Here is a 57671-nt window from a genome sequence, read left to right as displayed (position 1 = left end):
TGTCGAATTCTGTACGGCCCAGGTAACGGCCTGATTCTTTTTTATCGATCAATACTTTATATACCTGGCCTATTTTCTCCTGGTTCTTTTCGTAGCTGATCTCCTGCTGCACTTCCATGATCTCCTGTGCCCTGGCTTCTTTCTCTTCTGCCGGAACATTATCTTCCAGGTCGTGTGCCGAGGTACCTTCTTCGTGCGAATAGGTGAAGACACCTACGCGATCGAAGCGGTGCTGACGCAGGAAGTCTTTTACATCTTCCACATCCTGACGTGTTTCGCCGGGGAAGCCGGTGATGAGTGTGGTACGCAGGCAAATGCCGGGCACTTTTTCGCGGATGGTGGTGATCAGTTCATCCATTTCGGCTTTGGTGATCTGCCGGCGCATGGCCTTCAGCATGGGGTCGCTGGCATGCTGCAGCGGCATATCGAGGTAGGTACAGATGTTATCCCGTTCGCGGATCACATCGAGTATTTCAAGCGGGAATTTAGAGGGGTAGGCATAATGCAACCTGAGCCAGTGCAATCCTTTTACATCAGCCAGTTTATGCAGCAACTCGGCCAGCATACGCTTCTTGTAAATGTCCAGGCCATAGTAAGTAAGCTCCTGCGCAATGAGCATGATCTCCTTAACGCCCATTTGCACCAGGCGTTCTGCTTCCTGCACCAGTTGCTCGATGGGCTTGCTCACGTGGGTGCCGCGCATCAGGGGAATGGCACAGAATGAGCAGGTGCGGTTACAGCCTTCCGATATTTTCAGGTAGGCATAGTGTTTGGGCGTGGCCAGCAGGCGCTCACCCAGTAACTCTGACTTATAATCAGCTTCAAATTGCTTCAGGATCAGCGGCAGTTCCATGGTGCCGAAATAGGCATCCACTTCGGGGATCTCCGTTTCGAGGTTGTTCTTGTAACGCTCGCTCAGGCAGCCGGTCACATACACCTTATCGAGCTTGCCTTTGCGTTTCAACTCTACCTGGTCGAGGATCGTGTTGATCGATTCCTCTTTGGCTTTGTCGATAAATCCGCAGGTGTTCACGACTACGATGTTGTGGTCGAGTTTCTTGTTCTCATGCACCACGTCGATATCATTGGCTACGAGCTGACCGCTGAGCACTTCACTATCCACCATGTTCTTGCTGCAGCCCAGCGTAATGATATTGACCTTATCCTTTTTTAATGACCTCGTTTTCATAATATAATAAACAGCCGGCAAAGGTACAGCGCTTCCCTGATAAGTGGTAATTAAGTTGACGTTTTTGCCATCCGCTAAGGCTTTCCGGGCGCTTTGTTGCCCCTGATACTGGCCGCATCGGGCATTCCCAAACAGGGAAACAAGGGGTTTCAGGCTGCTGCGGCCGGTGATTGACTGACGGGTTGACCCTGACAGGCTTTCTGACCAATGTGTTAATTCATGGTTTTCAGGTACCTATAACCAGTATTTTTAGCCACCCAGTTGATTTAACGCACATTTGGCATAAAATTTATGATTACGTGCACAAACTTGAACTAAGCATGAAGAAAGTAACCATTATTGCAGTAGCTATGATCTGTTTGCTGACCCTCACGCAAACGGCCTTCTCCCAATCGACCGGTAGTGACTACAGAACAGCCCTTGGCGCCAAAGTGTATTTTGGCAACGGTACTTTGGGCGGTATCAACATCAAGCATTTTTTGAAGAGCAATGCCGCACTGGAAGGTTCTTTGCTTTTCGACAACGGCTATTTCGGCATTGAAGGCCTGTACGACTGGCATGGCGATATCAATGGCGCCACTGGTTTGAAATGGTATGTAGGCGGCGGTGGTATGCTGCTGTTCCCTACCAAGGACCATTATGATACCTGGTTTGGTCTGCGTGGTACTTTGGGGTTGGACTATAAGTTCACCGGAGCGCCCATCAACGTATCATTCGATGTTAACCCCACTTTTGAACTGGCTCCTACTACGGATTTCCATTTCTGGGGAGGTTTCGCGTTCCGCTTTGCATTCTAAGTCTATCAGAACATTTACATAGAAAAGGGCCTGTTGTACAGTACAACAAGCCCTTTTTTATTTGATCGAAGTCTGTTAAATGCGGGGTGCTTTTGCGGCAGACTATTTATTCGTTTCGATACCGGCTCTGCTGATTACTTCAAAGCCGGTTTCGCTTAATTATTCTTCTCGAGACTGAAGAGGCTGTCTACAAACTCGTGTTTGTCGAATACCAGCAGGTCTTCCATCTTCTCGCCCATTCCAATGAACTTCACAGGTATTTTGAATTGGTTGGCGATGGCCAGTACTACTCCACCTTTGGCAGTACCATCCAGTTTGGTGATGGCCAGTGACGTTACATCGGTAGCGGCGGTAAACTGGCGCGCTTGTTCGAGGGCGTTTTGTCCGGTAGAGCCATCGAGCACCAGCAATACTTCGTGTGGAGCGTCGGGTATATGTTTTTGAATAACGCGTTTGATCTTGCTCAGTTCGTCCATCAGGTGGGCCTTGTTGTGGAGTCGGCCGGCGGTATCGATGATCACGACATCCGATCCTTTCGATACACCGCTTTGCACGGTATCGAATGCTACGGAAGCAGGATCGGCGCCCATGCCCTGCTTCACGATGGGTACACCCACCCGTTCGCTCCAGATAGTGAGTTGATCAACGGCGGCTGCACGGAAGGTATCGGCAGCGCCCAGCAGTACAGATTTACCGGCTTTCTTGAAGTTGTAGGCCAGTTTGCCGATGGTGGTGGTCTTCCCTACCCCGTTCACCCCTACTACGAGGATCACGAAGGGTTTGGAAGGCAATTTGGATTCGAAAGTATAAGCATCGGCCTCGGGTGCTTCTACCAGGATGTTCTCGATCTCCTGTTGCAGGATGCCATTGAGTTCGCTGGTGTTGAGGTACTTGTCCTTCGCCACGCGCTTCTCGATGCGGTCGATGATCTGCACGGTGGTTTCGATGCCAACATCTGCACTTACCAGGGCTTCTTCCAGGTTATCAAGTACTTCATCGTCGACCGAACTTTTGCCGGCAATTGCCTTGGTTAGTTTTGACAGGAAACCGGTCTTCGTTTTTTCCAACCCGTGATCGAGGGTTTCTTTCTCTTTCTTGCCAAATAGCTTATTGAAAAGGCCCATACTGCTGAAGGTTTAATGAACACAAAAAGCTGTCCTTATCCAGAACAGCTTTTAATATTGTACTTACTTCCCACTTATTTTTGAGCCAGGAATTCCTTCACTTTCTCTTTGTGCACGATCTGCTCCTTGAAAGTGTAGGCACCAGTTTTGGGGCTACGTACGGCGCGAATCACTTTAGTCCAGTTTTTCGCTTCTGCTGAAGCCTTCGCATCCTTAACTTTCGCGTTTTTAGAAGCTGCTTTTGCCATATATACTTAATTTGAAAATTAGCGAATTTGAATTTGAAACAGAAGTACTGCGGTTAGGCAGCTGTACTAATTTCTATTCAAATTAGCACAATTTCCGATTGTCAAATTACTTGATCTCTTTGTGAACCGTAACCTTCTTCAGGATCGGGTTGAACTTCTTCAACTCCAGACGCTCTGGGTTGTTTTTCTTGTTCTTTTCGGTGATATAGCGGCTTGTACCGGGTTTACCGCTGGTTTTGTGCTCGGTGCACTCCAGGATCACCTGTACTCTGCTTCCTTTCTTTGCCATTGTTATAGACTTTTTACGTTATTTAGATTTTCTCGCCCTGAGCTCTCAGTTCCTTAACCACCACGCTTAAACCGCGCTTGTTGATGGTACGGATACCTTCAGTAGACAGTTTCAGGGTAATCCACTTGTCTTCCTCAGCCAGGAAAAAACGTTTGGTCTGCAGGTTAGGCAGAAAACGGCGCTTAGATTTGATATTTGAGTGGGAAACGCGGTGCCCAGACACTGGAACTTTACCTGTTACCTGACATACTCTAGCCATGACTTCAAAAATTTAGGACGGCAAAGGTAGCGATTGACAACGAATAAAGAAAAAGAAAATTGAGGTTTTTAGAACAAAGATTGTCCACAGTGTGGATTTCACACAAAAATAGGACAATATACCCCTTCGGGCAATGCTTATTTCTTGAGAATCAATACAAGGGAAATGACTGAAGCGATTATGGCGATCAATTGCCCCAGGGAAGTAAGGTAGATGGTACGGAGTAGTTCGGAACGGAGGCCTGACATATCTTCTTTTGTAGCGAACTTGGTATCCATATACGTTTTTAGATAACCAAACTCTTTGGTCATCCTATCATCAGTCTGTTTGAAATCTTTCTGCACCATTTGTTCGAAATGCTTTTGTTTCTCAGCCTGTTCGGCCTTCGTAAATTCCTGAATTACTTCCACCAATTCTTTTGCCTCTGCTTCCTGTAATTTAAGATTCTTCCTGAAAAGATCATACATACGGATATGGATCGTACTCATAAAGCTAAGCCAGTTTATCGTTGAATTTCTTTTGCCTCACAAACATAACAAATTTTTATTATCAATAAAAATCTTCATAAATGCGTTATTAGGCCCACAATTGCATGAAAAACAGGCTGATAATTAATAATTCCTTAATTTAAAGTTCGTTTTGCCTATCACATCTTTGGCAAAAGCGACGCTAAATGTTATCAATGAAACGCAAAACCATTGCAAGAGACATCAGCTGGTTGTCTTTCAACGGCCGTGTGCTGCAGGAAGCCGCCGACCCCAGCGTACCCCTGCGCGAAAGAATCAAGTTTTTGGGCATCTTCTCCAACAATATGGACGAATTCTTCCGCGTGCGTGTCGCCACCCTGCGCCGGATGACGGAAGTGGGCAGCAAGCTCCGGAATATGCACCTGGAACAGTCGCCCGATAAGATCCTGGACCAGATACAGCAGCTCGTACTGGAGCAGCAGGCCGAATTCAACCAGATCTTCGAAACCGTGCGCAAGGACCTGGCCCGCGAAAAGATCTACCTGGTCAACGAGAAACAGCTCAGCAAAGACCAGCAAAAGTTCGTGCAAACCTATTTCGAGGAGGAAGTGCGGTCCAATATCATTCCCCTGATGGTGGAAAGTATTCCACAGTTTCCCTATCTGCGGGATAAGTCTATCTACCTCGGCGTGGTGCTTTCGCGCAAAGACGGTACGCTGCGGCGTAAATACTCCATCATCGAAGTTCCCTCCAAGGCCATCGGACGGTTTATCAAGCTCCCTTCCCCTGATAATGAACATCATATCATATTACTGGAAGATGTTATCCGGTTCAACCTGAAGAGCATTTTCTCTTATTTCGGGTACGACCGGTATCAATCCTGGGTCTTTAAAGTGACCAAGGATGCCGAGCTCGACCTCGATACCGACCTGTCGACCTCCCTCATCCAGAAGATCGAAAAAGGGCTCAAGAACCGCCGCAAAGGCAAGCCCGTGCGGTTTGTGTATGACAAGGAGATGGACGACGGGCTCCTCGCCTACCTCATCCGCAAGCTCAATATCTCCCGTAAGGAAAGTGTGATACCGGGCGGGCGCATCCATAATTTCCGGCACTTTATGGACTTCCCCGATGTGTTTCAGAAGAAGGGGCAGCGGAAGAAACCATTCCTGCATCCCCTGCTCAAGAATACGATGCGGGTAACCGATACGGTGCTGCAAACGGACATCATGCTCAACTTTCCCTATCACTCGTTCAGTCCGGTCATCGACCTGCTACGCGAGGCGGCCATCGACCCGGACGTTACCACCATCAAGATCACGGCGTATCGGCTGGCTTCCAATTCGAAGGTCATCAATGCGCTGATCAATGCGGTGCGCAATGGCAAACACGTTACCGTGATGCTCGAACTGCGGGCCCGCTTCGATGAGGAAAACAACCTGGAGTGGAAAGAGCGGCTGGAGGAAGAAGGCGTGAAGGTGGTGATCGGCATTCCGAATATGAAAGTGCATGCGAAGATCTGTCTCATCAAGAAGCGGCAGAACAACCATACCATTCACTATGGCTTTGTGAGTACGGGCAACCTCAACGAGAAAACATCCTTTGTATACGGTGATCATTGTTTGCTGACGGCCGATCGTTTCATCATGGCTGATGTGAACAGGATCTTCAATTACCTGGAGCGGCCCAAGGAGGGCGCCAAATTTCTGAAGGCCTGCAAAACCCTCATCCCCTGCCCAACAGGTTTGCGCCGCGAACTCTCCAGGCTGATCAATAAAGAGATCCGTAATGCCCGGGCGGGTTTGCCGGCAGCCATCACCCTCAAGATGAACTCTCTTTCGGATGAGCAGCTCATCAGCTGCCTGTACGAAGCAGCGCGGGCGGGCGTGGAGATCAAACTCATCATACGCGGTATCTTCTGTATGTATTCCGAAAGCAAGAAATTTAAGATCGCGGTGAAGGCGATCAGCATCATTGATGAGTTTCTCGAGCATGCCCGTGTATTTATCTTCCACAACAACGGGCAGGAGAAGGTCTATATCTCTTCGGCCGACTGGATGGTGCGCAATCTCGACCACCGGGTGGAGGCTACCTGCCCCATCGTCGATGAGAATATTAAGAAAGTGTTGAAAAATATACTGGAAATTCAATTGAGCGATAATGTAAAAGCCAGAATTTTGGACAATGATCTCAGCAACCGGTATGTGCGCGATCGAAAACAAAAGAAAGTGCGCTCGCAGGTGGAGATCTATAATTACCTGCACCAGAAGACGAGTGCCGTATTGGGCACGCTACAATTGCCCGCAGCTTCTGAAGTTACGGCAGTGATCTGAGGCAGGTTGGTTGTCACACTAAACTAACCCATGAGACTGGCGGCTATTGATATTGGCAGTAACGCAGCGAGATTGCTGATCTCGGATGTGACCTTTCAGGACAACGGCAAACCACTGTTCCAGAAGATCAACCTCATTCGTGTACCACTCCGGCTGGGCTTCGATGTGTTCGAGCAGCGGGAGATCTCTCCGGCCAAGGAAGGGATGATCATGAACACGATGAAGGCCTATCGCCACCTGCTGGATGCCTACGAGGTACAACACCTCAAGGCGGCCGCCACTTCTGCCATGCGCGATGCCACCAATGCTGCCTCGATCCTCGAACGCATCAAAACAGAAACCGGTATCGAGATCGAGATCATCACCGGCGATGCCGAGGCTTCGCTGATCTACGAAAACCATATTGCCGAAAACCTCGATAAGGAGCACTCTTATCTCTACATCGATGTAGGCGGCGGCAGTACAGAACTTACTTTTTTCGCCGACAATAAACTCGTATTCAAACGCTCTTTCAATATCGGCACCATCCGCTTGCTGAAGAAGCAGGTCGATGACTGGCAGTGGGAAGAAATGAAGGAAGTACTGAAACGGGAAACCCGTGGCCATTTCAATGATATGGTGGCCATTGGGTCGGGCGGTAATATCAACAAGATATTTTCCATCTCCAAGCGTAAGGAGGGTAAGCCCCTGCAACTTGAATTGCTGAAAGACTACTACAAGGAGTTCAATAGTTTCACGGTCGAAGACAGGATGCGCCTGTATAAGCTACGGGAAGACCGGGCCGATGTGATCGTGCCGGCGCTGCAGATCTACATCAACGTGATGCGCTGGGCCAATATCCTGGAGATCTATGTGCCCAAGATCGGCCTGGCAGATGGATTGATCCAGCACCTGTATGAAGAACTTCGGCAGAAACGCAAGCTGCCTACGTTTTAATCGGCTTTTTCCTACCTTTCCGCCCGTTTCACCAAAAAATCCCTCATGTCTGTTAACAAAGAAGTAAAACGGATCACTACCAATACCCTGCAGAAAATGAAGGCCAACGGCGAAAGGATCTCGATGATCACCGCCTACGACTATTCCTTCGCCAAAATATTCGATGCAGCGGGTATCGATACGATCCTCGTGGGCGACTCGGCCTCGAATGTAATGGCGGGTCACGAGACCACACTGCCCATCACCCTCGATCAGATGATCTATCATGCATCGTCTGTGATCCGCGGCGTGGAGCGTTCGCTGGTGGTAGTAGACCTTCCCTTTGGTACCTACCAGGGCAATTCGAAGGAGGCCCTCAATTCGGCTATCCGCATTATGAAAGAAACCGGCGCTCATGCCGTAAAGCTGGAAGGCGGAGAAGAGATCGTAGAATCCATCAAGCGTATCCTGGCTGCAGGCATCCCCGTGATGGGCCACCTCGGCCTCACGCCACAATCCATTTATAAGTTCGGTACGTATACCGTACGCGCCAAAGAAGAAGCCGAAGCCAATAAGCTGCGCAGCGATGCGAAGATCCTCCAGGAATCGGGCTGCTTTGCGCTGGTGCTGGAAAAGATACCGGCCGTACTCGCCAAAGAAGTATCCGAAAGCCTGTTGATCCCTACCATCGGCATCGGCGCCGGCAAATACTGCGATGGGCAGGTGCTGGTGATGCATGATATGCTGGGCATCAATACCGAATTCAAACCCCGTTTTTTGCGCCAGTACCTCAACCTGCACGAGCAGGTAACCAAGGCCGTGAAAGGGTATATCAAAGATGTAAAGGACCGCGATTTTCCCAGCGAACAGGAACAATACTAGAATGCCCCGGTCCGCTACGGGCCGGCATTTCAACCACCATAGTCCACTTATTCACGATTTAGATAAGATTAGGTTCAATATGTGCAAGGTTGCCGTCTGATGAAGATGGCAACCTTGTTACTTTTATTGCGGTGTGCGGCAAATAGGTTAAATTACGAGTAACCAAACTGGACCTATTATGAGAAAAATGCTCCTCTTGCTGGCGCTCATTGCCAGTTCTTATCTGCTATCCGCACAAAACACTATTTCCGGTACCGTTAAAGACGCCAAGACCAAAGAACCGTTGGCCGGCGCCTCCATCAACCTCAAAGGAACCAACCAGGGCACCACCACCAACAACACGGGTGCTTTCAGCATCGCCATTCAGAAAGGCGATATCGTGATCATCCGCTACATCGGGTATGCCGGCCAGGAGATAGCGGCCGACAACCAAAGCAGCTGGGATATCGAACTTACCCCGAGTTCGGGCAACCTGCAGGAAATAACGATCGTGGGCAGCCGCCGGCTGGGCCGCACGGCTACTGAAACCGCCGTACCCATCGATGTCATCGACATTAAAAGCATTGCCCGGCAAACCGGTCGCTTCGATGTCAACAACATGCTTCAGTTTGCTACTCCTTCTTTCAATGCCAACAAACAATCGGGCTCCGATGGGGCCGATCATATCGACCCGGCCACGATCCGCGGCCTCGGGCCCGATCAGACACTGGTACTCATCAATGGAAAACGCCGCCACCAGTCGTCGCTCATCAACCTCTTTGGCACCCGGGGCCGCGGTAATACCGGCACCGATCTCAATGCCATTCCTGCCGCAGCCATCGACCGCGTGGAGATCCTGCGCGATGGCGCTTCGGCCCAGTACGGCTCGGATGCCATTGCGGGTGTCGTGAACATAAACCTCAAATCATCCGTGAATGAATTCACGGCCAATATCAATACCGGTGTATACGATGCCAAGAAGCACCGCTATGACCGTAATTACGATGGCGAAAGCTTCCAGATCAATGGTAATTATGGCACCAGGATCGGTGAAAAAGGTTTCGTCAACTTCACAGCCGATTACCTCACCAATGCCAAGACCAACCGCGTGCCGCCGCCCGGCGCCGTCACTTATCGCCGTGAGTTTGGCGATGCCTCTGCTGAAAGCTTCAGCGCTTTCTTCAACAGTGAAATTCCGCTTTCCACCAATACCTCTTTGTACGCATTCGGCGGCAGCAGCCATCGGTTTACCGATGCCTATGCCTGGTCGCGCGATGCAGATGACGATCGCAATGTAAAAGAGATCTATCCCAATGGTTTTGATCCGCGCATTCAATCGGCCATCGACGACAACTCTATTTCGGTGGGTGTACGTACCCAGCACGATGGCTGGAATATCGACTTCAACAATACCTATGGTAAGAATAAGATGCACTACTACGTAGATGGCACCCTCAATGCTACGCTGCTGGCCAAATCGCCTACCCATTTCGATGCCGGCGGTTTCTGGTTCTCTCAAAATACCACAGGCCTCAACTTCTCCAAACCTTTCGATGTGGCAGAAGGCCTTAACATCGCCTTTGGCGCCGAATACCGGGTTGATCGTTACAATATCTTCGCGGGCGAAGAAGGATCCTGGCAGAACTATGGCGTTATCGATACGGTGATCAACAATCGCGTGGTGAAATATGACAAACTGCTGAGGCCTGCGGGATCGCAAGGGTTTCCCGGCTTCCAGCCCCGCAATGAAGTAACGGCGAGCCGCACCAATTTTGGTGGCTATGTCGATGCCGAGCTCGATGTCACCAAGGCATTCATGATCTCGGGTGCCGTACGATATGAAAAGTACAGCGATTTCGGCAGCACGTTCAATGGCAAGTTTGCCACCCGCATCAAGATCGCCCAAGGCTTTAACCTGCGCGGTTCGATCAGTACGGGCTTCCGTGCCCCTTCGCTGCAGCAAACCTATTTCAATACTATCTACACCAACTTCGAGCAGGGTGTACCCATCGAAATATTGCTGGCCAATAACCTCAGTACGGTGACCCGCACGCTGGGCATTCCACCGCTGAAGGAAGAGAAATCGGTGAACGTGAGCGCCGGTTTCACGTCAAAGCCGTTTAAGAATGTAACCCTCACCGTAGATGGCTACCTCATCAACGTGAAGGACCGCATCGTGCTCACCGGCACCTTCGACCAAACCGATCCCGATATTGGCGGCGACCTGGCGGCGCTGAATGTAGGTGCTGCCAACTTCTTCACCAATGCCATCGACTCACGCAATATTGGTTTGGATGTGATCCTCACGCACAGCGGTCACGTTGGCAATGGCCGCCTCAGCACTACGCTGGCTGCCAACTTCAACAAGCTCACGATCGAGGCCATCCATACTGCTCCCAAACTCGTAGGCAAAGAAGAGAATTACCTGAGCGAACGGGAGAAATCGTTCATCATTGCTTCTGCGCCCAAAAGCAAGATCAACCTGACGGTGGACTATACCATCAATCGCTTCAGTGCTACTGCCCGCCTCATGCATTACGGCGAAGTGACCTTGCTGGGTTATGACGACCTGCCCAATGTGTACGGCGCCAAACTCGCCACCGACCTCATCATCGGCTATCGTTTCTCGCGCAACGTGGCCATGTATGTGGGCGCCGATAACGTGTTTAATGTATACCCCGATGCGCAGGACCAGGAGAATACCGAAGAAGGGGGGTTATGGGATTCGGTGCAGATGAATTTCGGCGGCCGCCACTATTTCGCGCGGCTCAGTTTTACTTTCTAAACTTTCGTTATAGAGTCCCACCGGAGGCCGTTCCCGTAACAGGGAGCGGCTTCTTTTTTTACCTGGGCCGCACAGCCGGCCCGACCCGATGGTGCTGCCATTTGCTATTGCAGGATGTCTCGTAGATGTCTCGTATTTGTTTCGTTGATGTCCCGTATATGTCTCGTCTCTTAAAGAGACGGAATATCTACGGCACAACTACCCGACAACTATGGGTCAACAACGGAACATCTTTGTGTATGCCCTACACCAGCCGGGCATCCGCCTGCCTTACCCCAGCCCTCCACTCTAACCTCCACAAAATCAACCCATCACTCCGACCAAAGGCTTCCAACGCTTCCAGATCGCCAAGCGCCCTTATTCCGTACTTTTGCCTCCTTAACAAAAACTATATGGATTTTCTTGCTGCATTGAAAATTAAGGCCAACAACGCCGGGGTAGCTACCGGCAAGACGTGGATCAACACTACTGGTCAACCCATTGAATCCTATTCGCCGGTGGATGGAAAACTGATCGGCTCCGTTCAACCCGCCGATCAACCCAGCTATGAAGCGGTGATCGCCAAAGCCCAGGAGGCTTTCCTGGAGTGGCGCCACTGGCCCGCCCCCAAACGCGGCGAGATCGTTCGCCAGATCGGTGAGGCCCTTCGCCAATACAAAGAGCCCCTCGGCAAACTCGTTTCCTACGAAATGGGCAAAAGCCTCCAGGAAGGTTATGGCGAGGTACAGGAAATGATCGATATCTGCGATTTCGCGGTAGGTCTTTCCCGGCAGCTCCATGGTTTAACCATGCACAGCGAGCGACCTGCGCACCGCATGTACGAGCAGTGGCATCCCCTGGGTATCGTGGGCATCATCTCCGCCTTCAATTTCCCGGTAGCCGTGTGGAGCTGGAACACCATGCTCGCCTGGGTATGTGGCAATGTGTGCATATGGAAACCGTCCGAGAAAACACCGCTTTGCGCTGTGGCCTGTCAGCACATCATCGAAGAGGTATTTGCAAAAAATAATGTTCCCGAAGGCGTTTGCGGCCTCCTGGTAGGCAACCGCGACGTAGGTGAATGGATGGCTGCCGATGGTAGAATTCCATTGGTATCGGCCACCGGATCCACCCGCATGGGTAAGGCCGTAGGAGCTGCTGTAGGCGCACGCCTGGGCAGGGCCCTGCTGGAGCTGGGCGGCAACAATGCCATCATCATTTCGAAAGATGCCGACCTCGACATCGCAGTGCGCGGCGCCATCTTCGGTGCGGTAGGCACGGCCGGTCAGCGTTGTACCACCACCCGCCGCCTCATCATTCATGAAGACGTGTACGATACCGTTAAAAATAAACTGGTGGGCGCCTACAGGCAGTTGAGCATTGGCGATCCGCTCGATGAAAAGAACCATGTGGGTCCGCTCATCGATACCGACGCCGTAAAACAGTACCAGGCCTCCATCGAAGCCTGCAAAAAAGAAGGCGGGCAATTCGTGGTAGAAGGCGGCGTACTGCAAGGTAACGGCTACGAAAGCGGCTGTTATGTGAAGCCGGCTATTGCCGAAGCGCAGCCCGGTTATGCCATCGTGCAGCACGAAACCTTCGCCCCTATTCTTTACCTGCTGAAGTACAAGACCATTGATGAGGCCATCGCCATCCAGAATGGGGTGCCCCAGGGTCTTTCTTCGGCCATCATGACGCTCAACCTGCGCGAAGCGGAACAATTCCTTTCGCATGCGGGCAGCGATTGCGGTATCGCCAATGTGAACATCGGCACTTCCGGTGCGGAGATCGGCGGCGCGTTTGGCGGAGAAAAAGAGACCGGTGGCGGCCGCGAAAGCGGCAGCGATGCCTGGAGGGCTTATATGCGCCGGCAAACCAATACCATCAATTATTCGACCCAATTGCCTTTGGCACAGGGGATTAAGTTCGACCTGTAAAAATATCTGATGGGAGGTTGCCCAAAATCCTCCCCAGGTTATACTGGAAAAGCCTGCCGGACAGTGGTTCGGCAGGCTTTTTTTGCGGGATGGCCGCCTTATCCGGTCTCCCCTTATACTTTTTTGTTGCCCAATTCGTTAGTAAGGTTTGGAAAGCCAGTACTGTATGAAAAAATCGTTTACCCTGCTGTCCTTATTGGTGATCATTGTTTCCGGCCAGGCCCAGTTGAGGGTAGCTGTGCTGGGTGGTCCCCATTCTGCCTCTGTGAAAGAAACCAACAGCCTGCCCGGATGGAATACGAAGGTGAAACCCTTCTACACCAGCCGCAGCGGTCTCAACCTGGGTTTCCTGGCCAATTTGCCCCTCAACGAATCGGGCAACCTGGCTTTGCAGCCGGGCTTCTTCTTTATGTCGAAAGGCCGCAAATTTCAGCAGGTATTCGACACCACCGTGACCAAGACCGACACGCTGAACTATAAGTCCAACTTTTTTACCAATTACATCGATATCCCGTTCAACTTCACGCTGAAGTTGCCCATGAGCAAGAAAGCCAAATTCTTCCTCAGTGCGGGTCCGTATGTGAGCTTCTTCTTCAGCGGTAAGATCAATTCCGAACTGCTGGTTGCCCCCACCGATACGAGTCTGAAATTCTCCAAATCGGACGACGAGATCGAAGTGGGTAAAGGCACGCACAAAGCCAAGACTTTCGACTTCGGCATCAATGGCCGCGTAGGTTTTGAGCTGGGTAATGTGATCATTTCCGGCTTTTACAGCCAGGGATTGTCCAATTTCTTCCAGGCCGACTACGACGGCACCTTCAAACACCAGGTGATCGGCGCTTCTGTTGGCTTCTGGCTCAATAAGTCGCAACCTGCCGCGCCGAAAGCACCCAAGGATAAAGACAAGGACGGCGTTCCTGATGACCAGGACGCGTGTCCCACCCTGCCCGGATCGGCCCTTACCAGGGGTTGCCCCGATAAGGATGGTGACGGTATAGCCGACCAGGTGGATAAATGCCCTTCGGAACCTGGCGTTGCCGCTTATAACGGCTGTCCGGTGCCCGATACCGATAAGGATGGGGTGAATGACCTGGCCGATAAATGCCCCAACGAAGCAGGTCCTGCCTCGAATAATGGTTGTCCGCTTCCCAAACCCGAACCCGATACCGACGGCGATGGCGTGATCGATAAGGAAGACCAGTGCCCCACCGAAGCTGGACCGAAGGACTACAAGGGTTGCCCCGTACCCGTGATCAAAGAAGATGTGTTGCAGAAGATCAACTACGCCGCCCGCAATATCCAGTTCCAGAAAGGCAGTATCAAGCTGGATGCCAGCTCGTACCCGGCGCTCAATGAAGTAGCCGACGCGCTGAAAAAGTATCCGAAACTGCGCCTTTCGATCAACGGGTATACCGATAACAGCGGTTCGGCTACCGCCAACCAGCAACTGTCGCAGAAACGTGCCGATGCGGTGAAGAAATACCTCAACGAAAAAGGCATTGCAGCCGACCGCTTGAGTGCGAAAGGACATGGCCCTGCCAATCCGATCGCCGACAACAAGACCCCAGCCGGCCAGATCAAGAACCGCCGCGTGGAATTAAACCTCGAAAGTCAATAACGCATTACGAAATATTCATAGGCCATTCATGTAATCTTATCACATGGATGGCCTTCTTTTTATATTTTGGCGTACAGGAATGGTTAGAAAATGAAGGTCTTACGTTCTCTGCAAAAGGCAGACCGCCAAAACCGGTCTGCTATTTGAAATAGGTAGCGTGCGGATCCATCGATTTTAACGTTAATAAATAGCAAAAAACGAGATATTTGCCATTTGCATCGAACGAATGGGGTCGATAAAACATCTGAGAGTAAGTAATAAATCAATCACAATGATCAAACCGGTAAAAGTTACAGGGCTGGCTGTCGCCCTTGTGTTGACAGGAATTGCATCGCAGGCGCAACAGGACACACATGCCCAAACCGAGGAATTACCCAAAGGCTGGCATTTGCTCGACAAGGCAAAGGACGGTTATTATGGTATCAGCGTTGACAAAGCCTATGAATTCATCAAATCCAAGAACCTGAAAGGTAAAACCGTGGTAGTTGCGGTGATCGACTCGGGTGTGGATACCCTGCATGAAGACCTGAAGGAGATCCTGTGGAAGAATCCCAAGGAGATCCCCGGCAACGGCATCGACGACGACGGCAACGGCTATGTGGATGATGTGTATGGCTGGAACTTTATCGGTAATAAGGACGGCCGCAACCTCAAGCAGGATTCTTATGAGGGCGCCCGTGTATATCATAAGCTGAAAGCGAAATACGACGGCAAAAAGTGGGATCCCGCTTCCCTGAAGGGAGATGATCTGATTGAATACAATACCTGGTTGAAAGCGAAAGCCCGCATTGAAGGCGGCGGCGACGAACCACAGATTGACCTCACGCTGCTGAAGCGTTTGCTGAGGGGCGCCCAGAAAGGCGACAGCATTCTGCAGGTAGCCATGGGTAAAGAATCCTTTACCGGCAACGACCTCGATACCCTGAGCGCTAAAACACCGGTAGACAAAGCTGCCAAAGAGAACCTGCTGTACCTGTTCCGCGCCAACCAAAGCATGGAGCAAAGCAATAAGGAACTGATCGGCGGCTTCGAAGAGTTTGTAAGTGGTGAGGAAAGAAAAGCAGAAGCGAAAGACAAAGTGCCACCCAGCTACCGCAAAGATGTAGTGGGCGACAACGAAGACGATATCAACGATAAATACTACGGTAACCCCGATGTGATGGCTTCTACGCCTTTCCACGGCACACACGTAGCCGGTATCATCGGCGCGGTGCGCAACAATGGCAAGGGCATGGATGGTGTGGCCGACAATGTGCGCATCATGATGATCCGTGCGGTGCCCGATGGCGATGAGCACGACAAGGATATTGCCCTGGCGATCCGTTATGCGGTCGACAATGGGGCAAGGGTCATCAACATGAGCTTTGGTAAAGACTTCTCTCCGCAAAAGAAATGGATCGACGATGCGGTACGTTATGCCGACAGCAAAGGTGTACTGCTGGTACATGCTGCGGGTAACGATTCCAAGAACGTCGATACAGCCGATAATTTCCCCAATGCTGCCTTCCAGGATGGAAAAGGCCGCGCTACCAATTGGATCACTGTGGGCGCCAGCGGCGACCCCAAGGCCGGCGGCATTACCGCCTCTTTCTCTAACTATGGCAAGAAGGAAGTGGATGTGTTTGCACCCGGCGTACGTATCTACTCTACCATTCCCGGTACTACCACCTATGGCAATGCCCAGGGAACCAGTATGGCATCGCCTGTAGTGGCGGGCGCTGCTGCCTTCCTGCTCGAGTATTTCCCTTACCTCACTCCCGAGCAGGTCAAGTTCTGCCTGGAGAAATCGGCCCGCGTGCCCGAGGTGAAGGTGAACAAGCCCGGTACCGATGAAGAAGTACCACTTACCGAGCTCAGCAGAACCGGTGGTGTGATCAATGTGTATGAAGCCGCGAAGATTGCAGCCACCCTGCAACCCGTAAAGGCTGCTCCACAAAAGAAAACGCCCAAGCCTACTTTGCAGAATAAAAAAGGTTAATACAGGAGCCGTTACGGCGCTGGATTGAAATATATCAATGGAAAGGCGTTTATGGTCTACGGACTGTAAACGCTTTTCCATTTAAGGGCAATCCGTATGGGACGTTTAAGCGGGTTTCGGGATGTGGACCATTTTCAATAGCTTTAGTTAAAACAAATCTGTATGGCCAGCCGCAAAGACATTATCGTTTCAGAAGCCTTTATGAACTATGTCAATGCCGTTTCGGAGAACAATGTAGAAGATGCTTTGAGGAAGAACACGCGGAGATTCCGGAAACTGCTCAGGAACATTCCCAAAAAGAAGATCAACTATGCGTATGCCGAAGGCAAGTGGACGCTGAAAGAACTGCTTCAGCATATTGTAGATGCGGAAAGGGTCTTTGTGTTTCGCGCCCTGCATTTTTCGCGCAAAGACAACACGCCCCTGCCCGGGTTTGATGAGAATGTGTGGGCCATTACCGCCAAGGCGCCGAAACGCAGCTGGGGCGACCTGATCGATGAGTTCACGGCCCTGCGTGCTTCTACGGAACTATACTTTCAGTCGCTCGATGAGGATCAATTGACCGCAGGCGGAACAGCCAATGGAAAGGCATCCAATGTACTGGGGTTGGGGTTTGTATGTGCCGGCCATGTGGCGCATCATATGAACATCATCAAGGAACGTTACCTCAATGAGTATCCGGCAAAGAAGAAAAAGGATAAGAAGAAGTTTGAGCCAAAGTAAGGTGAAGAAAGGCATCGAGGCAACTGAGGCAACAAGGCACAGAGGCACAGAGGCATCGAGGCGTATACTTGATATTCTTTTCGCTGAATGCGCTAAGTGAACCAACTGTAGGATTCCGTGGTAGGCGCCCCCTTACCGCTGAATGCTTTTCGTGAACCACGCATACAGCTCCTGCAGCTCGCCGTGACTGGCCAGCAGTTCGAGGTGCTTTTGAATAGTGGGTTCATCGTGGCGGATGGCGGGGCCTGTTTGCGCGTCTTTGGGCGACCCGTACTGCAGGCGATCGGCTACCTGCTGAATGAGGGGATGCAGCAAGGCAAAATCGGCCTGCTCGGCCTCACAATACCGCTCTGCCAATGTATACAGGTGATTGGTAAAATTGCTCACCATCACGGCTGCCACATGCAATTTCAATCGTTGCTCATCGCCCGCTACGCCTACCTGGCCCGAGAGCCCCGCCGCAAAGCTGCGCAGCCCTTCAATATCCTCTTCCCTGTTCGCATCTACCAGGAAAGGGATGGCCGGCAACTGCTCCATCGAAGCACGCAGGCTTTGTAAAGGATACAAGACCCCATAACGATCGCTGCTCGCTTTTAATACTTCCTTTGATACCGACCCGGCAGTATGTACCAATAATTTATGCCTGAGTGTTAGTCCTGCCGCTACGGAAGCGATGGCTGCATCTGCAACAGCAATGATGTAGAGATCGGCTGTTTGATCGAGTTGCGTAGTGGTCGTTGTATAGTTGGCTTCCCATTGGTGGGCGAGCTTTTGCGTGGAAGCCGCCGTGCGGCCCACCACCTGCACCAGCTGGTGCCCTGCTGCTTTCATTTTTCTGCCTAAAATAGTAGCCACATTACCCGTGCCGATCATTACAATGCGCATAGTCCGAATTATGGCGGCAAGCTACGGGATTATGCGGAAAACCGTACGCGGGCGATGGGGATCGTGAGGGGGGCGGTGGGGATCATGCGGGGGGATACAGTCCAGGCGATAGGATCACTACCACCCTCGTGGCGACGGGTGGCCCGGCGGCTTTCGGTGAACGTGGCCTGTACCGTAGAGTGCCTGGTTGGTACCTGTCGTTGGCTGGCCGTGTGGCTTTGTTGTGTTAACTTGCCGCTTCGATGAAACTCGCGCAACAACTGGTGGTGAATTATTTTCGGGCCAAACTGAATATGCTGGCCCTCGTGTCGAACAAGCTGGCGGCGCGCAAGGCCTTCCACCTTTTCTGCACGCCCCTGCGCAAACCCAAGAAGCGAAAAGCACCGGGCGTTTTCCAGCGAGGCGAGGAACTCTCCTTCCCGCTCGACGGCATTACCGTATGCGGCCACCGGTGGAACCATCCCCGTCCGCACAAAATACTCATCGTGCACGGCTTTGAATCGACCGCTAAAAACTTCGACCGTTATATCACCCCGCTCATCCGCAAGGACTATGAAGTGCTGGCCTTCGACGCGCCGGCCCATGGCAGCTCGGGCGGCAAGCAGATCAACCTGCCCCTCTATGTACGCACCCTGCAGGAGATCAACCGCCTGTACGGCCCCATTCAGGGCTTTATGGCGCATTCGCTGGGCGGCCTGGCCCTTATGCATTTCATCGAGACCCTGCCGCACGACGAGCGTACCAAAGTGGCTCTCATTGCCCCGGCCACGGAAACCACGTCTGCCATTGATTCCTTCTTCCGCTTTCTCGACCTGCCCAAAGGCGTGCGCACCGACTTCGACCAACTGATCTTCGATATCTCGGGCTACTGGCCTTCGCATTATTCCATCCGCCGCGCCATGCAGCAGGTGCAGGCCCAGGTACTTTGGTTTCATGATGAACAGGACGAACTGACGCCCCTCTCCGACGCGCTCAAAGTGCGCGACGATCAGCATCCGCATCTCTCCTTTGTGATCACCCAGGGGCTTGGCCACCGCGCGATTTACCGCGATAATAAGGTGACGAAGCAGGTCGTGGAATTCCTGTAGGTATATTTCCTGCGCACGATCAATTTCCGCTAAGGGCTGGTTAATCAATGCAAAAGCGGCTTCCACCGGTGCTTATTCATCATATCATTTTAACGTTCATCTATTATCTCCCGCTTTGCGACTGAATATTTTCTAAATTGACATCAGTTTCATCAACGATTAATCTTTTTTATCATTTGAACCAGCTCACACGGAGAAAATTCCTACAGCACAGTAGCCGGCTGGCGGGTGGTGCGTACCCCGCTATGATGGCACTCGGCCTCCTTAAGGATGCCCCTGCCCATGCTTTTGAACTAACCGGCGACGCCCCTAAAGGCGAACATATCATCATCCTGGGCGCCGGCCTGGCCGGACTCACCGCCGCTTACGAACTCCAAAAACTAGGATATCGCTGTACCATACTGGAGGCCCGCAACCGGGCCGGCGGCCGCTGCTGGAGCGTGCGCAAAGGATCGGTGCAACAGGAAACCGGCAACTCGGACCAACAGGCACAATTCGACGAGGGCCTTTACTTCAATGCCGGCCCTTCGCGTATCCCCCATCATCACCAGATCAGTTTACACTATTGCAAGGAACTCAACGTGCCCTTGCAGGTATACAACAATGTGAACGAGTCGGCCTATTATTTCAGTGAAGGAAAGGGTCCGTTGAGCAATAAGAAAGTGCGCGTGCGGGAAGTACACAACGATGTGCGCGGTTACCTGAGCGAACTGTTGGCGAAAGCCGTAGACAGTCAACAGGTAGATGCCGCCCTCACGAAAGAAGACGCGCAGAAGGTAGTAGAATACTTGCGCGCCGAAGGCGGCCTCGACATCGATAAACTATACAAGGCCTCGGCGCGCAGGGGTTATATCGAAGCGCCCGGCGCGGGTGAAAAGGCCGGCCGTATTGGCGAGCCGCACACCCTGGCGAATATCGTGCGCTCCGGCTTGCTCGATCCCGACTTCTACAATGTGGCCGAATATACCTACGAACTGCAGATGACGATGTTCCAGGCCGTGGGCGGTATGGACAAGATCGCGCAGGCATTCGAAAAGAAATTAACAACACCCATCCGCTACCAGGCCGAGGTAACGGCCATCCGCAATACGGAAAATGGTGTGCAGGTGAATTATACCACGGCCGCCGGCAAGCAATCGATACAAGGCGATTATTGTATCTGCACCATTCCGTTGCCGGTGCTCAGCAATATCGAACACAACTTCTCATCCGGTGTCAGCCGGGCCATCGACTATGCCAACTATATCAAAACGGGTAAGATCGGTTTGCAGTTCAAACGGCGTTTCTGGGAAGAAGATGAACACATCTTCGGCGGCATTACCCATACCAACAATGAGCTGACGCAACTCTTTTACCCCAGCAACGATTACCTGGGTAAGAAGGGCATACTCATCGGTTATTACAACTTCAATGAGAAAGCGCGGCAGGTAGGTGACCTGGCACCGGCCCAGCGGCTGCAACTCGCTTTGCAGAAAGGCAAGCTGATACACCCGCAATACGACAATGAGTTTGAAAACGCTTTATCAGTGAGCTGGCATAAGACCCGTTACAATATGGGCGGCTGGGCCGTGTACAGCAGCGAGGAAAGACAAACGAATTACAAGGCATTACTGGTGCCCGACAAGCGCACCTATTTTGCCGGAGAACATACTACGTACCTGAACTCGTGGATGGCGGGCGCTTTCGAATCGGCCCGTGTGGCTACTACGGCCATCCACGGACGTATCACCGACCAACGACTCACCTATCCGAAACAACACTAAATCTACTATTATGAGTACGCCCATGAATCGCCGTCAACTGCTCAAAACAGGCGCCCTGCTCACCGGAGGCCTCGGACTGCTGCCTCCACTGGCCGGTAACCTGCTGGCTGCAGGAGGCCACCCCGCTCCTGCTGACATGTTCGACGCATTGCGCCACCATGCCACCGACGAATCGGTGATGCTGGCTGCCCCGCCCGAACTGAAGGCCCGCCTGGCTGCCAACGAAAATCCTTTTGGACCTTCGCTGAAAGCGAAGAAGGCCATCCAGGAATCGATCGGTGAAGGCAACCGCTATCCGTTTATGATCGGTCGCGAATTGCCCAATAAGATTGCTGCGTATGAAAATATTCCGTCTTCACAGATCCTGATGAGTGCCGGCTCCTCTCCCATCCTCCTGGCTGCAGCCATGTACTTTAGCAAAGACGGTGGCAATGTGGTAACGGGCGATCCTTCGTACGACGACCTGCCCGACAAGGCGGAAGATTTTAAAGCGAAGCTCATCAAAGTACCGCTGACGGCCGATTACAAGCTGGACCTCGATGCGATGGAGAAAGCCATCAATGCCGATACGAAGCTGGTGTATATCTGCAATCCCAACAACCCAACGGCAACGGTGGTGGATACGGAGAAGCTAAGGTCATTCTGCGAACGCGTATCGGCCAAAGTGCCCGTGTTCATCGATGAGGCCTATATCGATTACCTCGACGATCCCAAGGCGGCCTCCATGATGGATTGCGTGCGCAAGGGGCAGAACGTGATCATTGCGCGTACCTTCTCCAAGCTCTACGGATTTGCAGGATTGCGCGTAGGTTATGCCGTGGGGCAGCCAGCTACCATCCGGGCACTGGGCAATTATACCAATGGCATCATGTCTATATCCGTGACCTCGCTGAGTGCAGCGGTGGCTGCGTACAATGATTTCGAGTACCTGCATGAGGCAAAGGCCAAGACGCAGGCTTCGAAGAAGTTCCTATACGAAGTGCTGGAAAAAGAGGGTTATACCTATATACCATCGGCCGCTAATTTTGTGATGTTCCCCATCAAGATGGACAGCAATAAGTTTGGTATGGAAATGTTCAAGCGTGGCGTTGCCATCCGCACCTGGAAGTTTTCGGGCAAGGAATGGTGCCGCATCAGCCTGGGCACGATGGAAGAAATGCAGGAGTTCGCCAAAGCATTCCGGGAGATCTCTTAAAGCACTCCCTATTCATTGAATCATCTACTATTTGAGCAAAATATTATGAAGGCAATTACCTTATCGATCGCATTCGCCACTGCCGTACTGTTCACGCAGGGGCAAGACAAGCCGGCGCGCACACTGAGTCTGGAGGAATATGAAAAGGCGAAGGCCTTCACCGTGAAGGACCTCGACAACGACACCTATGTGAAGTTCGAGAACACGTACGTGCTCGACCGCTACGAGAGCCGCAAGCCTTATTTCATTACGGGCGACGATGGCAAGAAGAAACGCATCGACATCTATAAGCTATTGGCCAAGGAAGGCATGCAGGACCTGGGCATTATGATCTTCTACACCAACGAAAAGGGCACGCTGTACAAAGCCTGTATGCCCAACTTCACGGCCGATGCCAAGGTATGGAACAAATACTTCGAGGATATCCATGCCATCGATAAGCAGGAAGCATTCTTTGTGCTGAAGCTGTCGTATGTGTTATCGAAGGAGTTTGGTTTCCAGTTGTACAAGGCGGCGAATGCGGGCAAGGACCTGAGTAAAGAATCGGGCACGTATGGCAATGACATCTGCTTTCCCGGCACCATGCAGGTGAGCATGGCCGACGGCGGTACAAGGGCGTTATCAACTATCCGCCCCGGCGACCGCATCCTTACCCTCGACCCTGCCACGCAGCAGCCGCAAGTGGTAACCGTAAAAGAGCTCACCAGCCATGTACCGGCCAATTACGCGATCACCCAACTGACGCTCCTTAGCAATATTGAAAACCAAACAGCTACGGGTACGGTAGTAATGCAATCGGTAAAGACCTTGCATGCCACGCCCAATCATCCGGTGCTCACCCGCGGCGGGCAAATGAAGATGGGCGCCCTGAAAGCAGGCGATGAGATCCTGTGCCAGGATGCACGCAGTGGTCAGTACCAGGCGTTTACCGTATGGCACAAGGCCGAAGCAGCCGGTGGCCTGCAAAAGGTATATAATATCGTGGCCGATGGCGGCAGCACCTTCGTCATGAACGGGGTGATGGTATTACAGAAATGATTGAACGTAAATAACTTGCAAAACCCGGCCATGCGTAGTGCAAGGCCGGGGTTTCTTTCTATAAAATAGTCCCGAACGGATCAAAAATTGTGCAATTTGAACAAATCATATATACTAAATTGCATACAGGTTCAGGATCACAGAACGGTCGGGCAAGATGCAGCGCCCAACAATTGCAACCTTCTTCACTTACTTACGTGCAAACTCACAACGGTATTCAACAGTAGCAAACTGCGGTAGTAATACCGGCGATACTCCCTGTTATCGCCAGTATGATTGCTGGTACCTTACCTGGGAACGGAAAAAACGCATGATGAAGTTATTGTAACAATTCACTGGTTTAATGGTTAACTGGCAGCTGCGCAGCAAGCACAGCGATTCCCTGGTTTATTGCCCATTGCTGTTCATGGCACAGGACGGCAATGGCGGCACCGGGGAAGGCGAAGTGTGTGCGGCTATACTGCCTGCGATCATTGGAATCATTAACCCTTTACGCCCTGGATCACATCTTCCATTCATCAATTAAACCTTTTGCTATGCAAATCCAACTGACAGAAGCCGATGTGCAAAGACTTGCTCTTGTACGTGAGACCATCTTGAAAAATCTGCGTTATCACTACACCATCCCCACCCTGGCGCAAACCGCCGGCATCAATGAGTTCAAACTCAAAACAGGATTCAAAGCACTGTATGGCCAACCAGTGTTTGATTTTCTCACCGAGCACCGCATGAAGATGGCGATGGAGCTGATGGAGAGTAACAATTACTCCATTGGTGAAATTGCGCACCGCTGCGGCTACAATCATCCTACCAATTTCTGCGCGGCCTTCCGCCGCCGGTACCATATCCGCCCGTCGGATTACCGTAAAAGCATACCCGAGCAGATCAAGAGCGTAGGCTAAAGCATTTTTTATTGGACGGACTATTAAGGCAGCAGGCGGATGCCGCTGGGGTTCGCCTGCTTTTCAACCGTAGCTTGCTATGGTACTTACGGTCCTCCTATGGTGTATCCGCGACCGGCCCCTCATGACTACTTGCGTTGAATTAATCCATTTTCCATCAGCGCTGCTACCGCTGCCATCAGAATGCCATTGTAACTTACAGGGAGTGCGATCAAGATTTTGTAGCCCCTAATTTGTAAATAGGTCTTTATGTATTCAAGTCCTTTATCCGGGAGGCTGGTTCCTGAGCCTGCGCGAACCTAGTAATAATGCCGGCCATGCATTTGTGAAGGAATGAGGCAGACAAACAGCTGCCAGGCGATACTCTCCCAGCCCCCGGATCTTTTTTTTAACGCTACCCGATTTATCAAGCTATGAAACGAGCCATTATTATCGAGGTGATTGCCACCCTGTTCATGATCCTGTTCATTTATACGGCCATCAGCAAGATCATGGACTTTGCTATATTCAAGGAGCAGCTCTCCGAATCGCCCATCCTCCATTCGTTTGCCGTACCTGTGGCCATCGGCATTCCTGCGTTGGAAATACTACTCACCGCAGGCTTGCTGATACCGCGCTGGCGATTGCGCGCCTTCTATGCCTCCACCGCCCTGATGGTGGCTTTTACCATTTATATCATTGTGCTGATGAATGTTGCCGAGCACCTGCCCTGCAGTTGCGGCGGCGTGCTGGCCCAATTATCGTGGGGAGAACATATTGTCTTCAACAGTGTGTACATTGTACTCGGTATTCTTGCTATCTTGCTGCACCGCAAACAACAAACAGCCGGCGGCGTGATGCCCGGCTGATTTAATAGAAAAACAACTACCTCAGAATAGTTAATTCATTATTTCCATTCGTTCTGCGTTTTACGACCAATGTCATTGGACGATAAAATCATTTCCCATGAACGATGCTTGCCTCTTGCTGAAAGGCCTACAGGCCAACGATGAAAAAGCTTATGCCCGCCTGCATGCCAGCGAATCGCAGGGACTGATGCGGGCGCTCCTGCACCAGGGCTTTGTTACCAACGAAGATGAGTTCTACACCGTATTTCATGATGCCCTGCTGGCTGTGGGCAAGCTGGCGGCCAACTTCCAGACCGACAGCGAAGTACGCAGCGCCTTGTACGTCATTGCCCGGAACAAAGCGATCGATTGTTTCCGAAGGTCGCAATCTTCCCAGGCAAAAATGATCGTATTCAGGGACTGCGACGAAGACCAAACGCCGGCCCCTCCCGACTTTGACGCCTACGCAGCCATCGACAACGAGCGCCGTGTGGCCCTGATGCACAAGGCTATCGATGGTCTCAAGGGGCAACAAAAAATCGTGATGGCGGCGATCGTTCAGAAGATGACGCCTTCGGAGATCGCCGATGCTATGAAGCTCTCCCTCAACGCTGTCTATACCATCCGCAAACGGGCTTACGAGCAATTGAAGCAGGATATCCAGGCCATGATGAGCGGCGATGCAAAAGATATATCGTTGCGGTTCCTGTTGCTGCTTGGCCTGCTTGGCTGGTTTTTCTATAAAAAAAGTTGATGAATTTTGTAGTGATCTTTTCCGCTGCTGCGATTTTAGGGGTAACCATCCACCTTACTTATGGAAATCCTTAGCCTGCCACTTTCCATTATATTCTGGAAAAATATTTACCGGGAGCCATTAACGCCCGGTGAATCAGCTGCCTGGCAACACTGGCGGGCAGCCCATCCCGGTATCGATGAAGCAACCATCCTCGACTCGGAACTGCAACGGCATCACGCGTTCGTGCAGCGCGAGCAGGTGGCCAGGGAACAGTTTATCCTAAAGTTGAGACAGGTACCCCCAACGGCCGCGGATGAGTGGGTTGCAACAGCACCAGCGGCGATGGAGCCTACCCCCCCTTCGATACCCTGGTACCGCACGACCTTTTGGCGCGTAGCCGCGGCGGCTATCGCCATCACGATCGCGCTGGTAGCCTTGCGACAGGGCACTGAAGACGCAAAGGCGGGTAGCGGAAAGCCCCTGGTAGTGGAGGAAATGACCAGCACGGTGGCGACCGACACGGCGGTAATGGTGGAGCTGGCCGACGGACGTTTAAAGGCCATTGGCAGCCGCGATACGGGTCTTTTGGTGAAGCAGGGCACTGTGCAGCTCAGCAGACAGGCTTCGGGCCTGTTGGTGTATCAAAACAGCCCTGGCGAGCCGGCAGCACCGGTTGCCTTCAACAAAGTATTCGGCCTTACGCGCAAGCCCCAGCGGGTAAAGCTGCCCGATGGCAGCCAGGTGGCCCTCGATCCGGGATCGGTATTGCAGGTAGCACTCGCCTCCGGCGACTCCTTGCGGACTGCGGCTGTACAAGGCCGGGCTTATTTCCGGATCGCGTATAATGCGCAGCGGCCTTTTGAAGTAGCGGCAGGTCCTGTAACAGTGCGGGTGCTGGGCACCGAGTTCATGATCCATCAACCCTCCGCGCAACAGGCTATCGTAGGCCTGGTGAGCGGAAAGGTTCAACTATACTACGGCGGACATATTACGCCGATGCAACCCGGCCAGGTTGCCCGTATCGACCCCCATGGGCAACTGCAATGGCTACCTACTAACCTGTCGACCCTGACCGCGTTTGACCAACATGCCTTCTTTTATGTCAGCAGTCCGCTGCGTACCATTCAACAGGACCTCGAAGCCTGGTACCAGGTTCGACTGACTGACGACCAACCCCATGACACCGCCGGCCGGTATCATTTTGGCCCGGTATCGCGCGACCTGCCCCTGCGCGACGTACTGACCAAGATCGAGAAGCTGACGGGGCACCGCTTGCAGGTGCAGCGTCCCTGACCCACCCCGTAGTCCGTATTATCCGGATCCTGCGATCCTTTGTATCAAGCTATTCGCCCATGATGCGGGCAACCATTAAACTATCCACGACCCTCGCAACAAGCAGGGTTACCATTAGACTTATCCTGTTTTCCCTTTCTACAGCGGTTCATTGGCCACGCGATGGCCAATGCCGCTTTTTGTTAACAGGTAAACCGACCTCCCACTAATGCGTTTAGCCCCCATGGTGCTGTGCTCGTTGTTTTTTGTGCAATCGCTTCTGGCTACCGACACCGCTCAAAAATTCAGCGTTCACTTCAGGAACCTGCCCGCCGCGGCAGCTGTTGATAGTATATCGAAGATCTCCGGCCGACCCATCCATTTCGATGTGCGGCTGTTTCCGCCCGAGTGGCGGGTGACGCTCCGTGCCTATGGTACGGTGACGGAACTGTTGCATCAGTTGCTCGCCGGTAAGCCTTACCAGGTGGAAGAAGCGGGCCACGATATCTATATTTCCCTCCAGCCTAAAAAATTATTCAGCTTACTGGTACTCAACCAGCGTGGGGAGCGACTGGCCGATGTTACACTCCATGATGCCGACAGTAACCGTCGCTGGAAGACCAATGCCGACGGGCGCTGGCAGGCCTGGCTGTACCATGACACCCTGCGGCTGCGCCTCAGTATGGTGAACCACCGTGCTGACAGTATTACCCTGCCCGGCACGGTCGTGGCGACGCTCGAAGAAAGTATCGACCTGCAGGAAGAAGTGGAATGCGGTTATGGAAAAACGAATACCCGGCGATCGCCGGGTGTGGCCGTAGTGATCAGGCCCGAGCAGATCGGCCAACCTTATTTTACGATTGCCGATGTGTTGCGGCTGGCCACCGGCGTATTGGTGAACAGCAAAACGGATGTGCGCTGGGGCAATAGCACGATCGAGATCCGGGGTTCGCGCACCATACAACCACTGAGCCCCGGGCGGCGCATCGATGAGCCGCTGGTGCTGATCGACAATGTACCCTGCCTGGCCTGTACCGGGCCACAGAGTCAACTTACTTCGGTGGTAGATCCTTTGGGAACCGGACCGGGCTTGCACCAGCTCACCTTCCTGAATGTAGATGATGTGGAAAGCATCACGGTATTGAAAGATGGATTGGCTACGGCCATCTATGGCGCCCGCGGGGCGAATGGAGTTATCCTCATCAACCTACGCAAAACAAAGGGGCAACGGCTGCGCATCAACGCCTATTTAGCGAGCAGTGTGGTGAGCGCTTACCGCGTGCCACAAACCTTGCACACGACCGACTACCTGCTACTGCGGCTCGAAGCCATCGATGGCCGTATCGCCATTAATAAAGGCAATACGCCCGATCTCTTCCTCGATAGTACGCGCTACACCAACTGGCCGCGCAAGTTGTACAACAACCCGGCGATCAATCATACGGCGCAATTGTCGGCTTCGGGTGGCACGGAAACCTTCTCCTGGCTGGGCAGCCTGAACTTCCGCAAAGAACAATATGTATACCCCACTACCGTGATGGACGAATGGGCGCGGTTCTATACGCAGTTGCGCTATGAGCCGGTCAGCAGGTCGTTTTCCATCACCGCCCTGGCAGCCGCCAGCCTGGGCAGCAATGCGAGTCCGGCGGCAGACCTGTCGCCCATAGCGTATGCCCTGCCCCATGCCTCCGGTACCGTTAAAGACGATAGCCTGTCGCGGAGCGACGATCCGTTGCGCTTGCTCAAGAGCCGTTACCACGCGGCCACCACTTATTACCTCAGCCATGTTCAATTAAACCTGCCGATTGGCCACCTGCTCGAAGCGCGCGTGAATGTTGGATTGGGCTACCAGGGCCTGCGGGAAAAGGCCGGCTATTTCAGCGGCTTCTTTACCGGCGACAGCCCCGTGGCGCCTCAATTGGTGCAGGCTGCCCGGCAGGTACGCACCTGGATCACCGAACCGCAATTGCACCTGCAGGCACATCCAGGCCACCTGCAATTGCGGGCTGTGCTGGGCGTTAGTTACCAGCAATCGCGTTACCGGAGCGACCTGCTGCCCAACCAGCCGGTGGCCGACGATGCGGCGCTGCACCGGCAACTGGTGTATCCAAAGCCCGACACCAGCTGGACCCAGTATAAATTGCTTAGTACGTTTGCCCGGGTACACCTGGCATGGAAAAAGCAATGGCAATGGGAAGGCAGCGGACGAATGGATGCCTCCTCCCGTTTTTACGGGCGGCAGCGCCCCGGCTGGTTCTATGCGGTGGGTGGCGCCTGGATCCCTTCGGACGCTCCCTGGTGGCCGAAGCGGCTGTCCAAGGTCAGTTTTGCCAGGGTCAGGTTCAGTCATGGATTAACGGGCAGCGACCAGGTAGCGGACTATGCCTATATGGGCCAATGGTCGCCCTCCAACGCGCCCTATTCGTATGGCGCCTATCCCGGCTGGCAAGCCTCCCTGCCCGGCAACAAGCTACTTACCTGGGCGAAGACCCGCAAAACGGAAGCCGGCCTCAGCCTCGAGTGGCGCAACCGGTTACTCATCGATGCGGGTTATTATTTCCACCGCAGTTATCACCAGGTGATCACGGCGCCGCTGCCGGCTCAAAGCGGTTTTACCATTATCAACTACTGGAACTATGGGGCATTGGTGGATAACCGGGGCTGGGACCTTTCGTTGCAATACAAAAACGATACATCACGCCGGTGGAAGGTGCGGGTAGGCGTCAACTATACCATCCCCACCAACCGGTTGACCACCTTTCCGCAATTGGGCCGGTTATCGCTGGCGGGTAATCTGATCGAGGGACGTCCGCTATCGGCCCGTAAAGTGTACCAGGCCACCGGCATCGATAGCAACGGACTGTATACAGTGGCCGATTTGAATGGCGATGGACAAGTTTCTGAAGCAGATAAGCTGGCGGAGCGCGACCTCGAGATCAAGGGCTATGGTACCCTGCAGGTACAAGTAGTGCGTGGCCCCTGGGCATTTACCCTGCTGGTAGAAGGCAGGCGGCAACCTGGCTATACCGCTGCCCACTATACGAACCGGCGGCTCCCGCCCGGTATGGGTGATGCGGCAGGTTTTAACAATCAGCCCCTGAGTGTACTGCAGCGCTGGCCACTACAGTCACCGGCCCTGTACCAACGGGCATCCGCCTTGCTCAGCGACGCAGCCCAAACCGCATTCAACCGGCAGCAGGCCTCTACAGCGAGCTTTACCGACCAATCGTATGTCTGTGTGCGCAATCTTGGTTTGCAATATACCGTGGCGAGCAAGCGGCTGCACCGGGCCGGTATACAACAGCTTCGCCTGTTTGTGCAGGGGCAAAACCTGTTGGTGTGGAGCCCCTACCGTGATGGTAATCCGTTGCTGCAGGAACCTTTTTCACAACCAGTCACCCGTGTGTACACTTTCGGTGTACAGGTGGCTTTTAAACAATAACCATGCGACTATTCACTGTATTGCTGTTGACCGGGTTGTTGGCGATGATTGCTTGTAATAAGCTGACCGATGTAGATGAACCACCCGGCCGGTATACACATCCCTTCCGGGACAATATAACGGCCAACCAGGTGATGTTGGGCATCTATGAAAAAAATCTGCTGGAGCAGGGCTTGTATTTCGGGCACCTGAGCCGCTTTGGTGGTTTGCAGGGTGGCGAACTGGCACTGCTCACCACCCAAGGTGATGAGGCAGACTTCCAATACTGGCGACTCAAAGCCATGAACCGCCACCTTTCCCCTTGCTGGACGCCGGCTTATACCTGCATTGCCCGCTGCAATGGGGTACTGGCGGAATTGCCAGACGCCCCCGGGGTGGAAGTGGGGGTGAAAAAATACCTGCTGGGTGAAGCGCGGTTCTGGCGGGCCCTGAGTTATTTCTATTTGGTGAACTTATGGGACCATGTGCCTATGGTGACAGGAACCGATATTGGCGCGAATGCGCAGGAGCAACAGTCTTCGCCAGTTGACGTCAACAAGTTGGTGGTGGCAGACCTCGAAGCGGCCCTGGACTTGCTGCCGACCCAGCATCCGGGCGCTGTGCCCGATAGTCTGCGACGTACGCGTATTGAACTAGGGGCGGCGCGCGCCCTGCTGGCGCGGGTGCATTTATACCTGGGGCACTATGCGGAAGCAGCGCACTATGCCAGCCTGGTGATCGAAAGCGGAACGTATGCGCTGGCACCCCTCGATAGTGTATTCCATTACCAGAGCCGGGAAACGATCTTTCAACTGAAGCCGGTGCTGGCTATCATGAATACGGCAGAGGGCGGCAACTTCCTGGCTTTTACCGGTGTACACCCCAATTATGAACTTACCGCAGCGACACTAACCTCTTTTGTGCCGGGTGATGGCCGGCTTGCCCAGTGGACAAAAACGGTGCGGGTGGGTAACCAGGACCGTTACCAACCTTTCAAATACCAACTCATGAAAGGCCAGCCACGACACGAATATTCGATCGTGCTGCGGCTGGCCGAGCAATACCTGATCAGGGCCGAAGCGCGGGTGCAGCTGGGCGACCTCGCGGGCGCGCAAACGGATATCACTACCGTGCGCCGGCGGGCTGCCCCGCATGACCCGGTAACGGCTGTAACGGCCGATAGTTTGCTGGCCGCCTTGATACGGGAACGGCAAGCCGAACTGTTTACCGAATGGGGCCATCGCTACTTCGACCTCAAACGGTGGTGGCAGTTACCAGCCGGCTTCCTGCATAGCAAGGCCAGTACCTGGTTGATGGCACAACCGGGCTGGGCTGCGTACAGGATGCGTTGGCCGATCCCCCAGCAGGAATTGCGGAAGAACCTTCAGCTACAACAAAATGAGCAGTACTGATGCTCAGTAGTAATCGCTGTAGATGACGGCGGTAGGAAATCCGGAGCTGTAACCCCATTCGAACCCGATAAGACCGGGGCCACCGGAAGCGCTGAACGTGTAGCCCGAGTAGAGATTACGCAGGCGGTTAAGCTCAGCCGTTACGGTGCTGATCTCACCGGTCCAGGAAATAAAACTGGGATCATTGTACCAGGAATAGGTTACCCGCATTTGCTGTGATGCGGGGGCAGCAACGAAGCTGCTGTTCTGTGTTGCGGTGGGTGCGGAAGCAGCGGGAGGGCTGCTGTGATGTGGTGCAGGCAGGCTGTTGGCCTGCAGGAACAGGGTAGCTGCGAGCGCAGCTACGAGGAACCCTTTTTTCATAATCGAGGATTTTATGTGAAGAATAAATACCTCAATGGGATAGCTGTTCGCGTAAAAGGAAAGGACAATCGTGATTAACCTTGGGGGAAGTAACTGTAGATCGCTAAGGGTGAAGATGGGTGGTGATTGTATAAAAAATAGCAATACCCTACCGGTAAACGGTCGCCTGCTGCAGGCAAGTAGCCTGCCAACGCCCGTAGTCGTTCAGTCCGCTGTTGCGCACTGCCCTATTCATAAGCCGATTTGCTTAAAAGGTTAAGGCCTGCTACCGTGTTAAAGATGCCACCAGGCTATTTGAGTGAGAAAGAAAGGTGGGTGTTTTCAAGAGGTGGTTGTTATTGGGGGAAACGGGATCACTACCGGGAGACGAATTAAGAATCTATATCAAGTTAACCAAATAAAACAACATGACCAATCAACCGACGCATTATCCTGCAAAAAATAGATTGCCATCAATAAACGTGCATCCCAGGTTTGCCCTTGCGCGCGACCCTGAGCTGCTGTACGGTGCTTATCATTTGTTGCAACAGGCATTGCCGGGACATTGGATACTGCGGCCGATGGACACGCGGGCACCCGGTATGGATTTCCTGCTGGAGATCGTGGACCAGGGCGGGCCGCTGGAAGGTTACACCGCGTGGATACGCCTGGAAGCGGTGGAGGGCATTCGCTGGAACCGGCAGGGCCGTCATCGTGGCGGGGCTATACAGCCTCCGGCCTATTATTACGCGAGCGGGCGCTCGTATCCGGTGTTGTTGTTCCTGGCCGATGTGTTGTACGAAGAGCTTTATTTTTTGAGTGCCGATCATTATGTGCAAACGCATTTCGATACCTATCTGCGCAAGCGCCGGCTGTGTTATTGTTATGACCGGCGAGCCGATCGTTTTACGGATCCCTGCCAATGTGCGCAACTGGGGGCTTACCTCACTGCCTATGCAGAACAACAGGAACTGGAGAACCTGCTTACGGTGGTGCTTACCAATCCCGACCTGTTAACGGGGTACCTGGCTGCGGGCTACACGCGGCAGTTGATGCAGCAGGTGCGGGGCCTGTTGGAAGGCCCGCTTGCTTACTGGGCATTCTCCAACCGCACTGTGTACTACCTGCTGCATTCGCTGTGCCAAGGGCTTTCGCATTCCGACCGCAAGCCTGCCGCAGGCCGCAACCAACCCATCCCCGAACCCTTGTCAAAAAGTATGTCGATCTGGCCAGGCACCGATCTGATCAACACGAACCGTTGTTGTTAGCCGCTTTTCCTAACCGGGCAACTATTGAACCCTGAACGCCGGTACTGATAAAAAGAACAGCCTGCCCTTGCGGGGCAGGCCGACCGTTAGCATGGTGTTGCGTGTGTTAGCTGGCTTTCAGGTTGCCCTCGTGGTCGATGGACAATCGTGGCCCCACCAATGCAGCGATGTGCACGGGCAATTCGGCGAGGTCGATGAACTTCTTTTTTTCTCTGGGCGCGTAGTGACTGAGGCAATCCACTACAATAAAGTTCATCTGTTCTCCCACTACTCTTTCCCCGACCGTATTGTACACAGCGGCTTCCACGGCCATTTCAATCGCTTCGGTTGGGTGGCCATTGATATCGGCCACTATGTACAAGGTGAACTTATCTTCGCCCAGGCCTCTCTCCAACGGCTTGAAACGGAGCGTCGATAGATCGACCCCAAAATGACCGTACTGGGTCACCAACAGGCTGTCGAGCATACCGGGTGGCTGCAGGGCGCAGACCTCCCAACCTTTGAGCCTGGGTGCTTTGGCCACGAAATTATCTGCCATGGCAAAATATCGCTGTTTGCCATAGGCGGTGAATACGAGCAGGATGGCTCCCTGGGGTGGCATGATCATTTCTACGGATAACTTTTTCGTGTAGGCACGCAAGTGGGTCGCGATCTCGCGGATCCAGAATTCCCTTTCTTTTTTGTCCATATCGGGCAAGTGCCGCAATACTTCGCTGTAGCGCTCGAACCAGGTCCAGAACTGCCTGGGCTGTGAGAAAATCATAGGCTTGCATTTTGGGTTAACGTAAATTTCTTCCTTTTAATATTGCCATGATGTCGTTGACCTTGTACTTGAAATACTGGCAGAACTCAAGGATGGTCACGGCGGAGCGTGGTTCTTTACCATAGAAATTGCGCACGGCATTCATGCGACGTTGCGAGGTGCGGGTGGACACACCAAGGATCCACTCGGCGTGTTTTGTTCGTAAGACACGAAATTCGTGTTTCATGAGCAGAGGTTTTGGTTTAATAATTAATTAAAAATACTAGCTACCCGCTCCTGTGGAGGAGCATGCACAGAAGGGTGCCGTGCGTGGAGCACGCCCTTTTTGCCTTACCCGTAAATGGTTGATTAGTTATGAACTCCGTGAAGCCTTATTCTATAGTCTATGCGAAAATACAAAGACATGACAATAAAATAATATTCAATATAAAATATATTTCTATGACACCACCGAATAGACGCTTTGTATCAGCATAGCCCCATCCACGTTACACAAATGCCCGTTTCCGGTACCGGTACCGGGCGACGGCCGATACCAGCGTACGATTACCACCAGCAGCGCTACGCGTGTACCGGCCACTATCTCGAACGCATGCATGCTGCCCGGCGTTTGCAGCAGGCGGAGGGGCATCAAGGTGGTTTGCTGAACGGGCGCTGTGCTAACGGCTCCTTTATCGTGTATACCTACCAGCGTGCACCGGATGCGGAAGGCTACGGCCTCAGCGGGCGGCAGCAGGTGCAGGGCTGGTGTGATGGCCGGCCATTGCAAGGATGCTACTGTGTTTTGCCAATTAACAACAGGCGAACACATCACCGAATTGTGCCAGGTATGCTGTGGGTTGAAATCGAACCCTTTCAGGTGTTGGGCATTTGAACCATTCAGCGTACGAAAGCCCGGCGGTTGGTGGGGATCGTATTGCATGGCCCGGCGGATGCAGCCTGCGAAGGCACGTAAAGGCTGCTTAATCGTTAACCCTACCCATAGGGGTTTGATGATGGCTCCCGCCAATTGGAGAGCCCTGGCAAAATCGGCCGCCTGGAGGCGGGTGGCGCCGAAGGCGGGATCGGTGCGTACGCGATCGGCCGTGAGGCCGATCTTGCGCAATTGGTAATACTCATCGCGTGGTGTGCAGGTAAACCCCGGAATGGCGCGTTTGGTCATTATTTTCGCTTCATCGTATTGCATAGACCCATTTTTTGGCGTTAAGAAGGAACCGGGCCGCAGCCCGGTTCCCCGATCAACCCTATACAGGGATATCTACCGTCAACAATTGAAAGGCATTGAGTCCAGGACTCAATGGGTTGGGCTTTCCATTGATGATCATCTTGAACTCGATCCCCAATAGCAGGAAGAGTGGCAGGGTGCTGTTGGGTGGCAAGGCAAGATCGATGGCCGTGGCGGGTACGGTGGTATGGTCCCAGGGCTGGCTGGCCGTGCTTTGCCGCACTACTGTCACCTTGCTTAGCTCAAAATCTACGGCAGCAGCTACTGCGAAGAAATTGAAATGCGTGGTGTTCTCCGGCGCTGCAATGTCGATGGCCGGCAGGAGGGCGGGCATGTCGATGGCCACCTGACCAGTGACCCGGCTGATACCATATGTGAAGGGCAGCTTCAAGGCCTGGCCGAACGGCACCGCCGTATTAAACTCGAAACCGTTCAACAGGGTGAGGTCGCCTTCGGTCACCTTTCGCTCTCCATAATCATTGATGGGATCGGTTTTGAGGATCCTGACCATGAACTGGGTGATGCGGCTAGCGACGCGGTTGTCGGCCGCCTTTTTGATCTCGGGGTTCAGGGCGTGGCGGAAAAGTTTGCTGGCTTTGCCGCCCGTGCCGAACTCGAGGCCGTTGAGGCGGGTGTTCCTGAAGCGGGGATCGTTTTTGATGCGATCGCCTCCTACCCCGCCTTTAGCCCGCGCCAGGAAGCCGTCCTGGCTTTTGTAGAAACTGATGTCGTCGATGGTGCCACGTAATTTGATGTGGCGGTTGATCTGTTTTGCCATGTTTACTAGCTTTTAAAAGGTTTGGATTGAACATTGCCTTGCGTTGCCCGCGGTGCAACGGCTATAAGAAGGTTTCGACCTTCACCAAGGGGCGCCAGCTTTCCCGCTGTTTTGGGTCAAAACCGCTCATTTTAGGTTGTACGCTATTTTAATACACTATCTATACAGCATCTATACACCATCTATACACTATCTATACATTTCCCTTCCTCTATCAACCTGTATAACGTACCGATGCAAACGTAGGTAGTAAATTAATCGATTCCTACACTGCGTGGCCGATTTGGCGCGTTCTGTCACATTTTGTAAAAATTCTTTGCCGGCACGAAACTATTTCCAAGAAATGCGTCAAAAGCGGCCATTGGCGCCAGCGGTATTTGGAGATGGGCAGCTCGGCATCGTACGTTTGTGATGTAACGTTAGTCATGACAACGATCCGTAAATTTTAAAAACTACAATTATGACCAGGAGAATAAACAGTAAGCAACCGGTGGTGGTGCATCCGGAGCAGGGACCTTTACCTAAAAACAAAGTGACCGGTATCTTTCCCAACAGCGAGGAGGTGATGCCGGAGGATACTAAGAAGCCGGTTGGGAAGGGTGGCTCCAAAAAGGAAACGAAGCAAACACGACCGAAGGGCCGGAAGCCAGGCAAAAAATAGTTGTTGATTGGGTTGACGAGGCCAATCTGCCCAATGGCAATGTGGTAATTGTTGCAACTAAGGTGAGATAGTAGCACTTACAGCACTGTGCAATGGCCATTTGCAGGCATATTGAAGTGGAGAAGCCAGCTCCTCTCCCATTCGGATCTTTCCGAGCCGCCTGCGATGTAGCTGTTGCCCAGTGTTGTATTATCCTTAACCATTAAAACTTTTGAAATGAGCATAAAAGAAAGAATGAGAAGGCCAACGCCGCCTTTTTTCAAGACACTGCGCAATGTGGCGCTGGTGCTGGCGGCGGCCAGTGCGGCGCTGCTGGCCACGCCTGATATATTACCTGACGTGGTGTCAACAATCGCCGGCTATATGGCTGTTGCCGGCACGGTTGCTGGCGCCGTGAGCCAGGCGGTGGTGGATGAAGGAGAAGTATAATGCTTTAAAACTTGGCAAGGCCCCGCTTTCGCGGGGCCTCAATTGCTCGGTGAATGACTATAAAACCGGGAATGTTTCATCCTCCTAATAGGCTGTGACGAGCCTTGGCCCTGCCTGTTAACTGTATATATGTTCAAGACATTCAAGACAGCACTAAGTATGGATAAACCATTATTCTAAAAGACTTCCACCAACAACTTGTCTTAATTTTTTTCAGGGTCTATAAAAGAACTAAAGTTTTCCGAACCCTCATAAAAGCCGGCCTCTACCGCATCTACAACCGTCTGTAATAAATGCTGAACTCCTGGGCTTCCAGTGTGAAGTTTTATATCGTCATTAATTTCATATTTAATGCTGTATATAGCAGGATTTGCAGGCTTTCCATCGCTAAAGAAAACTTGTAGCTGATATCGATTGGAATCTTGCCTGAGCTCAACATAAAAATCAATATTATTGACTCTGAACGGATGTTTACTCATATTGTAAATTAATTAAATAATACTAATTATTGCCTAGCCATTTACTGCTCCAGATCACACTTCTCACTTCATCATGAGTCCTAGCACCAACATTATTGGGATAATCATTAATCGGCAGAAGCATTGACTTTCATTTCTCGCTCCAACCTGGCCCGATGTTTTTTATAATACCATTCTGGAATTAGGGCACTATCTTTTCGCATGCAATAGATTCGATCTTGTATTTGTTTAAGATCTTCAAAGCTTGGTGTATCTTCATTTCTTTTTATCTGTTTTGCAAAGCCACGTAACTTATCTGCTGCTGCCTGCGACTTTTTGTTCTCAAGGTAAATTTTGAGAGTCAAAGATATTGCCGGCAAGATTGGTAATGCTAGATAGGTAAAATATTTCCTCATAGACATATCTAAAATTGCCGCGATCACAACGGTTAGTAAAACCATTATCAAACAAACAATCAGACTCGCATCGCGAAAGCTAAGCCGCAGCCGTCCATCGTAAAATAGATTTGTTTCCTGGCAGGTAATAATTGCTTTATTATGCGATAATCCATCAAGTTCGATGTCATACCAATTTTCTAAAGGCGCTTTAGGATCATCTACGTATCTTCTGGCATTTTCATCTATGACATGTTTTTCTGGCTCATCTTCACTGTTTGCCTTATTCCACTTCATTCCATATAAACGACGGTCAAATAACTCCTGAATTTTAGCGCCATTTGTACGTAAATTCGAAACCAGCAGCATAAAGAGCAAAGGTTCTAAAAGCGCAACTACCACCGCAATTACATTGATGTCTTTGGGATCAAATCCAAGCTGTTCTTTCGTGAAGCATTTCAGCACGACGAATACTATTGAGACAACCACAGTCGAAATAACCTGGAATGTAAACATTTTCTTTGCGCGTTTGTATAAAACTCGCTGCGCTGCCAAGAGTTTTAAATTCTCTGTTTTATCCTGGAGTTCTTTTATATTGTTCATAATTTATTCAGTATAAGAAGGAAAATTTGATCCAAATATCTCTCCCCACTTTTCAATGGATTCTTTTTGCTTTCCATCTGTCTCAAGTTGTCTGGCTTCTTTTGCTCGATTGTAGTCTAGCCTGGCTCTTTCTTGAATAGAATTCCTCTCATCCAAAGTAAGGCAATTTAAGTCACCTTGGAACCCTTTGGGATCGTTCAAAGCATTATGAATCTGCTGATAAACGTATGCAAATACATTTGGCAATTCTACGTCAATATAACTACTGCTAGTTGTTCCGAAAGAATCATAGTAATTTAAAATCATACATTCGAGAAAATATGATCCCATTGTGGCTGCAGTACGTCGTTTAGTCCAGTATTTCATAATCCGGATCATATCCAATACGGAAACCTGTTGCTTTCCATTAATGGTTGTAGTACGCTCTTTATCTATCCTCGGATCAGTCGGCTTCCAGTTGCCGCTCCCGTTAGGGATTAAGAAGAATGTTTTACCGTCGATTGGTGCTGTTTGAAAGCAAGGCACAATGTCATATACCCATTCATAAGTTTTCAGTTTTAGCGTTGCTGCTTCCTGATTTCGTTTAACGTCCGCTTTTTCGTATGCGGAGACACCTTTCAAGTATTCTTTAAACGTATTCACAATTTTAATGGAGTTTACCACATTAGTTCCAGGGTTCACAATCGCGTCTTGCCTGGTTCCCCAGTTACGTAAGTGGATACTATATCCGCCACCGTAAAGCGGTTCACGATAGTTTCCTTCAGCATCCAGAACAACCATGATGTCTATATCGTCCAGTTCCCTTATTTTCGTCTTACGAGAATATGATCCATAGTCGATGCTCGCCAATCCAGGATATAGTTTAAAAAAGATGCTATCTTCAGGAAATTTTTCTATCTCCGTAATCAGATTATTCTTACTCTTCTTTGCTAAGTCGTTTCGATCGGAATCCAAACGAACAAAATTTTTCATGAATTCGGAGAATGCATTATTGACCGTTGTTGCCATTGATTACATATTTTTCATTTATCTATTCGGAAATTTATCATTATAAAACAAATTCCACCAATAGAAAGCATCATCTACATTTGACTCTCTTTTTTCAACAGCCTTTTCAGTCCTAGTATATCCAGTTTTAACTTTTGACAATGCAATCTCCCTTTTGGCATCAGTTGAACAAGCTTTTACATATCCAGAAATACCCATAGGGTCTTGTATACTCGGCAGCTCCCTTTCATAAAGCATTTTCAAAACGCTTTTCACATCAATATCATAAACAATAGATGATTCTCCTTCTGCGTATTTTGTAGTTCTAAGTTCAAGGTAAAATGAACTAATCGGCACATTGTTATAAAATTTCCAGGCTTTGATCAACCTTATAAGTGGCTTTAGTTTATATCCTAATCGCTCATCTTCTCTCTTAACATATGCGTTATGTGCTCGCGGGCTTGATTTCATCCATCCGCCTTCGTAGTTTGGAATATCGTATGAGCCTTTACTTCCCACTGGTGTGTCAACAAGCCCATTAAATGTACAGGGGGTAACCTCTAACGTTTCCGAAGCATATGTGCCGAATGGAATGTTAACAGCCGGAGTATTTACCACTATTCCTTCTGTTCGCCAAAATGTTTCCTGGAGAGCTTCTTTTACCTTCCTCAAGCTGTAAGAGGAATCTTCATGTAATTTCTTTGACGGAATTACTGCAAAATAATCTGTATCGCTGTAATGTCTTACTCCCGTCGAATTACCAAAAGAGCCTGTTTCGAAAAAGTCATAACATTCGAAATTCTTTTCCAAGCAAGCTTTGACGGAATCTTTATGTGATTTAACCTTGTCATGTTCTGACGTAAGGGGTATAAGCCAGCCTAAGAAGGTTTCAAATCCTTGATCTAATGTTTTCGCCATTTTTCGTTTGTTTTACCGCTATACGGAAAGCTTTTCCTGGACAATCATGAAGACAGAAATAGATACAGCATTGTTCTGCGACTATTTCTTTTCTTTTGGTGGTGGCGGAGGAGGGGGATTTTGAAATGTAGGAAGATTATTACCCTTTGTTGTATCCCGGCCTGTTTGGGAAGGTTTCTCCTGATTAGGGGTGGGCTTGCTCGTGTTGTTCTCGCTTTTGCTCATATACTATACATTGAAGTTGTTACTTAAGTAGTTTCTTGTTTCTTGATCGGCTCTTATGTATATCCGCTTATTAATTGACTTTACGATTTCATTGACTATTTTCCCAATATCTCTTTCGGTGTTTTTGATTTCATAAAACCTAGCTTGTGCTTGTTCGTCCGTAATTCGATCATTATAGTGATCATACCAGATTTGCTCAATCTTGTTGTAATAATCGAAGTAGAAGTCTGATATTTGGTCTAATTTATCAATTTGCTTTTCAGAGGGCATTATGTGTGGACTTAGGAGCTTTGCTAACGAAATTGTAGCTACTATTATACATGAAAGAAGTGGTAGATTCTTCCAAATTGCCCAACCCATCACACCACCTGAGGAAAAAGCAAGAATAGTCATATTGTAATAATTTAACCAACGCCTTTGCCGAGCCAAAAGGAAACAGCTATAAAAATGATTATGTTTAGCTTGTCCAAGCTCAGACCAAATTCGTTCTCGCATTACATACTAATTTCGATTTCAAAGCCAATAACTTATATTATTGTTGTTCCACCAGATATTAGGACATTGATCTTTTGCATATAAAGGTTTGGGTTGAAGCACAAACACCCGCTATAAATTTGAGATCAAAATAAGATATGGAAAATACTGGCTCATTCCGAACTGGCAACCGAATAAAGAAGCATCTTGGAGGGATGGGTCTACAGCAGCAACTGTTCAGGGATTAAGCAATTTATTATTTTATATTATCATCTGCAAATAAGTATATACTTGTTATTGTTACTAACGGATAGAATTTGAGTAAAATCAATTCTCATATAAGGGTGTATGGATATATGAACAGCTATACCAAAGGATAACCCGTGGATTTCAGGCTCGTTTTATCTTTTTCTTGCTGTAGTAGTTATTACTGGACTTGCCGTCCTTTCTAATACGATCCATTGGATAATTTTACCAATAGTTATACTAGGAGAGCTGGTAGAATGGCAATGGTGATATCCATTGACGGTGTAAAAGAAGGAGAACCTATCAAAGGAACACCACCCTATTTAAATCGTTGCTTTCCTGCTGGTCATCCTAAACGTGGAATTATAACGATCCGGAAAATAAAATAACCATTGGCGCACCAATGGTTATTAAGAAGAATTGCATCAAGTTTCAATTATACCCAAATACCCAAGCCAGGTTATGGGTGATTTCATTTGGCAGTATCTAAGATTATTATATCCCTGGAATCCATTATTAATGTGGTTTACCCCTCAAAACCGTTAGAGAGTATGGAGGCAGCTCAAGAAGAATCGGGGTCTTCGATTTCCATGGCGCAGTTTTTGGCTTTACATTATCAGGTTGATCCAGAGAATTAACCTGTTGGAATGAAACCCCTTCGAGAGTGGTAATCGTCCCTACATAGGACTTACTTTTTAACCTCTCAAAGGCGACCATTCTCGACTTACGTTCACCTGAAGCATTTACCAATTTTATTATCACTTCTTTCGAAACACTATCCAGCGCAGCAGTTGCATAACAACTATCCTGGCCGGTTACAGGCATTCCTTCTTGAAACAACGGCAGAACATGCGTGCCCCGGTTTCGGCTAAACAGCTGCTGTACATAATAACTGGGAGTCTTTACCACCTGACTATTATTGAACCAAATCAGGTTGGGTGTCCACTGCCAGGCTTCCGTATGGGCAAACAGCGGTGCGTAAGCACTCATCGTAACTATATCTGCATTACGCTCCAATCCGGTCATAAAGGCGGCTTCAGCGAGCGCACAGAGCAGAGTATTTTTGTTATCCTGACTGCCAATGCGCACGCTGTGGCAAGCATATTCGCCGATGAATATTTTTGGCCCCTTGCGATCGTAGTTATCATATTTCCCGGCGTTCATCAGGAACCAATTGGGCGTTTGATAGTAATGTTCATCGATTATATCGACATTGAGCTTTCGCAATACAGAATCCATATACCGGAATTGAGGATTGGGCGAATAACCCGTGCTAGTGATCAGCTGCATTTCCGGATACTTTTCCTTGATGGCTTTGGTGAATGCCTGTAAACGTTCAATGTATTGGGGGCCCCAGTTCTCGTTACCGACGCCCAGCCATTTCATATTGAAAGGAGCGGGATGGCCAAAGTCCGCCCTTTTCTTACCCCAGATAGTATTTGCGTCCCCATTGGCGAATTCAATTAAGTCAAGTGCATCCTGTATATAGGTATCGAGTTGATCCATTGGCACCACTTCGGAAGTATTGAATTGACAGCTCATACCACAATTGATGATGGGCATGGGTGCCGCACCAATGTCTTCACACATCTGGAAGTATTCGTAAAAGCCAAGGGCATAACTTTGGTAGTAATCGGGCGTTTGGCGGGCAGCTACGCCGTGGTTCCATTTGTTGATGATGAGTTGGCGGTCAACGCGAGGTCCGATGGTATGTTTCCATTGGTAACGCTCGTTGAGGTCGGTTCCTTCCACAATGCATCCTCCGGGAAAGCGAACGAATCCGGGTTGAAGATCAGCGAGAGACTGTACCATATCACTACGCAACCCTTGCGGACGGCCTTTCCAGGTATCGGAGGGATATAGGGAGATCATATCGAGATCCAGCTTTCCGGTGCCTTCAAACCAAATGACCAGGCGGGCTTTGCTGGCCGTATCCGCGGCAGTTATACTGACAGACTGTGTTTGCCAGGTAACGCCGGAAGACTGAGGGATTAGTTTGGCCGCTCCTATCTCCTTTCTCGCCGTATTCAGTAGTTGTATACGCATAGTGACCCCTGGTGTAGCTTGCCGAAAAAGAAGAGAGAAGTCATAGCGCATTCCTTTTTTGATGGCCATGCCTCCAAATCCTTCATTGGCAAGGCCAAAAGTATCCTTTGCAGTGAGCAACTCAACCTGCAAGTATTTGGGGTTGCTGGGCTGCTGATGCTGCCTATTAACCACAATACACAGGCCGTCCGGCATGCGCCGACGGGAAGGCTCCCACCCCATCATGGGCGTATTGAACTCAAAGGAACCATTCTTCACCAAATCTGCATTAAGACCACCATCGGCACCGCGGTTGATGTCTTCGAAGAAGATGCCCCAAAGGAAGGGTTGAATGCTCTTTTCGAAGCCGGAAGTTCGTATCGTGTAGGTGATAGGCTCCTGGGCCACCGTTGAGAGTCCGGCTATCAGGAATATCGCAGAAAACAATTTACTCATAGTGATCATATTTAGACAATTGGACAGTTAACGAAACTAAACCCTAATACAACGAACAAGATGTTGTTTCAACCATCTAAATGACAATCTCTTTTACTGTAGCAGCTGCAATGCACAATGTAAATACTTCCACTTCCATCATGCATTCTTCCAAACCAATCATTCGACCAATATATCTTGCATATGGATTCAACGGCAAGGAAACATCTAAGAACCGAATTTCTATTCTTAAGTCGCTAAACAGGATTAAGCCTGACTCAGTATTTCGCTCCGAATCCACCCAACCTGATCTTTTTAATAAAAGATTTAATACAGGAACAGTTTTACACAAGCACCAAGCAATTATTCATTAACCGATGCGAAGGAACCGTTCAGTTGCTACCACTGATCTATTCCTTTTCCAACGAACCTTATTCAAATGCCCAAGAAAGCCATTATCATCGGCGCAGGTCCTGCCGGATTGACCGCCGCATATGAGCTCCTGAAACGTACCGACATTAAGCCCATCGTGATCGAGAAATGTGGACAGGTAGGCGGCATCTCCAAAACAGTCAGCTACAAGGGAAACAAGATGGATTTTGGTCCACACCGGTTCTTTTCCAAGAGCGACCGGGTAATGAACTGGTGGACCAATATCATGCCTCTTCATACGCCTAAAGGAGAAGATCTAACCATCAGTTATCAGAACAAATCGCGAACCATCGAAACCGGTAATTTTCTAACAACGGAAGAAACTGACGGACGCCCCCCTCAGAAATCCATGATGGTAATCCAACGCCTGACGCGCATCTATTTTCTACGGCAGTTTTTTGCTTACCCAATACAACTCTCTATTGCAACACTGGGACAATTAGGAATTCTTACAACCATTAAGATCGTATTCTCCTATTTATATGCACGACTATTTCCACGTAAACCTCAGAATAGCCTGGAAGATTTCATGATCAATAAGTTTGGCAGTGTGCTTTACCATATTTTCTTCAAAGATTATACGGAAAAGGTTTGGGGTATGGACTGTAACAAAATATCCGCTGACTGGGGAGCACAACGCATTAAAGGGGTGTCATTGAGCAAAGCAGTCATTCATGCTGCCAAGGCATTGACAAAAAAGAGAAGAAGAAGCAACGACATCAATCAAAAGAATACAGAAACCAGCCTAATTGAGCAATTCCTTTATCCAGCCACGGGTGCCGGCGCTATGTGGGAAGAAGTTGCCCGGCAAGTAGAAGTAATGGGTGGCAAAATTGTCAACCATTACGAAGTAAAACATATCCTTACTGAAGGCGATAACATTACCGGTATTGAAGCACTCAATACCCAAACAGGACAATTGGAATCGCTGGAAGGAGATTATTTCTTCTCCACCATGCCAGTAAAGGAATTAATTGGCGGCATGAAGGCAGAAGTACCAGTTGAGGTGAAGGAAATTGCAGACGGATTGATTTATCGAGACTTTGTCTATGCGGGTGTATTGGTTAGAAAAATGACCATGGCCACGCCGAAGGACAGCTGGATCTATATCCAGGAAAAAGATGTAAGAGTGGCACGAATGCAGGTGTATAATAATTGGGGGCCATATATGGTAGCGGATCCTAACACAGTATGGCTTGGCCTGGAATACTTCTGCACCAAAGGGGATGCGATCTGGAATATGACCGATGAAGAGATCAAAGAACTGGCGGTGAAGGAACTTATCAAAATGGACCTCATTACCTTAGAAGATGTGTTGGACAGTACTGTAAACCGGATGGAAAAGACTTATCCTGCCTATTTCGGTACTTACGATCGCTTTGAATTGATACAAAATTACTTGGAAAGGTTTGCAAATCTTTTCCTGGTGGGCCGCAATGGCATGCACAAATACAACAATACTGACCATAGTATGCTTACAGCCATGGTGGCTGTTGACAATATTTGTGATGGCGTCGCTAGTAAGACTAACCTATGGGAAATAAATACTGAACAAGACTACCATGAAGAAAAGAAAGAGGCTATTCAGAAACATAAGCAAGCAGTTTCACACCAACAGCTTCTTCAAAACAATAGCGGTGAATTGGTCAGCCCTATTTCCTTTCAAGCATTTCTCCTTCAAAACAAACTTAACCGCCGCACTCTTTGGTTAACAGGATTTGCAATAATTATCCAATTTTTTTTATTCAAATATTTATACCCTTTTGCGAACTATATTCACGGAGACTCATTTAGCTATATCAAGGCAGCTAGTAGCAATTCCGACATAAACACCCACATGATCGGATATTCCCGTTTCCTACGCCTCTTCAGTGTATTCAGCGATTCGGACACAGCATTAGTCTTCTTTCAATATATGCTAGCCCAGGCAAGCGGACTCTATTTCATTTTTACTCTGTTCTATTTCCACAAAGTGAGCAAAGCCATACAGTTAATCATAACAGGGATTACTGTCATCAGTCCCTTAATACTACATCTTTCCAACTTAATCTCAAGCGACTGTCTATTTATGAGTCTGAGCATAATTTGGCTTACATTGCTTATTTGGCTGATACACAAACCATCAAACAAAATCATCTTTTGGCACACCGCAATTCTTTTTCTCGCGTTTTTCGTCCGATATAATGCTCTCCTATATCCATTAATAGCCTTTCTGGCTTATTATTTAGCCAAAATACCAATTTCAAAAAAGCTAATAGGAGTATCCGCGCCAATTCTCCTATGCGGATTATTCATCATATACACCGCCAATAATTATAAAACATTGACGGGTGTATGGCAGTATGCACCATTTAGTGGTTGGCAGGCAGCGAACAATGCAATGTATGCCTATAGATATGTAAACAGTTCGGAAAGGAAACCTGTCCCCCCCAAATTCCAACTACTTGATAACATGATACGGTCATACTTCGATAGTACACGAAACACAAGAAAATATCCAGTTGAAAAAATAAAAGCAAGCACAATATACATGTGGACCCCAACTATGCCCCTATATAAATATCGAAATAAAGTTCTTATAGAGTCAGACACTAACTTGACCGAATTCAAAAAATGGGCATTAATGGGACCAATTTACAAAGAATACGGAACACTTATTATCAGGCAATACCCATTGGAATATGCGAGACACTTTCTATGGCCAAATACGATTAAATATTATGCTCCGCCTACCGAGTTTCTAGAGTATTATAATGGCGGAAAAGATAGTGTCCCGCCAATTGTAAAATCATGGTTTAACTATAACTCCAGAAAGCTCACCTCACGACTCAACAATCCTAAAATCTACATTCTAGAAATTTATCCTATCCTGATTGGGATTATGAATATTGTTTTGTTATCATCTCTCTTATGTTTTATAGTACTTCGAAGATCATGGGAAAATAACATTCTACCTAGAACAATCACCATAGCCGCTTCAATTTGGCTACTTAACGCGGCATTTACAATAATTTCATCCCCAGCAGCCATTCGTCTACAAGCGTTTCCAATGATTCTAGAAACTGTATTCGCGTTGCTTCTTGTAGATTGGCTCTGGAAGCAAGCGTTCTCCATAAATGCAACAGAATCCTTTAAAACAAAATATAGAAGTCCCCAAACCAATTTAAGTCGTAGCCGATTGGCGTAAATAAACACCTCAAAATATGGCAAACTCTGTGCTTACCCAATGCCGAAGTAAACTAGTGATTATATCAATTATAGTACTTTTCGCTTGCAAAGATGATCAAACTGATTTTGCAGATCTCGAAGGAAAACCTTTGCCATCCTTCCAATTATTAATGACCGATGGCAAAAGTCACCTTCATACTAAAGATATCCCAACTAATTCGGCCTTTGTTATGATTCTAATTGGCCCGCAGTGCCCTTATTCAAAGGCGCAGATCGAAGAAATTACTAAAAACATTTCCTATCTATCAGATATTCCATTCTATGTTTTCACACCATATCCGTACTTAGAGATGAAACAATTCGACCTAAGGTACCAACTGAGTAAGTATAAAAACATTCATGTAGGCATTGATTCTTCAAATTTTTATGGAGACTACATGGGAGTATTTGCCGTGCCTTTCATTGCGATCTACGACAAAAATAAAAAACTAATTAAAGCTTATGAAGGCAAAACAAGCGCAAGAACTATCGTAGAACTTGTTAACAAGTAAAAAGTAAAATAAATAAAGGATATTATATTTACATATAAAAACAATGGGCAAATCAATAAATCCGCCTGCACTCTGCTTTCTATGGATATGCTATCTTCTTCTCCCCCTCTGAGCTAAACACATCACTTGCATTAAATCGCTTATGAGGTCCTCCCATATTTAGTACCAGGCAATAGTAGAGAAACGGGCGTTAATTTTTATACCTTTTTACCATTTCAGCCGGAGGAATATCTCCGATTGAACTGTGCGTCCTGAAGTGGTTGTATTCGTACTTCCAAGCCCCTATTTTTTCAACAGCATCATTCAAAGATAGGAACCAATTTACATTCAGGCACTCATCCCGGAAAGCTTCCATTGAATGACTCAATAAAAGGATTATCTGTTGGTTTTCCGGGTCTTGAGAAGTCTAAAGTTACCTGGTTATCATATGTCCAACGATCCAGATCTTTCGAGATGAACTCGCTGCCGTTATCAACTTATATACGTTTGGGAATTATGCCATGCATAATGCGAAGCTCTTCTAAAACGTTAACACCATCTGAGCCTTTCAGAGACTGTCCAACATGTGTTGCAAGGCAATCCCGGCTAAAGTTATCAACTAAAGTTAAGACCCTGAATTTTCTGCCATCAAAGAGCTGATCTGCCACAAAATCCATCGAACAGCATTGATACAATCCATCCAAGCCAGGGCGTTCCAGGCGATGTGCAGCAGCTTTGTTCCTTCTTGGTCGCTTGCTACGAAGATTCAAGCCTTCTTCCCGGTAAATACGATATGTACGCTTGTGGTTATCACGCCATCCTTCTCGTCTTAAAAGTACATGTATCCGCCAGAAACCATAACGTACTTTAGATGCTGCAATACTTCTGATCCTTTCTCTTACCGGTCTATCTTCGCGCTTATGAGCCACGTATCGAAATGTTGACCGGGCCATCATAAACACGCCACAGGCCTTTCGTTGTGAGACCCGGTAATCCTTTCTTAATTCGGTTACCAAATGCTTTAGCTGTTGTACCCTTAGAGCTTTTTTTTTTAACACATCCTGCAGCATCTGTTTATCCAAGGTTAAGTCGGCCACAATCTGTTTCAGCTTATTATTTTCCTCTTCCAACTGTCGTAGACGGCGTAACTCACCTACACCCAGACCTCCAAATTTTTTCTTCCAATTGTAAAAAGTGGCCTCACTTATGCCCATCTTACGACATAACTCTTCAACTGACGTTCCAGACTCAGCCTGTTTAAGCGGAAAGGCTATCTGTGCTTCTGTGAATTTTGACTTCTTCATGGTAATTATCTGTATTTAAAGCTATCAGAAATTACCCGATTTTTCTACTTTACCATGGACCAGTTTTCAGGGGGAGGTCAGTCACTTAAACTAATATGACTTAGACTCTGTATAACTTCTTCGTCATAACCTGTCACAAATTCCTCACAAATTGGCCATAACATACCCCTTTGGCATGTTACAATGCAACATCCTTACCCACATAAAATAAGCTAAGCAAATATTCATACAACCCTTTTGATACATATTTTTATACAAAATAAATAGCTAAGGCTCCCTGTCAGTAAGGTCTAACTCATAGCCAGTTTCTACACCTTTATTTCGAGCAGGTACGCCTCGAGTCATCCAAATAGGCGGGCGAGCACCTTTTAAATAATAGTCAAAGAACTGCGTTAATCGCTTTGTATGATCTTTCGCGTCTTCCCTCCTTCTTGCCACATGCCCGCCATTATCATACTGTAACAGCCACACCCTTTTCCCTAGGCGACGTAGTGCCATAAACAATTCTACACCTTGCCTCCATTGAACTTGTTCATCTTTCATATTGTGCGTGATCAACAGTGGAATAGTCGTCTGATGAGCATTAAGCACCGAGGAGTTCTGACTATACAATTCAGGATACTCCCATGGATTACCGCCGTAAGACTCATGACCAAATTCGACTCCCCTTTGGGGAGAAAGCTCTTCATAAAAAGGATCAATGGAAGGAATTAAAGTCAAATACCTACTAACAGGATTAGTACTACCAGCCATCTCTGCAGCAGCAGCAAAAAGGTGTGAATGAGTAGCAATAAATGCAGCCTCCATGCCACCAAAACTATGCCCCTGTATTCCCATACGCAAACTATCTATATATGGACGTTTCGACAAATGCCTTGCGGCAGATTCTACAGAATTCAGTGCATGCATTCCAACAGGTATTCCGCTTTTGGCCCCAACTTGATAGTGAATATCTGGGGTAAATACCAAATATCCGTTACTCACAAACCAGGGAATATTTAGGTTGTTCGAAGTATACTCTGGATTGGGAAAACTATAAATCCTATGTGAAAGCTTTTCATAAAAATTAAAAATAATCGGATACTTCTTTGTAGAATCAAAGTTTTCTGGCTTATACAAAACGCCGTAGCTTGAACGACCATTTGGTAGTTGCCAATTAACCAACTCTGCAGTAAGCCAATTATAATCGGTCTGCGGATTCAAATTAGTTAACCTGGAAACTCTCTTAAAATCTCTTGTAACAAAATAGTTATTTTGCTCCACAGCCGACTGCCTACTAATAATCCAGCATTCAGCATTCGCTGCTTTAACAGGGATCATCCCCAATGACCAAGGCATATAGTAAATTCCGCCGCCGATTTGTGAAAAAGTATAATAGGACAACCAAGGGCCCGTATCCAGCACCGCAGGATCACCACTTCTATTTAGTTGCTTGTAGAAAAAACCGTTGTACTTGGTGTTCCAATCAAATCCTGTTAATAACAAATTTTCAGTTTCAGAAAATACTCTTAAGGGATTCTCCTCCGCAGCAAGCCGTAGTTTCACAGAATTTCGCATACCATATCCATTTGTTATATTTTCGGGCGACCTGTGGCCAAGTGGATCAATTTTCCATAGGTCATAATTTCCATAAACAATAAGAGCTGAATCCTTTGAGAACCATCCAACTACACTACCGACCGCACTAACATCGACAAGCTCATCATACTGATATTCTGAACCGATCTTCTCCAATATGTTTTTTGTAATATTTCGAGTTATTCCCGTCCTAAATTCATAGCTCATATAAGCAACATATCTAAAATCCCAATAAACCAAATATTTCCCACTCGGGGAAAAGGAAAAATTATTACTAAACCCATTATTACTCTTCCCTATATCTAGTTTTCTCCTTGTACCATCCGCCAAAGACACTAACCAAAACGTAGGTTGTTCTGTTGACCACGGTTCTAATCTATAATTCTTTTTTACAACTATAAATCCCGAATTTGTAGCCACAGGATTTACTGTCAATACCTCACTCTCATACTGAAGCCGAACTACTTGTCCACCTTTCGAAGGCACCACAGAATAATAGCCTTCCCGATTAGCAACTCCTCCACCCTCACTGATAATTTGTAGTTGTTCCGGCTGCAAAATCTCATCTTTATAACTCCATACATCGACTAAGGAATTACCCGTTACAACTTTCCGAACCAAACTTTCCCTTTCTCTTAAAACAAAAAACATCCACCGCCCATCATAACTAAAACGAGTCGAATAGTTAGAGATCTGGAAAGTACTATCAATCCCTTTAGAACGATTAGTTGCTCTCACCTCTGCACTAAGTAGACCCTTTCGATAATACCAAACACTATGTTCACCACGTTCGTCTACTATAAAAGCCAATTGTCGACCATTTCTGTCAAATGCCTGGCCAACAACAGTACCCTCAGAAGAAGTCCAAACCAATATTGAATTATCAGCCTCCAAATCAACCAATCTTAGAGACTCCCCCCCATCCCTATTTCGGATAACCAATAGTAACACGTTTCCATGCTCATCGAACTGGTAATCTCTAACATCTTTATAGTCTCGAATTTGATCAGTCACCAAATTTTGTAACCGAAGAAGGCCAGCGCTATCAGCAAAATGCAAAGCCAACCAATAACCATGCTTCTTTAGTGGCACTTTACAGGAAGCAACTTTAGTAACAAATTGTTTCACACCTGCTCCAAGCGTCACAAAATAGACTGTATCTGAAGACTTGTACAAAAGTCTTTTGCTGTCTGCACAAAACCATGCTTCCTGACCTCCCCAATAAAATTCATTCTCCCAACTTGAATCCACACTTTTTACAACCAATTTTCGATCCTTTCCAATAATATCATAATAAGCAAATTGTCCGTTCGCGCTTATCCCAACATTCTTTCCAGGGCGAACCCAAGGCTTATCAAACAGGCGTTCGTCAATCGGAGGCTTACCCAAACCTTGACCAAACATTACGATACAGCAAGAATTCATAGAGATTAAGAATAGCAAATATTTCATACCCCCTTAGTTAATTGTTAAAAGGAAAACCTCAATAATTTATAACGAACAGGCATTTTATATAACCACTGAAATTTATGGCCCAAAAACGGAAATAATACTATAATAAATATTCCGAAATTCTACTAAAAATACTCACTTAATTAAATCATACACGCAAGATGTAATCAAATTCTCACCTCATAGCATAAATACTCCCAAATGCATAACGAATCCTTCCAACGGCATTATGAGCAATTTATACCTTAGCTTAAACGCAGATAATAAACACAAACATCATTATAGAAAAAACTATTCCTTTTCGGGACAGACCAGGATCCACTGTTCAGAAATAGGGACAGAAGTGGCGTAGCCGAAAACCACTAAAATTCAGAGTAGGTATCATTTCACACTTTAGCTTTAGCTTTTTAGTTTAAAAAGCGCCCTTTTTTATGAAAAGAGTTAAAATCATGTTGAGCGCAATTCTAGTTTTGGCATTAGCAGCCGGTACCGTCGCATTCAACACAACAAAAGCTGGAGGCGTATGTCTCTACAAGATTCACCCCGTTAGCGGAAAATGCGCTTTAGTTCCTAACGTTCGCTACATCACCGACCAAGGTACTGAAATCCAAAATGTAAAAACAGTCGCAACAAACGACATCGACAATGATGGCATATTCTGCGAAACGCCAGAGGTAGCAGCTACAACATACGTAGCAGCAGATTGCAGCCTAACATTCACTACAACCGTTGAATAACTTCACAGACTCCATCTTAGTCAATTAACCGACTATTGACAAAAAAGAGGCTGCCTTCTAAATCATTAGGCAACCTCTTTTTTATAACTTTAGGCTAACGCGATCCATCGATATCATACCCCAATTCTCATGCCATCGGTTTAAAATCTATATACCAATTCCACAAAGCTTCCATTGAGGTAGGCAATATTTTGAAAAGGTGCAAATGCATTTCAAAGTCACAAATTCAGATTCCACGACATCCAAATCTGCAAGTCTATTCTAACCTAAAAGTATATCGCCTTCTGAATGAGCAACTCGAATAATCCAGCCCACCAATTTAACTACCTTAGAATAACGCACAGCAACAAAACATTACTTAGTAGAGTTTCTAACATAATGTAAACAAATCACCCACTTACAATTATATCCATTCACAATTGTAACCTATCTCAATAATGATTAACCCTCATAACTCCTAGCCCCCCCGCTCCAACGCCATCCTTGAGCCCTCTAAGAACAAGAGTCACTTCCCTAAACCTAGGGGTAGCCAAATTATATGCAACTAAGACCTTTCCCGTTTCAGAATCTCGAATCTGAAAGTTATACAACCCATTTTTGGCAGTCGCAGAATATGTCTTAAATTCTGGCACCTGTCTATAAGAAAGGTTTGAAAACTCGAGCACATGATCTGACAGAGCCAACGTAACGTTGACAGGAGGGCAATTAGAACACAAGTTAATCACCCTAATACCTGCGGTGCTGTCCAATCTATATGGAATATTTTCCTTGATCAATAAAGTATCAGCAACTGGATACGACCCAGAAACAAATAGAGAATAAACAGATCCTTTAGCAAAAACTACTGATGAACTATAGTAGGGTTTTACAGAATCTTCTATGGAATAAATTACCACCTTTCTTTGACCCGTCATTACTGAAAACACCCTATTATTGCCATAACTCACAGTTTCCCCAGTAATGCTATTCAATCGAATGGGGCTACTTCCTACAACAACATTTGATATACAAAGAGATGACATCTCTTCTCCCTTAAAGTCATCTTTCTTGCAGGACACTCCCGCCAGGATAACCGAAATTAGTATAATCCGAATATTCAACCGACTTGGAATTGGCATAAAACATCATTTTAAATTATGCATTAAACAACTTGATTTTCTAAAACTATTCATCCCAAGTTTCTAAACCAAGTTTCATCTTTGAAAGTGTCTTCCTATAAGATTCATTTTTTGTTTTCTCCACAAGCTCTTCTTCTAAGGCTATTGCATCTGCACTGTCTCCTAGTTTATATAACAAATTTGCCTTTGTATCGATCGCCATACCGTACTCAACAGGCACTATTCTTAACGCTTTGTTTACCCACTTTAAAGCCTCAATTAACTGTGATCTATCGTTACTTTTCTGAAAAACCTGCCACGCAGCATTATTTAAGTAAATTGACCGATTAAAACTCGAGTCTTCATTGTCCACGCCTTCAAAAGTAATCTTTCTGACAAGCCATTTTACGTAATTAGTGTTATCACCTATATTTTGATACCAAATCTCTTTACCTCTTATTTCGCAATAATTCGCCATTTCTTCACCACATTTCCTTGCTATTAATTTTCTAATTTTATTCCAATTCGGTGATAAATGCCGTCGTCTAGCCTTTTCAAACGCAGGGTTAATCTCCTCTTTAGTCATGACAAAGCTAATAAACCGCATTGCAAACGCACTTTGCTTTAGAGTACTATCAACTAAATCCGAATTTTGCACACATACTCTAAACATCCTATCAGACGACCTGTGTATATCGTTAAAGGAGCGTAAAAAGAATAAATTATCCCTGGTAACAAAACTGTCAACTGGCACAAACTCCATTCGTCTCAAGTAATCTGAAGCAATTTCTGAGGCTAATTTCTCTTCGTTAAGCTCATACAATACTCTCTTGACTAACTTGGGAAGGTCCCAATAACTTAAACCTCCACTCCGCCATCTATCAACGAGCCCATATATTTGTGTAGTTGTATCCAAGGCATCCTTGACCATTTTAACAAACGAAGTATATTCTTTATACCCCTCATCTTTGTGAATAATTTTCCCGTCTGGGGAAAAGAAGAGAAAGGTTGGAACCCCACTTAAATTAAACTTACTTTCGAGATATCGCGCTATAGGATAAGTTTTCTTTACATTCCCATTATCTAACTTCCCTGTGTCAACCTGAACTTTTACAGATATAAATTTGTCATTCACTAAACTTCCGACTTTGTCATTGGGATAAATCAGCTTATCCATAACCTTGCAAGGGCCACACCAAGTAGCGTAAATCTCAACAAATATAGATTTACCTTTTGAGCTGGCTTTATCAACAATCTCCTGCCAAGACAATCCAACTTCAAAGTCAACCCCTCTCCCAACATTCTGACCAATGGAAGTAAATGTATACAAAGAACAAACTAATAAACAAACAGCCTTTTTCATGAAATTATCCTTAAGATTACTAAGCCCTAAACAATTATCATTGAGATCAACTTCTAAACAGCCCTCAATTTGTAAATCCATAAACACCTAACTAGTATCCAGGAGTTTGTACCAAATTGCTATTCATTTGAATATCGCCAAACGGAATCGGGTACCACTTTTGAAACTCGTTCCATCCACTACCGTTTGCTTTGACAGGAGTAATGATGCTCATAATTGAATCAACCATCTTCGTTCTCTTGAGATCAAACCATCTATGTCCCCATTCTGTAAACAATTCCACCTTTCGCTCATGTCTAACTGCATCTAATAATTCAGCTTCTGTAAGTGCACCTACGCTAGATAGGCCAGCTCTCATTCTAATTATATCTAAATCAGCCATCCCTTCCACTAATTTACCCAAATGAGCTCTGGCTTCCGCACGGATCAAGTACTGCTCACCTAAACGAAGCATCATCAAATACTCAGTCACAGGTTCCGATTCGGTAGCAGACCTATACTTATAGGGAAATGAAAAGGTTCCACTTGCATCGGTATAAGACCTAACCCACTCGACCTTTCGGCGATCATCCGTCTCGAAATCAGACATAATCGAGGAACTGAGATAAACGTATTTAACATTACTTAGTCCAGCTGGAGGTGCATCCAAAACAAACACTTTAGCCTCCTCAGTATTCCACCCTGCCAATACCGGCGGAATTTGCCATATCGATTCAAGACTATTTTTCCGGAAAACGTCGGCTAATGAAACCAAATTGTAAAGCTGAGAATTATTGATTACTAAAGAAGATTCAATTTCCGCATTGACCCAATCCCCAACGTACAGGTATGCCCTAGCCAGCAGAGCGATCGCCGCCCACCTAGTCGGCCTGACACGTTCGATCTGATTATTTCTATAGGCTTCCAGTTTACCATTTAGATAAACTTCGCTAAGTAATTCTTTTGCGTCGACAAGATCACTGACTATTTGTTGCCAAACTTTCGCCTGATGCGTGCGTGACAAATGTCTATTCACTTCGTAGTCCGTAGTCAATACAAGGGGAATATCACCAAACAAATTCGTCAAATAGAAGTTAAAAAAAGCGCGCATAAATTTAGCCTCGCCTGTTAATTGCCGTTTAACCGGTAAGGAAAGAAGATCAGAGGACTCAATTCCTTCAAGTGCCGAATTGCAGGCCAATAAATGTGAATACAAAACATACCAAAGCTCGCCGCCAGCGATAACATTTCCACGTGCCGATAAGTTATTTTGATAATAAGCCAATGGATTCGGGCCAACAAACCCAATCCACAAATCCAATTCATCTGCTGAAAGGCCAGTCAAACGAGAGATATTTCGAAAGACATTTTCCTCCTCCGCAGAACCAGCTCCAATCTGTGCATATATCCCTGACAACACTGCTACAGCAGTTCCATTATCACTAAATACATTTCCTTGACTAATTTGGGTAGGCGGCACTTCGACTTCAAGCAATTTCTCACAGCTAAGCATAAACAAAATCACACCCAACAAAAAAGCTTGATAGAATCTTTTCGATAACCGTTGGCAATTTAGCATATACTTAATTTTAGGAATCAACTAAAATGTAATTTGTATTCCAGTTACTATCATCCTTAGCGGCGGGAGTGAAGAAATGCTTTGGCTTTCGGGGTCCAAACCTTTAAAGCGCGTAATCGTAAATAAATTTTGTGCTTGGATATACAATCTAATGTTTTGAAGATTTATTTTGCGCTTTATTA

General features: G+C 48.3%; 49 protein-coding genes and 1 pseudogene (2 of these 50 cut by a window edge). 25 read left to right on the top strand and 25 right to left on the bottom strand.

The features are described 5' to 3' along the window. Positions 1–1189, bottom strand: the 5' portion of a protein-coding gene (gene rimO, locus P2H89_RS29625) for a 30S ribosomal protein S12 methylthiotransferase RimO (RefSeq protein WP_275834023.1). 122 nt of this gene lie to the left of the window's left edge; 1189 of the gene's 1311 nt are visible here — the first part of the coding sequence; the start codon lies at positions 1187–1189; its stop codon lies off the left edge, out of view. Positions 1190–1509: 320 nt separating this feature from the next. On the opposite strand from rimO, the gene P2H89_RS29620 reads away from it, so the two are divergent. Beyond that, on the top strand, positions 1510–1986 hold the full coding sequence (locus P2H89_RS29620; protein WP_275834021.1) for a hypothetical protein: 477 nt from the start codon (positions 1510–1512) through the stop codon (positions 1984–1986). A 155-nt stretch (positions 1987–2141) separates the two neighbouring features. Here P2H89_RS29620 and ftsY read toward each other — a convergent pair whose 3' ends face one another. From ftsY to P2H89_RS29595, 5 genes are all read right to left on the bottom strand, one after another. After that, positions 2142–3110 carry a signal recognition particle-docking protein FtsY gene (gene ftsY, locus P2H89_RS29615; RefSeq protein WP_275834019.1) on the bottom strand — a complete coding sequence of 323 codons (969 nt, stop codon included), beginning with the start codon at positions 3108–3110 and terminating at the stop codon, positions 2142–2144. Positions 3111–3184: 74 nt separating this feature from the next. Next, on the bottom strand, positions 3185–3358 hold the full coding sequence (locus tag P2H89_RS29610) for a DUF4295 domain-containing protein (RefSeq protein ID WP_275834017.1): 174 nt from the start codon (positions 3356–3358) through the stop codon (positions 3185–3187). A 106-nt stretch (positions 3359–3464) separates the two neighbouring features. After that, positions 3465–3647: a 50S ribosomal protein L33 gene (gene rpmG / locus P2H89_RS29605; protein ID WP_275834015.1), complete on the bottom strand. Its 183-nt coding sequence runs from the start codon at positions 3645–3647 to the stop codon at positions 3465–3467. A 22-nt stretch (positions 3648–3669) separates the two neighbouring features. Continuing rightward, complete coding sequence (gene rpmB, locus P2H89_RS29600; RefSeq protein WP_275834013.1) at positions 3670–3906, bottom strand: 50S ribosomal protein L28; 237 nt, start codon at positions 3904–3906, stop codon at positions 3670–3672. 137 nt (positions 3907–4043) lie between these two features. Then, positions 4044–4394, bottom strand: a complete 351-nt coding sequence (locus P2H89_RS29595) for a hypothetical protein (protein WP_275834011.1) — start codon at positions 4392–4394, stop codon at positions 4044–4046. Positions 4395–4588: 194 nt separating this feature from the next. On the opposite strand from P2H89_RS29595, the gene ppk1 reads away from it, so the two are divergent. The 8 genes from ppk1 (at position 4589) to P2H89_RS29555 (ending at position 17499) form a co-directional block, all read left to right on the top strand. Beyond that, positions 4589–6703: a polyphosphate kinase 1 gene (gene ppk1 / locus P2H89_RS29590; RefSeq protein WP_275834009.1), complete on the top strand. Its 2115-nt coding sequence runs from the start codon at positions 4589–4591 to the stop codon at positions 6701–6703. 30 nt (positions 6704–6733) lie between these two features. Beyond that, a complete protein-coding gene (locus tag P2H89_RS29585) occupies positions 6734–7639 on the top strand; it encodes an exopolyphosphatase (protein WP_275834007.1) in 906 nt (301 codons plus the stop codon). A 45-nt stretch (positions 7640–7684) separates the two neighbouring features. Continuing rightward, positions 7685–8500 carry a 3-methyl-2-oxobutanoate hydroxymethyltransferase gene (panB, locus tag P2H89_RS29580; RefSeq protein ID WP_275834005.1) on the top strand — a complete coding sequence of 272 codons (816 nt, stop codon included), beginning with the start codon at positions 7685–7687 and terminating at the stop codon, positions 8498–8500. A 178-nt stretch (positions 8501–8678) separates the two neighbouring features. Further along, complete coding sequence (locus tag P2H89_RS29575) at positions 8679–11264, top strand: TonB-dependent receptor (RefSeq protein ID WP_275834004.1); 2586 nt, start codon at positions 8679–8681, stop codon at positions 11262–11264. A gap of 392 nt (positions 11265–11656) precedes the next feature. Beyond that, positions 11657–13180, top strand: coding sequence for an aldehyde dehydrogenase family protein (locus P2H89_RS29570; protein WP_275834002.1), 1524 nt, complete (start codon positions 11657–11659; stop codon positions 13178–13180). 166 nt (positions 13181–13346) lie between these two features. Continuing rightward, complete coding sequence (locus P2H89_RS29565) at positions 13347–14798, top strand: OmpA family protein (RefSeq protein ID WP_275834000.1); 1452 nt, start codon at positions 13347–13349, stop codon at positions 14796–14798. 271 nt (positions 14799–15069) lie between these two features. Then, on the top strand, positions 15070–16776 hold the full coding sequence (locus P2H89_RS29560; protein WP_275833998.1) for a S8 family peptidase: 1707 nt from the start codon (positions 15070–15072) through the stop codon (positions 16774–16776). Positions 16777–16938: 162 nt separating this feature from the next. Beyond that, entirely contained in the window at positions 16939–17499 is a 561-nt protein-coding gene (locus P2H89_RS29555) for a DinB family protein (protein ID WP_275833996.1), read from the top strand. Between the two features lie 132 nt (positions 17500–17631). Here the strand turns inward: P2H89_RS29555 and P2H89_RS29550 are convergent, their stop codons facing one another. After that, complete coding sequence (locus P2H89_RS29550; RefSeq protein WP_275833994.1) at positions 17632–18384, bottom strand: DUF2520 domain-containing protein; 753 nt, start codon at positions 18382–18384, stop codon at positions 17632–17634. Between the two features lie 29 nt (positions 18385–18413). Beyond that, entirely contained in the window at positions 18414–18641 is a 228-nt protein-coding gene (locus P2H89_RS29545; RefSeq protein WP_275833992.1) for a hypothetical protein, read from the bottom strand. Here P2H89_RS29545 and P2H89_RS29540 point away from each other — a divergent pair. From P2H89_RS29540 to P2H89_RS29495, 10 genes are all read left to right on the top strand, one after another. After that, the gene (locus P2H89_RS29540) at positions 18627–19472 is read left to right on the top strand and encodes an alpha/beta fold hydrolase (protein WP_275833990.1); all 846 of its coding nucleotides are present in this window, start codon (positions 18627–18629) and stop codon (positions 19470–19472) included. The two genes, P2H89_RS29545 and P2H89_RS29540, sit on opposite strands and share 15 nt — an antisense overlap. Before the next feature lie 176 nt (positions 19473–19648). Further along, positions 19649–21235: a flavin monoamine oxidase family protein gene (locus P2H89_RS29535; protein WP_275833988.1), complete on the top strand. Its 1587-nt coding sequence runs from the start codon at positions 19649–19651 to the stop codon at positions 21233–21235. A gap of 10 nt (positions 21236–21245) precedes the next feature. Then, entirely contained in the window at positions 21246–22430 is a 1185-nt protein-coding gene (locus P2H89_RS29530; protein ID WP_275833986.1) for a histidinol-phosphate transaminase, read from the top strand. 45 nt (positions 22431–22475) lie between these two features. Then, a complete protein-coding gene (locus P2H89_RS29525; RefSeq protein ID WP_275833984.1) occupies positions 22476–23468 on the top strand; it encodes a Hint domain-containing protein in 993 nt (330 codons plus the stop codon). Between the two features lie 536 nt (positions 23469–24004). Next, positions 24005–24370, top strand: coding sequence for an AraC family transcriptional regulator (locus P2H89_RS29520; RefSeq protein ID WP_275833982.1), 366 nt, complete (start codon positions 24005–24007; stop codon positions 24368–24370). A gap of 413 nt (positions 24371–24783) precedes the next feature. Then, on the top strand, positions 24784–25218 hold the full coding sequence (locus P2H89_RS29515; protein ID WP_275833980.1) for a MauE/DoxX family redox-associated membrane protein: 435 nt from the start codon (positions 24784–24786) through the stop codon (positions 25216–25218). Positions 25219–25315: 97 nt separating this feature from the next. Then, positions 25316–25951, top strand: coding sequence for an RNA polymerase sigma factor (locus tag P2H89_RS29510; RefSeq protein ID WP_275833977.1), 636 nt, complete (start codon positions 25316–25318; stop codon positions 25949–25951). 60 nt (positions 25952–26011) lie between these two features. After that, entirely contained in the window at positions 26012–27226 is a 1215-nt protein-coding gene (locus tag P2H89_RS29505; RefSeq protein ID WP_275833975.1) for a FecR family protein, read from the top strand. A 208-nt stretch (positions 27227–27434) separates the two neighbouring features. Further along, positions 27435–30647 (top strand): TonB-dependent receptor plug domain-containing protein, encoded by a 3213-nt coding sequence (locus P2H89_RS29500; RefSeq protein ID WP_275833974.1) that lies wholly within the window; start codon positions 27435–27437, stop codon positions 30645–30647. Positions 30648–30649: 2 nt separating this feature from the next. Further along, positions 30650–32038 carry a RagB/SusD family nutrient uptake outer membrane protein gene (locus P2H89_RS29495; protein ID WP_275833971.1) on the top strand — a complete coding sequence of 463 codons (1389 nt, stop codon included), beginning with the start codon at positions 30650–30652 and terminating at the stop codon, positions 32036–32038. A 3-nt stretch (positions 32039–32041) separates the two neighbouring features. Here P2H89_RS29495 and P2H89_RS29490 read toward each other — a convergent pair whose 3' ends face one another. Then, on the bottom strand, positions 32042–32401 hold the full coding sequence (locus tag P2H89_RS29490) for a hypothetical protein (protein ID WP_275833969.1): 360 nt from the start codon (positions 32399–32401) through the stop codon (positions 32042–32044). A gap of 407 nt (positions 32402–32808) precedes the next feature. Between P2H89_RS29490 and P2H89_RS29485 the strand changes: the two genes are divergently transcribed. Next, on the top strand, positions 32809–33648 hold the full coding sequence (locus tag P2H89_RS29485; RefSeq protein WP_275833967.1) for a hypothetical protein: 840 nt from the start codon (positions 32809–32811) through the stop codon (positions 33646–33648). 106 nt (positions 33649–33754) lie between these two features. On the opposite strand, the gene P2H89_RS29480 is transcribed toward P2H89_RS29485, so the two are convergent. The 4 genes from P2H89_RS29480 to P2H89_RS29465 all read right to left on the bottom strand — a co-directional run bounded on the left by P2H89_RS29480 (position 33755) and on the right by P2H89_RS29465 (position 36414). Continuing rightward, the gene (locus P2H89_RS29480; RefSeq protein ID WP_275833965.1) at positions 33755–34411 is read right to left on the bottom strand and encodes a hypothetical protein; all 657 of its coding nucleotides are present in this window, start codon (positions 34409–34411) and stop codon (positions 33755–33757) included. Positions 34412–34427: 16 nt separating this feature from the next. Next, on the bottom strand, positions 34428–34637 hold the full coding sequence (locus P2H89_RS29475) for a hypothetical protein (protein ID WP_275833964.1): 210 nt from the start codon (positions 34635–34637) through the stop codon (positions 34428–34430). A gap of 213 nt (positions 34638–34850) precedes the next feature. Next, complete coding sequence (locus tag P2H89_RS29470; protein ID WP_275833962.1) at positions 34851–35597, bottom strand: hypothetical protein; 747 nt, start codon at positions 35595–35597, stop codon at positions 34851–34853. 58 nt (positions 35598–35655) lie between these two features. Continuing rightward, positions 35656–36414 (bottom strand): hypothetical protein, encoded by a 759-nt coding sequence (locus P2H89_RS29465; protein WP_275833960.1) that lies wholly within the window; start codon positions 36412–36414, stop codon positions 35656–35658. Positions 36415–36874: 460 nt separating this feature from the next. Here P2H89_RS29465 and P2H89_RS29460 point away from each other — a divergent pair, with 460 nt between their 5' ends. Next, positions 36875–37075: a hypothetical protein gene (locus tag P2H89_RS29460; protein WP_275833958.1), complete on the top strand. Its 201-nt coding sequence runs from the start codon at positions 36875–36877 to the stop codon at positions 37073–37075. Positions 37076–37309: 234 nt separating this feature from the next. After that, complete coding sequence (locus tag P2H89_RS29455; RefSeq protein ID WP_275833957.1) at positions 37310–37504, top strand: hypothetical protein; 195 nt, start codon at positions 37310–37312, stop codon at positions 37502–37504. Between the two features lie 203 nt (positions 37505–37707). Here the strand turns inward: P2H89_RS29455 and P2H89_RS29450 are convergent, their stop codons facing one another. From P2H89_RS29450 to P2H89_RS29425, 6 genes are all read right to left on the bottom strand, one after another. After that, positions 37708–37983, bottom strand: a complete 276-nt coding sequence (locus P2H89_RS29450) for a hypothetical protein (protein ID WP_275833955.1) — start codon at positions 37981–37983, stop codon at positions 37708–37710. Between the two features lie 107 nt (positions 37984–38090). Then, positions 38091–38960 carry an S-4TM family putative pore-forming effector gene (locus P2H89_RS29445; protein ID WP_275833953.1) on the bottom strand — a complete coding sequence of 290 codons (870 nt, stop codon included), beginning with the start codon at positions 38958–38960 and terminating at the stop codon, positions 38091–38093. 3 nt (positions 38961–38963) lie between these two features. Beyond that, on the bottom strand, positions 38964–39968 hold the full coding sequence (locus tag P2H89_RS29440; RefSeq protein ID WP_275833951.1) for a hypothetical protein: 1005 nt from the start codon (positions 39966–39968) through the stop codon (positions 38964–38966). Between the two features lie 18 nt (positions 39969–39986). Further along, positions 39987–40865 (bottom strand): nucleotidyltransferase, encoded by an 879-nt coding sequence (locus P2H89_RS29435; protein WP_275833949.1) that lies wholly within the window; start codon positions 40863–40865, stop codon positions 39987–39989. A 228-nt stretch (positions 40866–41093) separates the two neighbouring features. Continuing rightward, positions 41094–41585 (bottom strand): hypothetical protein, encoded by a 492-nt coding sequence (locus P2H89_RS29430; RefSeq protein ID WP_275833947.1) that lies wholly within the window; start codon positions 41583–41585, stop codon positions 41094–41096. 741 nt (positions 41586–42326) lie between these two features. Next, a complete protein-coding gene (locus tag P2H89_RS29425; protein ID WP_275833945.1) occupies positions 42327–44291 on the bottom strand; it encodes an alpha-L-arabinofuranosidase C-terminal domain-containing protein in 1965 nt (654 codons plus the stop codon). Between the two features lie 418 nt (positions 44292–44709). Here P2H89_RS29425 and P2H89_RS29420 point away from each other — a divergent pair, with 418 nt between their 5' ends. Beyond that, on the top strand, positions 44710–47889 hold the full coding sequence (locus tag P2H89_RS29420; protein ID WP_275833943.1) for an NAD(P)/FAD-dependent oxidoreductase: 3180 nt from the start codon (positions 44710–44712) through the stop codon (positions 47887–47889). A gap of 16 nt (positions 47890–47905) precedes the next feature. Next, entirely contained in the window at positions 47906–48421 is a 516-nt protein-coding gene (locus P2H89_RS29415) for a hypothetical protein (RefSeq protein ID WP_275833941.1), read from the top strand. Positions 48422–48611: 190 nt separating this feature from the next. On the opposite strand, the pseudogene P2H89_RS29410 reads toward P2H89_RS29415, so the two are convergent. Together P2H89_RS29410 and P2H89_RS29405 are read right to left on the bottom strand one after the other, a co-directional pair. Then, a pseudogene (locus P2H89_RS29410) lies at positions 48612–49704 on the bottom strand (IS3 family transposase). A gap of 267 nt (positions 49705–49971) precedes the next feature. Then, a complete protein-coding gene (locus tag P2H89_RS29405; protein WP_275833939.1) occupies positions 49972–52734 on the bottom strand; it encodes a prolyl oligopeptidase family serine peptidase in 2763 nt (920 codons plus the stop codon). 431 nt (positions 52735–53165) lie between these two features. Here P2H89_RS29405 and P2H89_RS29400 point away from each other — a divergent pair, with 431 nt between their 5' ends. Next, positions 53166–53471, top strand: a complete 306-nt coding sequence (locus tag P2H89_RS29400; RefSeq protein WP_275833937.1) for a hypothetical protein — start codon at positions 53166–53168, stop codon at positions 53469–53471. A 431-nt stretch (positions 53472–53902) separates the two neighbouring features. Here P2H89_RS29400 and P2H89_RS29395 read toward each other — a convergent pair whose 3' ends face one another. The 4 genes in view from P2H89_RS29395 to P2H89_RS29380 are tightly spaced (at most 46 nt apart) and all read right to left on the bottom strand, a layout consistent with a single transcriptional unit that may run on beyond the window. After that, positions 53903–54589, bottom strand: coding sequence for a hypothetical protein (locus tag P2H89_RS29395; protein WP_275833935.1), 687 nt, complete (start codon positions 54587–54589; stop codon positions 53903–53905). A gap of 46 nt (positions 54590–54635) precedes the next feature. Continuing rightward, positions 54636–56012 carry a thioredoxin family protein gene (locus P2H89_RS29390; protein WP_275833934.1) on the bottom strand — a complete coding sequence of 459 codons (1377 nt, stop codon included), beginning with the start codon at positions 56010–56012 and terminating at the stop codon, positions 54636–54638. A gap of 10 nt (positions 56013–56022) precedes the next feature. Continuing rightward, positions 56023–57489, bottom strand: coding sequence for a RagB/SusD family nutrient uptake outer membrane protein (locus P2H89_RS29385; protein ID WP_275833932.1), 1467 nt, complete (start codon positions 57487–57489; stop codon positions 56023–56025). Positions 57490–57510: 21 nt separating this feature from the next. After that, positions 57511–57671, bottom strand: the end of a protein-coding gene (locus P2H89_RS29380) for a SusC/RagA family TonB-linked outer membrane protein (protein WP_275833930.1). The gene runs 3208 nt beyond the window's last position; the window shows 161 of its 3369 coding nt (coding positions 3209–3369); its start codon lies beyond the right edge, outside the window — the gene reads right to left on this strand; the stop codon is at positions 57511–57513.

The organism is Paraflavitalea sp. CAU 1676 (assembly GCF_029223285.1).
GTDB lineage: Bacteria > Bacteroidota > Bacteroidia > Chitinophagales > Chitinophagaceae > Paraflavitalea.
The sequence above is the reverse complement of the archived record's forward strand: the minus strand, read 5'-3'. Positions and strand labels throughout refer to the sequence as shown.

Bases quoted from the DNA above. Each gene is read 5' to 3' on its own strand.
- P2H89_RS29620 (WP_275834021.1), top strand. From the start codon at position 1,510: ATGAAGAAAGTAACCATTATTGCAGTAGCTATGATCTGTTTGCTGACC.
- ftsY (WP_275834019.1), bottom strand. From the start codon at position 3,110: ATGGGCCTTTTCAATAAGCTATTTGGCAAGAAAGAGAAAGAAACCCTC.
- P2H89_RS29610 (WP_275834017.1), bottom strand. From the start codon at position 3,358: ATGGCAAAAGCAGCTTCTAAAAACGCGAAAGTTAAGGATGCGAAGGCT.
- rpmG (WP_275834015.1), bottom strand. From the start codon at position 3,647: ATGGCAAAGAAAGGAAGCAGAGTACAGGTGATCCTGGAGTGCACCGAG.
- rpmB (WP_275834013.1), bottom strand. From the start codon at position 3,906: ATGGCTAGAGTATGTCAGGTAACAGGTAAAGTTCCAGTGTCTGGGCAC.
- P2H89_RS29595 (WP_275834011.1), bottom strand. From the start codon at position 4,394: ATGAGTACGATCCATATCCGTATGTATGATCTTTTCAGGAAGAATCTT.
- ppk1 (WP_275834009.1), top strand. From the start codon at position 4,589: ATGAAACGCAAAACCATTGCAAGAGACATCAGCTGGTTGTCTTTCAAC.
- P2H89_RS29585 (WP_275834007.1), top strand. From the start codon at position 6,734: ATGAGACTGGCGGCTATTGATATTGGCAGTAACGCAGCGAGATTGCTG.
- panB (WP_275834005.1), top strand. From the start codon at position 7,685: ATGTCTGTTAACAAAGAAGTAAAACGGATCACTACCAATACCCTGCAG.
- P2H89_RS29575 (WP_275834004.1), top strand. From the start codon at position 8,679: ATGAGAAAAATGCTCCTCTTGCTGGCGCTCATTGCCAGTTCTTATCTG.
- P2H89_RS29570 (WP_275834002.1), top strand. From the start codon at position 11,657: ATGGATTTTCTTGCTGCATTGAAAATTAAGGCCAACAACGCCGGGGTA.
- P2H89_RS29565 (WP_275834000.1), top strand. From the start codon at position 13,347: ATGAAAAAATCGTTTACCCTGCTGTCCTTATTGGTGATCATTGTTTCC.
- P2H89_RS29560 (WP_275833998.1), top strand. From the start codon at position 15,070: ATGATCAAACCGGTAAAAGTTACAGGGCTGGCTGTCGCCCTTGTGTTG.
- P2H89_RS29555 (WP_275833996.1), top strand. From the start codon at position 16,939: ATGGCCAGCCGCAAAGACATTATCGTTTCAGAAGCCTTTATGAACTAT.
- P2H89_RS29550 (WP_275833994.1), bottom strand. From the start codon at position 18,384: ATGCGCATTGTAATGATCGGCACGGGTAATGTGGCTACTATTTTAGGC.
- P2H89_RS29540 (WP_275833990.1), top strand. From the start codon at position 18,627: ATGAAACTCGCGCAACAACTGGTGGTGAATTATTTTCGGGCCAAACTG.
- P2H89_RS29530 (WP_275833986.1), top strand. From the start codon at position 21,246: ATGAGTACGCCCATGAATCGCCGTCAACTGCTCAAAACAGGCGCCCTG.
- P2H89_RS29525 (WP_275833984.1), top strand. From the start codon at position 22,476: ATGAAGGCAATTACCTTATCGATCGCATTCGCCACTGCCGTACTGTTC.
- P2H89_RS29520 (WP_275833982.1), top strand. From the start codon at position 24,005: ATGCAAATCCAACTGACAGAAGCCGATGTGCAAAGACTTGCTCTTGTA.
- P2H89_RS29515 (WP_275833980.1), top strand. From the start codon at position 24,784: ATGAAACGAGCCATTATTATCGAGGTGATTGCCACCCTGTTCATGATC.
- P2H89_RS29510 (WP_275833977.1), top strand. From the start codon at position 25,316: ATGAACGATGCTTGCCTCTTGCTGAAAGGCCTACAGGCCAACGATGAA.
- P2H89_RS29505 (WP_275833975.1), top strand. From the start codon at position 26,012: ATGGAAATCCTTAGCCTGCCACTTTCCATTATATTCTGGAAAAATATT.
- P2H89_RS29500 (WP_275833974.1), top strand. From the start codon at position 27,435: ATGCGTTTAGCCCCCATGGTGCTGTGCTCGTTGTTTTTTGTGCAATCG.
- P2H89_RS29495 (WP_275833971.1), top strand. From the start codon at position 30,650: ATGCGACTATTCACTGTATTGCTGTTGACCGGGTTGTTGGCGATGATT.
- P2H89_RS29490 (WP_275833969.1), bottom strand. From the start codon at position 32,401: ATGAAAAAAGGGTTCCTCGTAGCTGCGCTCGCAGCTACCCTGTTCCTG.
- P2H89_RS29485 (WP_275833967.1), top strand. From the start codon at position 32,809: ATGACCAATCAACCGACGCATTATCCTGCAAAAAATAGATTGCCATCA.
- P2H89_RS29480 (WP_275833965.1), bottom strand. From the start codon at position 34,411: ATGATTTTCTCACAGCCCAGGCAGTTCTGGACCTGGTTCGAGCGCTAC.
- P2H89_RS29475 (WP_275833964.1), bottom strand. From the start codon at position 34,637: ATGAAACACGAATTTCGTGTCTTACGAACAAAACACGCCGAGTGGATC.
- P2H89_RS29470 (WP_275833962.1), bottom strand. From the start codon at position 35,597: ATGCAATACGATGAAGCGAAAATAATGACCAAACGCGCCATTCCGGGG.
- P2H89_RS29465 (WP_275833960.1), bottom strand. From the start codon at position 36,414: ATGGCAAAACAGATCAACCGCCACATCAAATTACGTGGCACCATCGAC.
- P2H89_RS29460 (WP_275833958.1), top strand. From the start codon at position 36,875: ATGACCAGGAGAATAAACAGTAAGCAACCGGTGGTGGTGCATCCGGAG.
- P2H89_RS29455 (WP_275833957.1), top strand. From the start codon at position 37,310: ATGAGAAGGCCAACGCCGCCTTTTTTCAAGACACTGCGCAATGTGGCG.
- P2H89_RS29450 (WP_275833955.1), bottom strand. From the start codon at position 37,983: ATGAGTAAACATCCGTTCAGAGTCAATAATATTGATTTTTATGTTGAG.
- P2H89_RS29445 (WP_275833953.1), bottom strand. From the start codon at position 38,960: ATGAACAATATAAAAGAACTCCAGGATAAAACAGAGAATTTAAAACTC.
- P2H89_RS29440 (WP_275833951.1), bottom strand. From the start codon at position 39,968: ATGGCAACAACGGTCAATAATGCATTCTCCGAATTCATGAAAAATTTT.
- P2H89_RS29435 (WP_275833949.1), bottom strand. From the start codon at position 40,865: ATGGCGAAAACATTAGATCAAGGATTTGAAACCTTCTTAGGCTGGCTT.
- P2H89_RS29430 (WP_275833947.1), bottom strand. From the start codon at position 41,585: ATGCGAGAACGAATTTGGTCTGAGCTTGGACAAGCTAAACATAATCAT.
- P2H89_RS29425 (WP_275833945.1), bottom strand. From the start codon at position 44,291: ATGAGTAAATTGTTTTCTGCGATATTCCTGATAGCCGGACTCTCAACG.
- P2H89_RS29420 (WP_275833943.1), top strand. From the start codon at position 44,710: ATGCCCAAGAAAGCCATTATCATCGGCGCAGGTCCTGCCGGATTGACC.
- P2H89_RS29415 (WP_275833941.1), top strand. From the start codon at position 47,906: ATGGCAAACTCTGTGCTTACCCAATGCCGAAGTAAACTAGTGATTATA.
- P2H89_RS29405 (WP_275833939.1), bottom strand. From the start codon at position 52,734: ATGAAATATTTGCTATTCTTAATCTCTATGAATTCTTGCTGTATCGTA.
- P2H89_RS29400 (WP_275833937.1), top strand. From the start codon at position 53,166: ATGAAAAGAGTTAAAATCATGTTGAGCGCAATTCTAGTTTTGGCATTA.
- P2H89_RS29395 (WP_275833935.1), bottom strand. From the start codon at position 54,589: ATGCCAATTCCAAGTCGGTTGAATATTCGGATTATACTAATTTCGGTT.
- P2H89_RS29390 (WP_275833934.1), bottom strand. From the start codon at position 56,012: ATGGATTTACAAATTGAGGGCTGTTTAGAAGTTGATCTCAATGATAAT.
- P2H89_RS29385 (WP_275833932.1), bottom strand. From the start codon at position 57,489: ATGCTAAATTGCCAACGGTTATCGAAAAGATTCTATCAAGCTTTTTTG.